This is a genomic window from Caulobacter sp. GW821-FHT12D05 (assembly GCF_058807295.1).
Window position 1 is genome coordinate 1,419,700 of the sequence record NZ_JBXAQO010000001.1, and the last position, 51,644, is coordinate 1,471,343.

The window sequence follows — 51,644 nt, forward strand, 5'->3', positions numbered from 1 at the left end:
GGCCATCGCCCGCCGCCTTGCCGGCGACCTCGACCGGACCAGCACTGAATGGGCCCGTAGCCGTCCAGTCCAGCTTGAAGTCCAGGCCCAGGGCCTTGGCGACCGTCATCTTGCCCGAGGACTTCAGGCTGGCGTTGGTCCCGTCCAGCTTGGCGTCCGAGATGCTCAGCACGCCGTCGTTCCAGGCGCCCTTGCCGGCCAGACGCGGCGTCGCGCCCAGCAGACGATCGATCTCGGCATAACCGGTGGCGAAGCCCGCCGCGCGGCTGTCGACGGTGAAGCTCCACGGACGGTTGGCGAAGCTGGACGCGGTCCACTTGGCCAGCAGCGAGCCTTTCGCGCCCTGCCGCACCGGACCCATGCTGGCCACGCGCATCTCGCCGTCGAACGACAGGCCGCCCAGCACACCGCGTTCGCCCTTGCCGGTGACGATCAGGTTCGGGGCGTCGATGCGGGCGGCCTTGATCAGGAAACGACCGCCCTTGACCCGCGCGCCCTCGAACGCAGCCTTGGGGCTGGAGCCCAGCAGAGCCAGCAGGCCCGTGCCGCCGCCGCCCGAGCTGGTCGCGGCGGCCTTGATCTCCAGCTCGCCCTTGGCCCAGCGGACCATGGCCGGCCCCTTGGCGCGCTTGAGGTGGTAGCCCAGCAGCTCCAGGTCGGCGACATCGACATCGCCCTCGACCGAGAAGCCGCCCTCCTCCAGCCGGAAGACGCCGTCGGCCAGGCCGCGGCCCATCTGCGGGATGGTGACGATGCGCTTCAGCGCGCCGACCTGGGCGGTGAAGGCGATGCCGTCCGGACCGGTGCGCTTTTTGGCCAGATCGGCCAGGCCATGGCCCTGCAACGACAGGTTCTGGGCGCGGATGTCCAGGTTCAGGTTCGACAGGCCGTCCTGGGTCGCCTTCTTGCCGTCGAGCGTGAAGTTGGCCTCGGGGCCGAACATCTTCTCCAGCCGCTGGGTCCAGCGCGAGGCGCCCAGGTCCAGCCGGCCGCGCGCCGAACCGCCCTGCTCGGTCCAGGCGCCGTCGGCCTGCAGCGGGATCGTGGCGCCCGAGCGGGCCAGCACGTTGAACGCCGCCCGGCTGAGCGTGCCGTCGGCCTTGGCCTTGAGGTCGAAGGTCCGGTCGGCGGCCAAGCCCAGGGCCCCGGCGATGGCGCCGCCATTGGCCTCGGTGGCGTCGGCCTTCAGGTGCAGGGTCTGGGTGCGCCCCAGGTCGAAGTCGAGGTTCAGGTGGTCGCCGACATGCAGGCGCGAGGCGACGGCCAGCTTGCCCTTGTGTCCGCCCTGCCGCGCCATCTCGTAGTCGCCGCCGACGTCGAAATCGCCCTCGCGGCCACTGAACGCGGACCGGGTGATCAGGCGGAACTTGAAGGCGTCCAGGTCGACCGAGACCGGCGCGGCGCCGGACTTGGGCCCCTTGGGCGTCATGGTCGGGCGGCGCAGGACGATGACGTCGCGGGCGTCGACCCGCTCGGCGTGGAAACGACGACCGAACAGCTCGGTCGGTCGCCAGGCGACGCGGATGTCGTGAGCCTCCAGCCAGACGCCCTTCTCGTCGGTGATGGTCAGACGGCGGACGCCGAAGTCCTTCCAGATGTCGCCCGACAGGCCCTCGATATGCAGTTTGCCGATCCGGCCCAGCTTCAGGCCCGAGGCGCGGGCCTCCAGGAACATGCGGCCTTGCGGCGTGATGGGGACAAAGCGCAGGCCGCCGGCCATGACGATCAGGATCGCCGCCAGGATCGCCGAGGCGATCAGCACCGCGCCGCCCCAGCCGATCTTCTTGGCGACCTTCACCGCGGCCTCGCCCGTCGCCTCGGCGGCGTGGGTGACGGCTTCCGTCAGGTCAGGCTTGTCCTGCTCCTGGCTCAAAAGCTTTGCCCGATGCTGAGATAGATCTGGAAGGCCGGGTCGCCCTTGCGGCGGCCCAGCGGGGCGGCGATGTCGGCGCGGATGGGGCCAAAGCCCAGGTCGTAGCGGATGCCAATGCCCGCGCCGGCCCGGAAATCCTCGCGTCGCGGGGTCTTGTCCGTGCCGATGGCGCCGGCGTCGATGAAGGCCACGCCGCTCCATTTCGAGGTGATCTTCTGGCGCAGCTCGAACGAGGTCTCGACCAGCGAGACGCCGCCCTGGGGCGTGTTGTCGGTCAGGCGCGGGCCGATGGCTTGGTAGGCGTAGCCGCGCACGGAACCGCCGCCGCCGGCATAGAAACGCCGCGAGGCCGGGACGTCGGGGATGCTGCCGCCCAGCATGGCGCCCAGCTTGACGCGGGTGGCCAGCACGGTGCTCGCCCCCTTGCCGACCGGCAGGTAGATCGAGCCCTGGGTGGTCAGCTTCAGATACGGCAGGGTCGTGTCGCCGACCACATAGGTCGGCTCGCCGCGAGCCTCCAGGCGCCAGCCGCGCTTGGGATCCAGGATGCTGTCGGAGAAGTCCCAGGCATAGGCGGCCAGGCCCGCGACGGTGACCAGGTTCAGCTTGCGACCCGCGACCGAGCCGTTGCGGCTGATCTGTTCCTTGGTCTGGGACAGGTCCATCGACACGCCGAAGGTGCGATAGGACGTGGTCTGCCGCCGCTTGGTCAGGTCGACCCCGACCGTGGCGCCGGTTTCGTTATAGGCGTCGGTGTCGTTGCGGAAGACCGAGCTGTTCAGCTTCAGGGTCTGCTGCGGCCGCTGCCAGTGCGGCAGCGAGATCTCGGCGCCCAGGCGCTGCTCCAGCTTGGCCAGGCGCAGGGCGTAGGTGGTGGTGTCGGCGCGTTTCAGTCGGTTGTAGCGGCTCCAGCGGATGTCGAAGCCCGAGCCTTCGCTGGTCGAATAGCCGGCGCTGGTTTCAATGGTGCGTGAGCGACGGTCGGCCAGGGTGACGACCACGGGGCGCAAACCGTCGGGCGTGGCCTTCTCAGGCCCGGCCAGCGAGACCGAGATCGAGTCATAGACGCTGGTGTCGCGCAGGCGGCGCTCCAGCTCGGCCACGTCTTCCGGATCGTAGACGTCGGCGGTTTTCCACGGCGCCAGGTGCGAGACCCAGGCCGGATTGGTCCGCCCCTTGGTCACCACCTCGACGCCGTCCATGTGGACCAGGGTGCCGGAAGCGATCTTGAAAGCCGGGCGCAGCGTGTGATCGGTGTGGTCGACAATGACCTCGCGCGGCTCGGCGGCGGCGTCGGCATAGCCCAGCTTGGCCACCTGGGCGACGATGCGGCCCTCGGCCCCGACGACATCGGCGGCGCGCCCAGGCTCGCCCTGGGTCAGGCGCATGGAGGCGGCGGCGCGCTGGCGGGTGCCCTCGTCGGGCGGCGCGCCGGACCAGTCGATGCGCGGATCGGCGATGACGAAGGCCGGACCCGGCGTGATCTTGACCACCGCGCGCGGCGGCTCGCCGTCCAGGACGTCGGGTTCGACGGTATAGGCGTAGTAGCCTTCGGCGCGCAGCACGGCGATGGCGTCTTCGCCGGCCTGGCGGGCGCGGCGGCGAGCTTCGGCGCGGCTTTGGGCGGGATGCTTGGATTCGGTCAGGGCGAGCCGGATGGCCTCACGCAGGGCCTTGTCGTCGACGCCTTGGATCTGGGCCATCGGCTCGTCGGCGCGGGCAGCCGAAGCCGCCAGCAAAGTCACCGCCGTCAAAGCCAGGGTAGTCCGCCCAAGCACCAAATCACATACCCCGCGCGAAGCGCCCCCGGCCCTGCTGTAGTCCGGGGTTCGCGCCATGTCACGACAGTAAATGCAACGACTTCGCCCTAGTAGCGCTTAGCAAAGCAGGCGATCGGCGCCCAAATGCTGAGCAGTCGTGCGCAATCACGCGGCGGAGGTCGAATCCGTCGCGCTCGCGCCGCGCAACGCTCTAGAGTCGGGGATGGCGCGGTCTCAACGGCCGCGCCCAAGGTTATGAGAAACGTGGACAAAAGCGTGGCGGCGAAGACCCAGACCCTCGACGACGCACCGACCCTGCCGATGACGGAGGCGGCGTACCTGCCGGGGGTCGCCTACGACGAGATGTTCACGCCCGACGGCGAGGTCCGGCCGCACTACGACCCGCTGCACGGGCGCATGTCGACCCTGGGCGCCGAGGAGCTGGCGGGCCGCCAGCGGACGCTCGAGCGCTCGTTCCTGCTGCAGGGCATCACCTTCACCGTTTACGGCGCGGACAACACCACCGAGCGGGTGATGCCGACCGACCTCTTCCCGCGGATCATCCCGGCGGACGAGTGGAAGCGGATCGAGCTGGGCCTGACCCAACGCCTGCATGCGCTGAACCTGTTCCTGGCCGACATCTATGGCGACCAGCAGATCCTGATGGACGGCGTGGTGCCGCGTGAGCTGGTCTTGGGCGCGCCGTCGTATCGCCGCGAGATGCAGCACGTCTACGTACCGCACAAGGCTTACGCCAACGTCTGCGGCAGCGACCTGATCCGCTGCCAGGACGGCCAGTTCGCGGTGCTGGAAGACAACCTGCGCGTCCCGTCCGGCGTCTCGTACATGCTGGCCAACCGCGACGCGGCCAAGCGCACCTTCCCCGGCACCTACCGCGCCGCCGGCGTGCGGCCGGTCGAGCGGTATCCCGACCTCCTGCTCTCCACGCTGAAGAGCATGGCCGCCGATTGGCGCAACGATCCGCAGGTCGTGGTGCTGACCCCCGGCGTCTACAACAGCGCCTATTACGAGCACGCGTACCTCGCCCGCCTGATGGGCGTGCCGCTGGTCGAGGGCCGCGACCTCGTGGTGCATGAGAACATGGTCTACATGCGGACCACGACCGGCCTGCGCCGGATCGACGTGATCTATCGCCGGGTCGACGACGACTTCATCGACCCCCTCACCTTCCGGCGCGACAGCTCGCTGGGCGCGGCGGGCCTGTTCAACGCCTATCGGGCCGGCAATGTGGTGATCTGCAACGCCCCCGGCACCGGCGTCGCCGACGACAAGGCCGTCTACGCCTATGTCCCCGACATCATCCGCTACTACCTGGGCGAGGACGCCATCCTGCCCAATATCGAGACCTTCCTGTGCCGCGAGAAGCGTCAGATGGGTCACGTGCTGGAGAACCTGGACAAGTACGTCGTCAAGGCGGTCGGGGCCTCGGGCGGTTACGGCATGCTGGTCGGCCCGCACGCCAGCCAGAAGGAACGCGACGACTTCGCCGAAGCGATCAAGGCCGATCCGGACAACTACATCGCCCAGCCGACCATCCAGCTGTCGACCGCCCCCTGCCTGGTCGACGGCCGCATCGAGCCGCGCCACGTCGACCTGCGCCCCTTCATCCTGTCGGGCGAGAAGACCATCGTCACGCCTGGCGCCCTGACCCGCGTGGCGCTGAAGCGCGGCTCGCTGGTCGTGAACTCCAGCCAGGGCGGCGGCTCCAAGGACACCTGGGTGCTGGCCGAGGAGAACGGCCACTCCAATGGCAATGGCAACGGGGGGCAACGTCCATGATGCTCGCTCGGGTCGCCGACAGCCTCTACTGGCTGGGCCGCTACATCGAACGGGCCGAGCACCTGTCTCGCCTGTCGTCGGTCATGCTCAACGCCACCCTGGACCAGACGGACTCCGGGACCCAGGCCGTCTGGATCGCCATGGCCGCCGTCGGCGACGCCAATGACGGCGAGAGCATCAACTCGTTCGAGGCCGCCCAGGCCCTGGTGCTGGACCGCTCGGACGCCAATTCGGTGGTCTCGTCCCTGGCCCGGGCTCGCGAGAATGCCCGCCAGGTGCGCGACCAGATCACCACCGAGACCTGGGAGCGGCTGAACCTGCTGTACCTGAAGGTCACCGACAAGGACGCCGGCAAGGCGTTCTCGGACGGCTCGGCCAACTTCCTGCACGACGTCATCGCCGACCTGCACCTGTTCAAGGGCGCGGCCGACACCACCATGAGCCATGGCGAAAGTTGGCGGTTCATGATGCTGGGCATCTATATGGAGCGCGCCCAGCTGGTGTCGCGCCTCTTGGAAGTCTGTTTCGCCGAGAGCCCCGCCCACGGCCAGGTCGACGACCATGTGGCCCTGGTCAGTGTGCTGCGTATGGCCTGCGCCCTGGAGCCCTATTTGCGGGTCTACACCGCCGAGATCGAGCCCCGGCACATCCTGGAGTTCCTGGTTTTCGACGAGGATTTCCCGCGCTCGATCCGCTTCGCCACCGCCCAGATCGAACAGCATCTCTCGGCCATGGCCCGGGCCGGTGGCGGCGAGCGCGCCACGCCCGAACGCCTGGCCGGCCGCTTGAAGGCCCGCCTGCAGTTCGCCGATGTCGACGAGCTGGAAGCCGTCGGCGCCGGCCCGCTGCTGACCACCGTCGTCAACGAGTGCGCCCGCATCCACGAAGCGATCTACGAGACCTTCGTGGCCTATCCGCTCGAAATGCGTCTCCCGGCTTAGGATCAAATCCAGTGCTTCTAGAGATCCGCCACGTCACCCAATACCACTACGAGCGCCCGGTCCGGGAAAGCCTGATGGAGCTGTGGATGCAGCCCCAGAAGACCGCCCGCCAGCGCCTGGTCAGCTTCGAGCTGGACCTGGAGCCGGCCGCCCAGGTGTTCTCGTACGCCGACAGCTTCGGCAACGCCGTCTACCACTTCGACGTGCCCCAGCCGCACGACAAGCTGACCATCATCGCCCGCTCGGCCGTCGAGACCGAGCCGACCGGCGAGCGTCCCGACCACCTGGACATGGGCGAATGGGACCGCCTGCGCAGCGAGTTCGTGCGCGGCGAGTGCTTCGACTTCCTGCGCCCGCACGGCTTCGTCGAGACGACCGAGGCGCTGCGGGGCTTCATCAAGTCGCACGACCTGGACGACCTCAAGCGCCGTGACCCGCTGACGGCGGTCCGCACCCTGTCGGAGACCATCTACAAGGCGTTCGACTACCAGCCGGGCGTCACCGACGCCGACAGCCCGATCGACCTGGCCCTGAAGGCCGGCAGCGGCGTCTGCCAGGACTTCGCCCACATCATGCTGGCGATCTGCCGCGAGTGGGGCATCCCGGCGCGCTACGTCTCGGGCTACCTGTTCACCGACCGCGACGCCGGCGACCGCTCGGACCCCGACGCCACCCACGCCTGGGTCGAGGTCTTCCTGCCCAGCCTGCGCTGGGTGGGCCTGGATCCGACCAACAACATGATGACCTGCGAGCGGCACGTGGCCGTGGCGGTCGGCCGCGACTATGCCGACGTCACCCCGTCACGCGGGGTCTACAAGGGCAATGCCGAGAGCCAGCTGGCGGTGGGCGTCACGGTGCGCCGGGCCCGCGCGGCCATAGCCGAGCCGGAGTTCCTGCGCATGGCCCGGCCCAGCTTCGCCGGCGGCCGTCGTCGTCCGGATTCGGCGCTGAAGCAGGAGCTGCACCAGCAGCAGCAGCAGCAGTGATCTACTGAAGAATTTCGGGGGTCAGGGTCGCGGCGAAGCGGCGGGCGATGTCCAGCGCCCCCGCGGCGCCGCCAGCCCGCGGGCCGATACGTTCGGTCTGCAGGAACTGCACGCCAGCTTCCGTGCCCGAGCGCCAGACGACATGGGCCAGGTGCACCCGGCGGCCGCCCGCATCGACGAAGATGAACTTGTCCGGCGGCGTGGCGATGCCGGCCGTCGACAGGCGCGCGCCCTTCTCGGCGACGTCCAGCAGCGAGCATTTCCACGATCGCGGATCATCCACGATGTAGATCTTGCGCGCCGCCGGCATCCGGGGGTGGACGCGACGTTCGGCGCCGGTGGGCTCGACCATGACCATGCGACCTTAGAACTCCCGCCGAGTCGTCGGAGACGATTTTAGCGCAACCGGACGCAACGCGCGCCTAGGTTGGCCCACGTTCGTCCGACGCCGGTATAACCGAGAGAAGCTTAGGCGGCGTAAACGTGCGCCTTGCGGGCCGCGATCTTCACCGTGCCCTGGAAACGGGCGGCTTCCGCGCGCGAGGCGCTGATCTCGATCGGGCGGCCGTCCAGCGCCGTGGCGTTGACCGTGGTCAGGGCGCCCTGCACGTGAGCGCGCTCGACCCGCACCTCGAAGCCGCTGTCATCCAGCACGAAGTCGTGCGGGCGGACATAGGCCGTGGCCGAGCCCTCGCGCACGCCGCCGGCCGGCAGGCGCAGCAGACCAGCGGTGAACTGGCCGCCGCCGACCTGGCCCTCGAAGCTGTTGGCCTCGCCCACGAAGCCGCAGACGAATGCGGTCTGCGGCGTGTCGTGCACCTGGTCGGGCGTGCCGATCTGCTCGATCTGGCCCTTGTTGAGGATGGCCACGCGGTCGGCCAGCTCCAGGGCTTCTTCCTGGTCGTGGGTCACGAAGATGGTGGTGACGCCGGTGGCGTCATGCACGCGCCGCAGCTCCTTGCGCAGCGACTTGCGCACCGTGGCGTCCAGGGCGCCGAAGGGCTCGTCCAGCAGCAGCACGCTGGGCTGCACCGCCAGGGCGCGCGACAGGGCCACGCGCTGGCGTTGGCCGCCCGACAGCTGCGAGGGGTAGCGCTTGCCCAGGCCATCCAGCTCGACCAGCTTCAAGAGGTCGTCGACCCGCTTGGTGATCTCGGCCTTGGACGGCTTGTCCTTGCCCTTCCGCACGTCCAGGCCGAACGCGATGTTCTTGGCCACGGTCATGTGCTTGAACAGCGCATATTGCTGGAACACGAAGCCCACGCGGCGGTCGGCGGCGGACGAGAAGGTCACGTCCTGGCCGTCGAACAGCACCTGGCCGGCGTCCGGGAATTCCAGGCCCGCGATCGTGCGCAGCAGCGTCGTCTTGCCCGAGCCCGACGGCCCCAGCAGGGCCAGCAGTTCGCCGTCCTTGATCTCGAGATCGACCTTGTTCAGCGCCGGATAGCGACCGAACTTCTTTTCGACGGAGCGGATGGAGATGGTCATGGGTCTTCAGTCCGTTCAGTGTCCGCCGCGGCCGCTGCGCACGCCGGGCTGGGCGGCTTCGACCGCCGTCTTCAGCACCAGGGTCACCACGGCCAGCAGGCAAAGCAAGGCCGCGACGGCGAAGGCGCCGACGAAGTCGTACTCGTTGTAGAGGATCTCGACATGCAGCGGCATGGTGTTGGTCAGGCCGCGGATGTGGCCGCTGACCACCGACACCGCGCCGAACTCGCCCATGGCGCGGGCGTTGCACAGCAGCACGCCGTACATCAGGCCCCAGCGCACGTTGGGGGCGGTCACCCGCCAGAAGGTGTAGAGCCCGCCCGCGCCCATCGACACGGCCGCCTCTTCCTCGCTGGTCCCCTGCTCCTGCATCAGCGGGATCAGCTCGCGGGCCACGAACGGGAAGGTCACGAAGACGGTCGCCAGCACGATGCCGGGCACGGCGAAGATGACCTTGATGTCGTTGTCGACCAGGTATTCGCCAAACCACCCCTGCAGGCCGAAGATCAGCACGTAGATCAGGCCGGCCACGACCGGCGACACCGAGAACGGCAGGTCGATCAGGGTGATCAGCAGCGGCTTGCCGGGGAACTCGTGCTTGGCGATGGCCCAGGCTGCGCACAGGCCGAAGGCGGCGTTGAACGGCACTGAGATCGCGGCGGTGATCAGGGTCAGCTTCACGGCCGCCAGGGCGTCGGTGTTGTTGATCGCCTCGATGGCCGCGCCGAAGCCCTTGCGCAGCGCCTCGGCGAAGACGGCGACCAGCGGCAGGATCAGGACCAGCGCCAGGAAGGCCATGACCGTGCCGATGACCAGGACCTTGGCCCACAGCGGATCGTCGGTGGCCTTACGATGGGACACGGTAGCCATCAGTCAAACCTCCGCGCCCAGGCCTGGATGGCGTTGATGACCAGCAGCATCGTGAACGAGACGGCCAGCATCACCACGGCGATCGTCGCGGCGCGGGCATATTCGAACTGCTCCAGCTGGATGATGATCAGCAGCGGCGCGATCTCGGACTTGTAGGGCATGTTGCCGGCGATGAAGATCACCGAGCCGTATTCGCCGACCCCACGGGCGAAAGCCATGGCGAAGCCGGTCAGCCAGGCGGGCGCCAGCGCGGGTAGAACGATCCGAAGGATCGTGTCGAGGCGATTGGCGCCCAGGCTGGCGGCGGCCTCCTCGACGTCCTCGGCGGCGTCACGCAGGACGGGCTCGATGGTGCGGACCACGAACGGCAGGCCGATGAAGATCAGGGCGATGGTCACGCCGACCGGATTGTAGGCGGCCTTGATGCCCAGCGGCGTCAGGAACTGCCCCACCCAGCCGTTGGGCGCATACAGCGTCGCCAGGGCGATGCCGGCCACGGCGGTCGGCAGGGCGAACGGCAGGTCGACCAGGGCGTTGATGATGGTCTTGCCGGGGAACTCGTAACGGACCAGGGCCCAGGCGGTCAGCACGCCGAAGATGCTGTTGATCACTGCCGCCACGAACGCCGCGCCGAAGCTTAGCCGATAGGCGGCCATCGAGCGCTGCGAGGTGGCCACGGCCCAGAACTCGGCCGGCGACTGGTTGGCGGCCTTCAGGACTACGGCGCTCAAGGGGATCAGGACGATCAGCGACAGCACCGTCAGCGTCACGCCCATCGTCAGGCCAAAGCCCGGAATGGCCGAACGCCTACGGAAAAACGGCCGCTTTCCGCTGGGGCCAGACGGCCGGCGCGAGGCGGTGTCGGCGGTCATCGTCTGATCGTCGTCCAGGGTCCGGGCTCGCCACATAGCTCAAGGCAAAGGTTGAACGCGCCGGATCCGATAAGGGTCCCGGCGGCGCTGCTGAAACTGAGCCGCTTAAATCTCTACCGCGCCTATGGGGCAAATGAGAAAACCCCGGTCGGGGCCGCAGAAAAACTGGCGAGACGCCTCAGGCCCAGCAATCGGCCAGCCAGTGGGTCGGCCCGGAGCCGAAAGCCTGGACCACATAGTCCCGAACCTTGCTCGGCGCATCGTCGAACGACCGGATCGCGTCGCCATCCAGGAAGCCGAGCAGCGACATCGACGTCCCTTCGTTGCGCAGGACAAAACGCGGACGTTCGGACCGATAGACATGCGCCGCCGAACGATCGGCCGCCAGCGCCTGCAGACTCGCCTTGTTGGCCGTCAGATAGGCGATGTCGAAGTCCCACCACGGCGCGCAGGTCTCGCGCGTCCGCAGCTTGCGGGCCGGAACCCCGGCATAGATGCCCAGCGGCTCGGCGTCCTTGGTGAGCACGCTGGAGGCCCCGATCACCGCGCCGTCGCCGATGCGTCGACCGCTCAGCACCTGAGCATTGGCCGAAACCACAACGCCGTTGCCGATGCTGAAGGGCTGCAAGGGCGCCAGGCCCTCGTCGTCGAAGCTGCCGTGTATGATCGGCAGACCGCTGAAGCAGATGTTCACCGGCCGGTCGTTGGCGTGCTCGCCCCGCACCAGAATGCGCGCCGATGGATGCATCTCGCAGAACCGGCCGATCTCGCCGATCTTGCCCGGCTCGCCCGCCGGCACCAGCATCAGGTTGGTGACACAGGGCAGCGAGCCCGCCCCGATATCCACATAGGCCCCGGGCGAGCAGTAGAAACGACTGTCGTAGTGGCCCAGGAACGTCAGGATCCTGTTCCAGGCGGTGGCGTCACCGGGCAGAGTGATGGAGACGGGAGCGGACCAGTTCATCTGCTTTGGCTAGCAGAACACAGGCCTCGCGCAAACGCGCCATGCGGCGCCGGATGCGCTCTGAAATCCCGCAAGATCAGAGGTTTGATTGGTAGGCCGGGTGGGGTGGCCACTCCTGAAGCGTATCAAGTGCTTGGTCCATCAAACCCCTCCGATCGCCCCCTAAAGAAATGGCGTAATATCCGTTGACGTACCCAGTTTACGCCTAAGGCGCCTTAGCCAGATTGTCGGCCAGTTTCTGGAGCCACGTCTTCGGGACGTCGAAATTCACAGGAATGGTGACCTGGCCTCCGTCTGACGGTCGCCCATCGACGAGCATGGGCGTCATGCGGAAGACCCGGGACATCGCCACGGAGGCTCCGCCGAAGCCATATGCAGCCGGTGTCTCGGAAACGACGCCACAGTCATAGACGGTTCCTTTAGCAGAGGCCCTGCAGTCTATGACTGCTTGTCCAGTGACGCGAGCCTTGGCTGCATCATGCGGGTAGTACCGCATAACGTCCTTGTCCGTTGGCTGCTTGAGCCAAGTCGGCTTCACGATCTCTTGGGCACACGCCGTCACGGCCCCAGCATAGCGGCCTGTCCGCTGCAGAACGGCCTGAAGCTCGGAGTGGGTCATGATCGCTGCTCCAGCGTCGGCGCATGACGCTGCATCCACAAATGCACCAGCATCGTCACGGACGAGATGGCGACCATGGTGACGACGGCGAGTTCACGCTGCGTCGCGCCGCCGTGCTGGCCGACCGCGATAGCCTCCGCCCCCATGGAGACCGACAGGAGCATGATGGTCAGAGAGGCGGTGCGGCTCGATGCCCAGCCCTTGCCTCGGGCTTGAGCATGTTGCCCCTCAGGGCCAACGCCAGGCCCGCCACAGCGGCGCTGACCATGGTGGCGATGTCGAACGGGGTCATCACTTGGCCTCCTCGCCGATCGTCTCGACCTGACGCTTGGCTCAGTTCGAGATGACCTTGAACAAGAGGGGGAGTAGCTCCCAGCCGAAAGCCCCGACGCCGAAGCCGAACGCCGAGGCGTCCCGTAGCGGGGCGAACGGGATCAGCGGCGCGGCGATCTTGACCAAAAAGGCCGCCAGGATCACGCCGGCAGGGTGGCGCAGGCGACGTTCAAGGCCAGGGCTTGTACTCCTCGCAGCCAACCGGGTGCCCACTCAGCGCCAGGGCGCCGAACCGGACCAGTCCATAGATGGACGCGCCGCCAAGCGCGCCAAGACCGCCCGCAGGCGATCAGGGTCGATGTCCATTCGGACCTCCTGGATGTTGGGGAAGCGTGACCAGCCGTATGCAGGCTTGGGAAATGGGGCATCAGTGTCGAGCGGTCGACATTACCCTTTTTGGGTGTGTTGGTTCACGGCGTCCACTTGCAGTGAAGTTGCTCAGCCGATAGCTTTATCGTTCGCGCTTAGCGAGTGCTCCGGGGGGAAGCATTGTTCCATTGGCTTCTAGACCTGCTACGGCCTTCCAAGGCGCCACTCTCGCCGGCCGCCGAAACCCTCCTACTGATGCTTGAGCATCTCGGCGGCGGGATCAGCGAGTTCGATCCACTCCACGACAAGCACCTAGATGAAATCCGTGAGCTGGAGCGTGCCGGCCTGGTCCTGCACGGAACTTGGAACGAGATGGACCTGCGCATGACCAGAGAGGGCGAGGCCGCTGCCGAGGCCATTCGTTCTCGTCCGGCCATTGCCTCGCCCTCCCAGGCTGCTTAGCGCCAAGTCGCTGAGGCGTCGCTATAGGTCAGGACACCAGCTTCGCTCGCCACCTCGTTGTTCGCGCTCTTCGCCATAGCCGTGTCGTCCAGCTCACACGCGCCGGCTGCACAATCCCGCAAATCGCCTTGATTACCGGCCATAGCCCGTTCTCAGCAGAGCAGATCCTGCCAAGTACATGCCGCGAGACAACGAGGTCGCCTGGGATGCGCAGGCAAAGCGAGGACTGATTCCCGCCGCAGACTGGAACATCGGTTGAACGGGGTCTGACGGGTGGGTCTGACGGGCAGTCTGACGGTCGTGGAATGTTCTCGCGAAGTCGCCCAAGAACCCGTTACGGTTCAATGGCTTGAATTGGTAGGCCGGGTGGGGCGACCAGTTTTTAACCTTGTCAGGTACTTAGGCCGTCAAACCCCTTAGATCGCCCCCTAAGGAAATCAACGGCTTATTTATCGACTGTCAAACCAAAAAGGTTGCCGGATTGCAGAGCGTGGCCAGCTTCGCCATTCTGCGAGACATGACGGATCAGACACCCCTCGCTCGACTTCAAGCGGTCGCCGCAAGTGCTGAAAAGACACTCAAGCCGTGGACATATTTGGGAGGCCTGCTCGTCGTCATCGCCACCGCCGTCGCACTTTGGCTGACCTACCTCACGCCGGCGCTCAGAATGTTCTCGCCCGCCAGCTACCTTTTGGTGGGACTGGCAGCACTGTTGTTGGCAGCTGCTGCGCTACGCGCGGTAGTGAGCTTGTCTCGCTACGTTTTCAATTGGCCGGCAGAAGCCGTGACGCCCTCTACCGACCGGGTAAACAACGAGATCCCGCTCCGCCCTCGCTCTTGGGAACGGAAGGCTCTCGATATTAAGACTTGGCGGCGAATAAATCCTATCACGCTTGCTCAGGCCGCTTACCTGTGGCTGGACCTTGAACCGCCATCCGGCCCCGCGCCTGCTATCCGGGCTGAGGTTGACGCGACATATCAGATGCTTCTGCGCGCAGTTCAAAACAGAGAGCTGATGGCCAGCTACGCGACGGCGCCGGGGGTTGCATCCACCGTCTTACACGCCGACCTAAAGCGCTACGCGGCCAAGCACGGCGACAAGCCAAAGTTTCTAGAGGATGCCGAGGGGGCTTGAGCTCCAAAAATTCCATAACCTCGGCATTCTCGCTCTGGTGCATTGACTGGCCCTCGCGAAAGAGGGAACAAAGCGAGAACGCCAATCAACCGCGGGCTCATGGACTATCGTCTCGTCGAGGTGCTGGAGTACGGCTGGGATCTGGCCGTGAAATGCGAGGCCTGCGGTCGGCCTGAGCGCTTCAGCAAGGCGCAGTTCGTCGGCCCGTGGCGCAAGTACCTGAACGCGCCGATCGGCGACCTGACGAAGCGGCTCAAGTGCCCGTGCGGTGAAAAAGCCTGCCGGTCTTACGTCATGGGCGGCGCTTACGCCCACTTCGGCATGGTCTCGGACTACTTCGAAGGCCGGGCACTGTGGATCAGGAATACGCTGACCGAGGCGGGCCTAGACCCTGCCGCGTACGGCTATCCACCGTTGGCCGAGGTCAGAAACGAAAAAGGCCCCGCCGGGTGATCGGCGGGGCCTTCTGGGTTCGAGATCTGATCGCGGCTTAGGTCTTGCCCCTGACGCCGGCACTGATGCCGATGCTCGCGCTGATGAACTCGCCTTCCGCGCGCCAACCGACCGAGCCGTTGACGGTCACGGCGACTTCTTCGTCTTCGGTCGGGTCCTTGAGCACGTCGACAAAGGCGCCAGCGGCGGCTTCAGCCGAAGCCCGGTCGGCCGCGTGAATCGGCTGGCTGGCGAGGATCTTGTCGAACTCGGCGGCGATCTTCTCTTTCGCCTCGGCCTTCGACGGGGCCGTCAAGTTGAACGAATAGCTCATGGGGTCTCCTGGGAATGGCCGGCGGTAGGCGGCCGGTGCGCCTCGGCGGTGCCGAACGGTTTGCGCCTGCGATCAGCTGGCCGGCAGGCGCGCGAGCAGATCAGCGACGGTGCGGTCGGTGCGCGCCCTGGCCAGCACCAGGGCCTCGGACGGCGGCGAAGGCGGCCCGACGAGGCTGAGCGATGACGCGAAGACCGAGACCGCCGTACGGCCGGCGCTGAGCGCCAGGCGCACCCTCAGGCTGGAGCCCGCCGGCACGGCTTCGTCGAGCAGATCGAACGCGGCGCTGGTCAGGGCGATCGGATCGCCCGCGCGGGCGTCGAACATGGCGCGTGCCTGGTCGAGATCCGCCGCCGCGTTGCGCAGCCGCTTGGCGAACTTCGCCCGATCGAGATCCGCCGAGGGATCGGCGACCAAGGGCGCGATCGAGCTGGTCATCACGTAGAGCGCCGTCTCGAACCGAACGGCGGCGGCGTCGACCGCCGGATCAGTCACGGCCTCGATGAGGTCGCCCTTGGACGGAAGGGCGGCGCAACCGCACACGACGGCGGCCAGGCTCGCGACGGCGAGCCCGATAAGCAGGGTCTTCATAGTGGATGGTCCTTGCGTGAGAGGAGATCCGCCGCGCCCTAGTGGCGCGCCGGCAGCAACCCGGCGCGCGTACCCAGCGCGTCGATCGTCAGCTTTTGACCCCGGCTGCGGGGGTCGAAGCTGATGTGGACCCACGTCCCATGCTCGTGGATAAGCTGGTCATAGGTCAGGCCCGACTTGGCCAGGCGCATGGCGACCTCGATCGGCGTGCCGAAGGTCGGGCACTGGAAATCGACCGCCCATCCCTCCATGTGCGCCGACGCCTTCGCGCCGCCGGCCGCACGGTTGACGGCCGGCGAGCGATAGCAGCTGGTCACGCGGATCGGCTTGCCGCCCAGCGCGGTCCTGACCAACTCCATGTGGGCCGCGACGATCTTCAGCCGCTCCAGGATCTCGGGCGGCGGGTCGTTCGACAGACCCAGGCGCGCGGCATTGGCGCTGACCGTCAGTTCGGGCAGCGAGAAGTGATCGCTCAACTGCATGAGCGCGTCTCCTAAATGTGGGGATAGAGGCGAACCGGGTTCGCCGAGGGCCGCCCTTAGGGCTTGGCTTCGGTGGCGACCGTCGTGTCGCCGTCAGGGGTCGTTACGGTCTGGTTCAGGCGGCCGGCGAGGCGTTGGCCACCAGCAACGGTGATCGCGCCCGAGATGGCGCCGGCGATGAAGGTCACCAACTGCTGGTTCTCGCGGGGCACGGCGTGGAAGACCAGGACGAAGGCCAGGCCGCCAAGGATGGTCAGAGCCATGACCGGCAGCAGCTTCTCGATGTGCAGATCAGCCATAGCCTTGCTCCACGGTCTTCAGCTCGCCGTCGCGGATCTCGAAGAAGGCGGGTTCGGGCGGCAGATCCATTCCGGCAGCCAGCATCATGCGGCGGTGCGCGGCGATCGACGCTTCCAGTTGGCGATTGCGCCCCTCTAGGAGGGCGATCTTCGCGTCTTTGTCGGCCAGCATCCTCATGTGCTCCCGCTGGAGGTCTCGCAGCTCGTCGCGGACCTCGTCGAGTTCGCCCGAGAGGCGCGAGACCTCCTCTCGCAGGGTGTTGATGACATCGGCCGCCGCCTGCTGCGCCAGCTTCGTGAGGTCCAGCCTGGCGACATGGCGGGCGGTTGCGGCAGCAATATCATCCGTTCGCCGCTTCTCTCGCGCCTCGCGCATCTTTTGCCAGGCCGCGAAAGCCCCAGCCGCGAGCGCGGCGGCATGCGACCAGTATTTCTCGATCGCCGTGGGGAAATCCACTGCATGCTCCTACCTCCGGCCGGGAGAGGCCTGGTCTGGGGTGATGGCTGCGAACCGGGTTCGCACGACACCCGCAACACAGCGAGGTCGTTACTTGGAGGCGTCGCCCCTGGCGGCGCGCGTAAGCTTTTCGTCGATCGCGTCGCGGATGAACTGGGCGCGTCGCTTCTTGCCGACCAGAGCGTCGATCTGATCGCGCTGCTCGTCTGACAGGCGCACTTGCGTCGCCTTCATGCCCATAGCGGGTCGGCCCATACGCGGCGCACTAAACGGTATCGTTATGTCTGTCAAAACAGCGCCCTATACACGATACCGTTTATGGTAGACGATACCGTTTACTGGTCAATTCTCAGGACGGGGCGCTAGTCATGATGTTCGGCGGTGAAGAGGACTTTGACGGACCACCGGACACGCCGGACACACCCATGGTGGCTTTCCTGGCCTGGCTCGTCCACGCCGCGCCCATCATCATCGGGGCCGTTCTTTTCTGGATCTACGCCTGAGCGACGAGATCAATACGGCTTGAAGACCCGCGAAGGCTGTGAAAGCTTCGCCGCTCATCTATGGGGCGGCGATGGTCGACTACAGCACATCCGGCCAGGCCAAACCTGACGCTAAGGAGCCGGAGCTTCCGGCCAATTACTACGCCCACAAGCGAACGACGCTGCTGGCCTCCGCCGCGCTGCTGGTGCTGTCCCTGACCACGACCAAAGCCGCCCCGACGCTCAGCTTCGAAGGGGTCAGCATACCGATCGGTGGCGACGTCACGCTGTTCATTCTGTTCGTTGGCGCGCTTTACTACTGCCTGTACTTCTGCGTGCTCTGGCGCACCGACACGGCCGCGTATCTTCGACAGAAAAGCGGCCGCCACCCGCAACTCGAGCAGGATCTGACGGTGGCCTTATCCGCCCTGCAACGGGCGGGGCACGAGATGGACCAAGCGGCCAAGACGCTTCGCTTGGCAAACGACACGCTGCTCGCCCAACAATTCGTCGAGCGGCTGGTGCAGGAACTCGGCCCGACCAGGACAGAAGAGATCCTTGCGCGTCCGGATTTGTGGGTAGGTCAGCCAAGGTTTGAACAGACGGCTTTTCTCCAGCCCCTCGAACCCTTCACCGACGAGCAAGAGCCTCTCCGCAAAGCGCTGATAGAAGCCGTCGAAGCTCACATGCGCGACGCCTGGCGCTACATCGCCCAACGGATAATTTCGAGGGGCAAGGTGCAGCAGGTGCCGGTCACGTCGCCCATCGAGCGGTATGTTCCGGAGTATGAGACTTCAGTGGCAAACCTGGACGCAAGATCTGGCGCCCTTGATGCCGCGTTCGCCGAGATCAAAAAAATACGAGGCTTGTTGCTTGGCGCGAAAAGAGAGGTTCAGTTTAGGCTGGCGGGTCTGGACCTAGCACCTTGCGTCGCGTTGACCGTGATCGCAGTTGCTCACTACCTAGGCCGATATTACCCGCTCATCCCGTTCACGGTCGCGGACATCCCTAGGCTCTTCGGTTTGGTGGGGACCGCATCATGACTGAGCAGCTACGACCTTTTGACGGGCCAGTTCTGCGCCTGGACCGGGCCAGCAAACACATTAGCGACCTGAAGGCGGCCGTCGCGGACTATCAGGCCGCCGCCGCGCCAAAATTCGCTAAAACCGACCGTGCTACAAACCCCTGGGAAATCCAGGTGACAGCGCAAGTTCCAGCTCTTCTGGCCCTTCTAATCGGCGACGCTGCGCACTCACTCAGAACAGCCCTCGACATCATGATGTGTGACATCGCCAGGGTCCGGGGTGTCGGGTTGAGCGACATGCTCTTTCCATTCGCGGAGAGTGGGGCTGCGCTGGATGAACGCCTGGAAAAGCACCCTGTGAGGAAGTTGGGCGCAGACATCGTCGCCATGGTTAAGGCAGCGAGGCCGTACCGAGGCGGCAATGTCAGGCTCCGTGCTCTTCACGATATCGACGTCCAGGACAAACATCGCATGGTGCTCCCTGTCGCGTCGTTCGTCAGCACGTCGGCAGACCTCGGCGCGATGATCGCCAAGGAAATGGGTCTCCCTCCGGGCTCTATCCTCTCCTTCGGCGGAATGCTGGTGGCGCTTACGGCCGGTGAGCCGCTGGACGACAGCACCTTCTTCGAACATCCATCCGAAACGTATGCAATCAACGATGGTCCGATGGTTTTGATTTTCCCCCCGGACTTCCCCGTTCAAGGAAACATAGTTTCAGTGCTCGAAGAGGCCGCTGATGCGACCGCGCAGCTCATCGAGCAGTTCCGAAGACGGGTCCTCGACTAGTCTTCGAAAGCCTGCGGAGATCTTGTACTGCTCGACCTCCCAGCGAGACACGATGTTGCCGCTGGGAAAGAGCAGCTCGTCGCTTGCGAGGAGGGTATCCTCGTGATCCAGGCCGTCTTCGCCAACAAGCCTTACCATCAGTGCACCGCGATCCCGCGCAGGGCCAAGCGGTCCTTCTCACGACCGTAGACCGCAGTCAGATCCGCCTGTGACAGCGGCCCGTTCCAATAGAGCGCGCTGGCGATCTCCACGGCCGCGAAATAGCTGCTGGTGTTGTAGTAACAGTTCCCCAGGCCGACCTTGCGCATGGGCGTCGCCAACAGCTTCGTCAGGGTTCCGGTCACAATCGTCGGCGCTGCCGGGTCGCCGATGAACAGGCGGCGCGTTCCGTCGGCTGCCTGCGACAGGGCGACGAACACATAGTCGCCTTCCGCCACCCCCGAAGGCAGCGCGATGTTCTGGCCGGCGTTCGAACGCGTCAGGGCGCGGAAGAAGTTGCCGCCGACGATATCGTTGAAGACTGAGTCACCGCCGGCCGGAGCGTTTTGGGTGATGCTGCCGAACAGGATCTGGTTGGAACCGCCGGTCTTCAGCACCTTCACGACCATCGCGATACAGTGACCGGCGGCATCATCGTAGGGCGTCACCAGCCCGTTCATGTTGCTGGCCGGCAGGGTCATGGACGCAGACCCGAACGTCGGCTGAGCCCGCAGCCCCACCGTGGCTGCAGCGCCAGTCCCATCGCCGCCCGAGAAGCTGAGCGTGGGCGCGACGGTGACCGCCGCCGGTGGCGGCGCGGCAAGATAGAGGCCGGTGACGGCGCCGCTGGCGACGACGGCGGTCCACGAGCTGCCGTCGCTCGCGGTGACCGTCGGGGCGCCGGTGTAGCCCGAACCTCCGCTGTTGACCGCAGCGTTCATGTTCCGGCGTAGCGGCGCTCCCGTCTTACGATCCAGCAGCGACGCCTCGCTATCGCCGAAGTACCAGTGCGCCGTCGCAGTCGCCTCGGTGGGGAACGGCACGGTCTTGGTGACGATCGGCGAGACGATCCCAACGCCTCCCGGCCCATACGGCGTCACGCGGAAATCATAGGCCTGGTCGATAATCAGGTCATCGTAGGCGTAGGTTGGCGACGTGCTTTCGAAGGTCGTGGTCGACCAGATGCCCGCAGGGGAGTCACGCTTCTCGACCAAGTAGCCGGCAGTGATGCCCGTGGCGCTAGGCGTCCAGGTCAGCGTCATGGTGCCGCCGCCCTCGTCGACATCGAAGCCCGACACCTGGCCCGGCGCGGTCGGCGACGCGGGATAGCTGTTGAACATCGACACGATCTTGGTCGGGTCCAGCGTCAGGGCCGAAGCGCCTGGCACGGCGAAGGGCAGACGGAAGAAGGGCGTCCCGCTCATGCGTAAGGATCCAGCTTGCTGATGTTGAGTTGGAAGTGCGGCGCCCAGTGGAACATCGGACGGCTGGTGAGAGCGCCGGACCCATCGTTGGGGCCGACGTTGCAGGTGTCAGGGGTACTGTCCCGCAGGTTACCGCTGGCCCCGCCGCCGATCGACAGACCCGAACCCAGGTAATCCAGGGCGTAGCGGATACGCGGGTTCGCCCCCAGAGGACGGTTCAGCGTCATCCGAACCTCAGACCCCGCCACGGTGATGGCCGAAAGGGTTAAGGCTCCCGTGTCGTCAACGACCTTGAAGCCGTAGTCGGTCGTAGCCCCCAGGTTCGTCGTGTCCAGCACCAGCGGGGCGACCGGCGGGGCCATGGTCAGGATCAAGGCCGTGCCGCGCGCGGTGGCCGACATAGGACGCAGATAGTCCGGTTCCCGGCCTTCGATCACCAGCTGGTAGTAGGCGCGGCCCTCATAACGCGCGAACCGCTGATAACTGGTACCGACCAGGTGCAGAGCATCGCCCGCATGAGAGAAGAAGTAGAGCGGGGTCACGAAGTGAACGCGCTCGTGCTCCTGCGCCAATTGAAGCTGGGCCAGGGCCACCGACCCGTCCGACGTCTGCGCCCGGGCGGCCGTCTGGTAGGTCAGCAAGTGCAGCTTCTGGGCTTGGCCGGTGGCCGCCCGAACGTCGGCGTCGGCGTCGTCCAGAAGCTGCTCCAGGGCGGCGCGGTAGGCGGACTGTGACAGGCCGTTGCCCGCGTCGGTCTCGCCCTGCACCCAGGCTATGGCGTGCAGCGCATAAGATTGACTGGCAGCGTCAGCCAGGGCCTTGGCCGCCGCAACGTGACCGATCAGGCGCGTGTAATAGGACGTCCCCTTGCTGAGCTCCGCGACCGTCTGACTGCCCTGACCGGGAGCTGACGAGAAGATGACGTGCCCCGCCGGATCGCGCCCGGCGCGGGCCAAAAGCTCGACGGCCCAGTTGGCCATGCCCGAGCAGATCGTTTCGCCGCGATTACCGCCGACGACGCCGCCTTCACTCAGATTGTCCTCTACAAGGGCCTTGGTCGCTGAGGTCCCGGCGCCCACGGCCGCCTTCGGGCCGCCCGTAAAGGTCAGGTTGCTATAGGGTTGCACGACCGACAGCGCCGGCGTGCCATTGGCGCCCACGGACAGCGACTGACCGTAGCTGATGAAGCCGTGCCAGGACACGTTGTCGAACAGGAAGCGCTTCGCCGTGCTGCTGTTCGCCGCGATGTAGTCCATCAGCAGGCCGACGGGCTTTTCCTCGGCGAGGTCCCAACCCAGCACCACGCCGCCATCTGCGTCGGCGATGATCGGCTGCACGGCCGCCTCAGGATCGACGTAGCTCATCATTTCCTCGCCGCCGATCAGGCGCGAGGCCAGGACCGAACGAGCGAGGATGTCGGAGATCATCGAGCCGGCGGCCCGGCCGGTCTCTTTCGAGAAGCCCAGCACCACGCCATCGTCACCATCGGCGATGATGGGCTGAAGATCCTCCGCCTCGTCATAGAGCTGCATGCCGACGCCGTTGGCGACAATCGTTTCCGTAATGGCACGGGCGGCGAAGGTCGCGGCGGCATCCTCCGCTACCTCGGTGCGCTTGCCATCGACATCGTCACGGAACCCAGCCGCCTCATCGCGAAATCCTTCGGCAGCATCCGCCGCAGCGTTGGACGCCTCCAACGCAGGCGTCAGAGCCGACCCGAGAACTGACGCCACATCCACAGCTGCCGCTGCGGTGTCGACGAGGCCGGCGGCGCCTAGGTACTTGTTGATCGCAGGCTTCGCCCCCTGGCCGCCGGTCCAGTCGGTGACCCTGAAGACCACGCGAGCGCCGGATGTCACCGCCGCAGTTACAGGCGACCAGCCTGAATTGCCCTTCGCGGTGCTATCGAGGATCTTCGCGACCGAAGGGAACAGAGACGTCACCCCGGCGGCGTTGGTCATAGGGTACAGGCCGTCGCCATTCGGCCCGCCATCGGCCGGTCCGGTCCACCAGTCGATACGCTCCATGACATCGGTGTTCCACGCGGCCGACGTGGTCGCCACCTTCGACGCCAACGAGACCGGAACAGCCTCCTCGCCGCCGACCCAGTCGACCAGATCCGGCGCGAAGTCAGCCGCGAAGGCCTCCACGTCGTCGATGGCGACGCCATGATCGACCAGCCGTTGCGCCAGGCGCAGCGCGACGGTTTCCGTCGTGATCGAGGCCATCAGCCCTCGCCTCCCTCGGTCTTGGCGAACCCGGTTCGTGCCGCCTCGTAGCCGCGCAACTCGGCATCGACCGAGCGCAGCTCCTCGGTCACGCCTTCGCGCGCGCGGCGGATAGCGTCCTCCTGCTCGCGGTACTGGTAGTAGGTGGCGAGCAGACGCAGTTTCGTCTTCGACAGCTCCACTTCGGGGCTGCCGGCGGTGGCAGGCTTGGACATGAGGGAAGACCGTCCCGTGCAGGGGTCAGAGATCCGCCATAGACGCGCGCGCCTATGCTGCAGGATCAGGGATAGGGCCTAGGCCGCGGAGTATGGCCTCCTCGACCTTCAGCATAGTCGTGGCCGTCTATGACGGCCGACATAGTCAGTCCTGACTATGGTCGCCGGCGTCCTCGGCCGGCGGGTACGCCGCGTCGAACTCGGCCAGGGTCGGAGCAAAGCGGGCTCGGGTGATCCGCGCCCAAGGCGTGCCGTTCATCAGCCGGTACGGCATGCCCTGGTCGTCCTTGTTCAGGTCGAACTGCTCCTCCCAGCCCTCGAACAACGAGAACGGGAGGCCGTCGCGGTAGAAGACGGCGGTGACGCGGGCCATGGTCAGCGCTCCGTGAGCTTGTCGTCGATATCAAGGATGTTGACGATCGCCGTGGCCGGCGACGACCCAGGCTCAAGCGTTCCCTGGAGCGCGAACGTGTGCGAGCCGTAGGTGGGCTGATAGCGAGAACGACGGCAGTTGCTGTCGATCGCGCCCGTCTCGACCCAGTTCGACCAGTCGTCAACCGGCGAGCCGTCTACCAGAACACGGAACGAGCAGTAGCTTGGCCCGCCGCTGCCCGCCTGGACGGACGGCTGCGACCACAGCACCAGTCGGGCGCCCGTGCAGAAGTAGCTCCCGCTTGCCAGCGTGGTCCACGCCCCAACCGACAGCGCCGCATAGCCGCCTTCGAACGACGTGCCGTCCGTGATCTCGTAGCTGGCGACGTGGCCGTTCAGAACGTTGCCGTTGCGGATGTGGTAATAGACGATCTCGTTGGCGACGATGCTGCCGGCCACGATGCTATTGGCCTTGACCCGATCAGCTTCGAAATTGGTCGCCCGCGTGATCCCGCCCACGACCGAGAACGGATAGAGCGTCGACCCCGCCGAGTTGGCGAACCCGACCTCATCAGCCACCACGACCCAGGACGACGTCAGGCCCGTGTTGATGTTGTACGTGCCCGAGATATGGCCGTTGATGTTGATGGTGTTGACGACCTTGCCGCCTAGGCCAGCGACGATCTCAGACGTCTCGGTGATCTGCCCGACGAAGTTGTTGCCGTAGTGCAGTTCTAGATTGTTGATCCAGAGCACCCCAGCGCTCGACGAGTTGACCCACGCCTTGATGTCCGTGGTCGCCGAGGCGATGTCCGTGCCGATCCGCGTCTCGACCGCGTTGACGTGCTGCGCCAGGCTCTGGGTCGGCGACCACATCAGCGTGTCGTTGCGCATGATCATCGACTCGCCGTCGTCCGACAGCAGGGCGATCAGGTTCATGCGCGACCAGAACGTCTTGTCGCCCTCCTCCCATTCCTGGTCGTCGTCGATCAGGATGCGCTTGACCCGAACCCCCTTGTGGAAGGTCTCGCTGATCAGTTGGGCGCGCTCGGCGATGGCGCCCATGGCCAGATCCAGGATCGCCTTGCTGGACGCCGCGCCGGCCGCCGAAGCGGCTTTCAGCTCGTCGACCAGTTCGGCCGGCGTCAGGCCGGCGATCTCCGAAACCCCGCCCGCCACGATGGCGATAGGCGCGATCATCTTGCCGGTGACGACAGCGCCTAGATCGAGGAACACCTCCTCGTTTTCCAGGCCGCGAATGGTGCGGTAGCGGACGCGAACCTGATAGGTCGCCTCGCTGACCAGGCCCTTGATCTCCAGCCGCTTGCGGGTGGCCGGAAACTCCTCGGGCGACCACTCGGCAACGCCCGCGAGCCGGTACTCGACGATGATGTTCGTCGCGTTCGGGTCGTCGCTTTGACCGGTCACGACGATCGCCGGGACCTGGGAGCCGTCCTCGCCGGCCAAGGCCGTCCCGACCGCGACCCAGCTGCCATTGGCCGGAGCCTGCGGCAGCGGGTCGACACCGGTCAGGCCAGGGATCGGCGGCGGGCTGGCGGTGCGGCCGAGGGCGAAGTCGTGCTTGCTGTCGGTCTCCGACTGCAAGGTCAGGGAGACGGCGCCCGTCATCGGGTCGATGATGCGCGCCAGGATCAGCGCCTTCTGGCCGTTCATGGCCAGATCCGGCACGGCGACGTTGATGCAGTCGCCGCGCTTGTAGCCCATCCAGGCCGGCTTGCACGGCACAGTGACCGGTCCGAACTCGCGGGCGTTCACCAGGTCATACGCGGCGAGCTGGGCGACCTGCTTGGCGTCCTGCACGAGCGGGTAATCCACCTCGCGCGAACGCAGACGGTTGCGGTCGGCCGCGACGTACGCGGCGACCTTCACCGGCCCGGCCGCGACCATCTCCCAGTTATGGGCCTCGCTGCGGTACTTCGGGATGATCTGGTTCGGTCGCCCACGCACCGACTGCGCCGCCTGGACGGAGTAGCCGCCAACGATGTCGTCAGACGTCAGGGTCGCCAGCGCCACGCGCGGCGTGTTGACCAGGAACGTGATCGACGCGCCCAACTGCACGGGTCGGCCGCCGCCGGCCTGACACATGGCCTTCAGCACGTCCCACTTGCTGTCGTTCGAATAGACGACGCCGCCGACTTTCCAGCCGTTGGCGTCAGCGACGTTCGCCCCCTCCACGGCAGCAGCGAAGTCGATCAGCGCCGGCCGCGCGCCGATGCCGAGCACGCGCACGCCGTTGGCGTAGCGTCCGAGGCTCCAGGCCAGGGCGTTCAGCCATGGGTTTTCCGAGAAAGGCCACGTCGCGGGATCGTCGATACGGCAAGGGCCGATACCGCCGGGATAGGTGCTGTCGAGACGCGGGTCGTAGACGCACGCGCCCTCGATGGTCCAGACAGCCTTGGGAACGCCGTTGGCATAAGTCTTCTGGTCGTAGCCGAGCACGTACCACGACGCCATGTAGCCCGAGAGCTTGTGCGCCGTGGTCCACTCACCCAGCACCGCCGGGTCCAGGGTGTTCGGCGGGCCAAAGGCGGGCGACGGCATCGCACCCACCTGGCGGTTCTGCCACATGCGGTTAGCGTACGAGCTGGTGATCGCCTGTTGCAGCGGCCCGAACTCGACGCCTTCGTCGTTGGCCTTGAAGCTGACCACGCCGTTCAGCGGCGCTCCGCCGCTCAGCACCGTGTTGTACAGAATGTTGCGGTTCTTGGCCTCGCCCGTGGTGGCGTAGATGATCCGGCCACCCGTGCCGGTTCGCCCGACCGCATAAGGGATCGGCGCGTTCGGGTCGGCCGCGAAGTCGACTTGCGTACCGGCTACGCCGCCGACCTTCAGCGGCTTTGCCGTCGCATCACCAAGGAAAGCGAGGCCGGTGCCGACCGCTGTGAGCGTCTGCAAAGAGACACCGGCAATGGCCCAAGCGCCGGCCTGAGCAGCAAGGGCCGAGGCGCTCGCGCCCAGGAGGCCGACGCCAGCCGCCGCACCCACGCCAGTAGCCACCAGGGCGACGCCAGCGATGACCATGCCGGCGGTCTTCAGGGCTTTGCTCATCGAGGATCGACCCTCCAGGCAATGGCGACCGCCAGGGTCGGGTGGATGAAGCAAGGCACGTCACTGTCGACGTGATAGCCCCACACCCGACCGTTGCCGGCGACGAGCTGGAGCGCGTGCAGATCGCCGTCACCCGGCAACGCCAGGATATCGGCGACCAGAGCGGCGGCAGGCGGGATGCGCGGAAAGCCCATGGCGTCCAGGGCGTCGGGCAAAGAGGCGAACCCGGTTCGCTTCAGGGCTCGGACCGCGCCGGCCAAGCTTGAATAGCTGCCAGCCTTGGCCAGCTTTGGGCTGTGTCCCATGTGGCGGACATGGCGAGCGATGATCCGCGCGCAGTCGGTCTTTCCCCAAATCAGCGGGCGGCTTTCGAAGTCGGCAATTGTCTTTGCCAGCGCCTGCTGGCGCGCTTGCAGGGTCACGATAAGACGTCCTTGACGGCCGCCGGCCGAGGCGCTTCAGCGCCCCACGGAAGCTGACGCTGGACCTCGGTGACGTATTCAAAGCCCAGCTCGCCGGGCCAAACCGACTGGTGGAAGGCGTTGTTGAGGTTCGCCCCCTCATCGACCTCGAACAGCAGCTCGAAAACCGACGTCACCGAGTACTGGAGCGCTCGCGAGGTCTCATCGCCGGTCAGTGTCGGAACATCGACCTCACCCGCGAAGACAACCAGCGGATCGGGGATGACCGAGCCCGTGATCAAATCTAGGACGCCGACCCAAATCGTCACCGCCGAGAACTGCGCTGTCGGGCTGGCCAGCAACGCCGCCGACGTCATGGTTGGCGGGAGGATGGTGATGGTGATCTCCGGGGCCTCGCCGTCCTCACTGTCGGAAATCTCTTCCACGCTCCCCAGCACGCCGTACGTCTCGTCCTTGCCGCGAAACGTGCGTCCATCGAACGTCACCTCGCCGGGGCCGTTCAGCAGGCGCAGAGTGTAGGTTGGCAACGCGATCTCGACCGCGCAGAACATCAGCACCGAGCGCGCGCCAAGCGCGTCGGCCATGGCCGGCGATAGCTGGGACATCAACGGTCCTCGGAGATCGTGAAGCTAACGCCGCTGTGCGCCAGCACCTCGGCGTCCCACGTGATCGAGCCCTCAAGAAAGCCCTCGACGACTGGTGCAGAGAAGTTCAGCGCCCCATTGAGCGCTGCCCGCAAGCGCGGGCCAACGCTGAGGTTGGACCCATTGATGCCCGTCACCTGGTGGAGGTAGGCATGACCGCCCGACTCGAAGCTGAAGAACATCCCGACCACCACGCCAGCTACGGCCGACGCCGCGACAATGGTCGAATTCACCGCGCCGATCCCCGTGACCCCAACAGGACTTTCGCCCTCGCGGGGAAAGACGCCGCGCAGCGTAGCGCCCTCTGTGGTGGCCTGGGTCTGCGCGGCTACGAACGCCAGCGCCTGCGCCTCTGACATCGACGGCAGCGTGTAGCGCAGAGCCCACCTGTCGCCGAGGCGCGCGACGCGCTGTTCTGGACCGCCAGTTGGCGGCGTCAGGCGTCCCGAAAAGTCTCGGTAGGACGGGCTAACACGGGTCTTACGCGGCAGCGCCGGCAAGGTCACGCTCATGGGATGATATTCCGACTTCTACGGGCCAAGTCGGATCGGGCCATGGTCCGAGCAGCCATCGTGGCCTGGACGCCACCCGTCATAACCAGACTGTTCACCTGGTCGAGTAGATCCTGCGTGACCACGGCCCCCGACAGATCCAGCCGGAACTGGTTGATGGTCGTGGCCGGCGCACGGGTTGGAACCCCGCCTTGGAGCGCCCGGAGGATATTGTTCGGCAGGATGGTCGAGGCCGCCCGGTCAACGCGGATTTCGGGGCCGTTTTCGCCGACGACATACGGCTCACCGACCGGCGGGTTGCCGCCGCCCGCGAAGCCGAACAGCTTGGCGATCTTGCCGCCCTTCTCGACCCAGGAGGAGCCGCCACCCTGCTTGGTCAAGAAGCCGGTGAACATGTCCGCCAGCGTGTCGAGGAGATGATTGCGAACGGCGTACTTCAGGTGGTCCGCGAAGCCGTCAGCTCCGTCGCGCGACGCCGCTTCAAGCGCACCGCGGACCCCGTCGTATGTGCGGTCGTAGAGGCGATCCTGATACTCCCGCAGCTCCTCCGCGCCAGGGATCACCGCGTCGTCGGCAGCGACAAAGCCAGACGGATCAGAGTTCACCGTGACCGGCTTCATCAGGATCTCAGCGAGGTCGATGATCGTCTTTTCATCGACGATGAGCAGCGAGCCCTCGTTGATCGGCGCGGCGCGACGCCCGCTAACGGCGGTCGCCTTCAGCTTCTTGCCGCCGCCCTTACCATTGCCTCCGGTCTTGTCGGTCGGCGCTAGAGTGAAACCGCCGACAACGCTTGTGTCGGGCGCCTCAGCCGTCTTCTTTCGCTGATTGGCGCGGTTCTCCGAGACGCGCTCCGCTCGGTCCTGGGCGCGTAGCGTCCTGACTTCTTCCTGGTTAGCGGCGAGCTGCTTCTGCCAGAACTGAAGCTTGCGCTCCGCTGCCGCCCCGGACTTTCCCTCATACTCCAAGATCCGCTTACGGATCAGCTCCTCATCCTTCAGCCGCGCGTTAAGGACGGTCTGACGCGAGATCCGGGCGGTGTCGCCCTTAAGCGAGAGAACGCTCGCGGCAGTGCCTGCCGTCAGCGCGGCCCCGCCCACCGTGGCAGCGACCGCGCCGCCCGCAGCGCCCGCCGCCCCTGCGGCAGCACTCGCACCGGGCACAGCAAGCAGCGCAAGCCTCGTCGCCTTTGCCAGCTCAATCACGCGGCCCAAGTTCGCGAGCAGCCCCGCGATCGGCCCGCTCGCTCCGATGAAGGCCAGCAGCGCAAGTCCCGCCAATTGCACGCCGCTAGGCATGTCGTTGAAGGCCTTCAGCGTGTCAGTCGCGGCCTCCGCCACCTGAATGAACGCCGGCAGCAATTGCGTACCGAGCGCAATGGCCGCGTCCTTCGCCTCCGACTGCGTCGCCTTCAACTTGTTGTTCGCACCATCTGACGTACGCGCCACATCGCCTTGCGCGAACGCGGTCTTGGCCAGGATCTGGTTCAACCGGGCGGTGGCCTTGGCGGCCTCTGACGCCTCGTCAACGTTGCCCTTGAAGCCCATCCGCAGCAGCTCGGCCTTGGTGGACGCGTCGGTGATCACCACGCCCAGACCCTTGAGGGCGTCAGTTTCGCCAGTCAGGCCCGATAGGATGGCTTGTGCCGCGCGGGCATCGGAAATGTTCTTGTTGCTGGCCAGATCGATCGTGCGGGCGGCCAGGGCCTGGGTGGCCTTGAACGCCTGCTCCGAGCTCAGGCCGAGCCCCTTCATCACCTGCTGAAGGGTGTTCATGTTGGATTTGACGTCGGTGACCGACCGCGAGAAGTCCTCCGCGATTTTAGCGGCCACGGCCTCGCCTTGCTTGGCCATGCTGCCGAACGTCTCGGTGAACGCCGAGTTGATGTCCTCGGCGTCAGCCGCCGACTTGATGGCGAAGGCGCTGATAGCCGCCACCGCGATCTGGGACGCGCGCGAGATGTCGCGCAGCCCGGTGCCGATGTCCGCGCCGAAGTCGTTCAGCTCCTGCGCCAGTTTCTTCGGCAGCTTGATATCGCCGAGCGACTTCTCGACCGCGCGCGCCGCGTTGAAAGCGCGCTTTTCCATCTTGTCGAACCCGGCATCGGAGACGCCGTTCATTTTGTCGATGGACTTCTGCAGGGTACGAATGTCGGCCGACATCGTCAGCAGAAGGGCTTCGCGGTCCTTGGACGACGCCATGATCTAACCCTCGTAGGTCTCTCGGATGGCCTTGCGCCCCTTGGCGGCGATCCGGCGCTTCATGCCCTTGCGGCGGGCGCGGTAGGTCGGGAAGAACGAGGGCTGCGCTGGGACGTGGGTGCCGTCGGGCGCTCGGTGCCCCTGCTCGATGTGCGCCGCGATCGGCTTCCCGTCTTCATCCTTGGCGTCCACGATGACGTGGTAGCTGAGCCCCTTCTTGGGGTTCGGATAGGCATGGATGCTGTCGCGGAATTCACCAGGGTTGTCGGACTTGTAGTCGACCGGGGCGGCCCGCTTGGCGGCATCGACAAAACCGTCGACCTCAACCGCCAGCTGGCTCGCGACCGCGTCTTTCACGGCCTTCGGGATCTTGGCCAGCCGGGCCTTATGCGCCCGGCGGCCCTGGATCTTAGCATAGGCCATCGCCCCGCCCTCCTACGCGTACTTGGCCATCAGCGCGTCATGCTCGGCCGGGGTCGGGAACGGCGGCGGCTCCTCGACGCCGTTAGCGGCCTTCCAGCCATCGACAGCGGCGATGAATTCCCACGGGGTCAGAAGGTCGACCTCACGGGGCGTTAGGCCGATGGCGAGGCCGGTCCCGTAGATCTGGGCGAAGTCGAGCGGGCCTTGCTCTTCGCCGTCCTCGGCTTCGCCTTGCGCTCCCCCGGCAGCTTCGGGGCCTCCGACGTCGCGACGAGGACCATGAGCGCCACGCCGACATTGTCGGTGATGCCCCGGAGCCCCCGATCGTCGATCTCGGAGCGAACTAGGTTCGTCGCGTCGGGCGAGGTCATGCCGCCGCCCAGCAGGCCCTGATAGAGCGTCTCGCGAACGTCTTCCGCGCCAACCTCGATACCGGTTGCCAGAGCGCCGACGTAGTTGCCGCCGGCCGAGCTGATGGCCTGAACGGCCCTGGCCAGGCGCTGGGCGACGAGGCCAATGCGCGCACCGCACTTGGCCTCGATGCGGCGGATCTCGCCGAGGCGGATGCGAAATGTCCGCTCCTCCCCGGCGAAATCTTCGCGGGTTTCCCCCGTGCCGCTCATCAGGTGTTGGCCTCGCAGGTGACTTCGCCGTCCGAGGCCAGCGAGCACGTGAACTGCTGCTTGTCGCCCGGCTCGCCGTTCAGGGCGAACTCCGGCAGCTTGTAAGCGCCCTCGAACACGACGCCGCCGGCCGACGACGGGACGTCCACGATCACCTGGAGGTTCTTGGACTCGCCCGACTTCCACCATTCGAACGTGGATTGGACGTCCGACGTGTTCAGCAGCCCCGCCCCGGTGACGTTGACCGACAGCGAGGACACCTCCCGCGCCAGCCACGCAATCTTGTCGAGATCCGTGCAGTCCGGAATGGCGATCTCGTTCATGGCGCCGGTGAACGAGATGCCGCGCGCGGCATTGATCGAGCACAGCGGCGTGAAGACCTCGGGGTCAGCGCCGTCGCCGATCTTGACCACCAGGGCAACGCCCTTGGCGTGTTTGACAGCCGCCATCGGCTGGCTCCTTCAACTTGAGAACGGAAAGCCCTTCCCGGGCCGGGATGCGAGGCGAGGCCTCGAATGGATGTGCCAGCCTCAGGCCAGCGCGGTCGTTTCGTACCGGAAGGCCACCAAGCCTCGGCTCGACTGATCGGGGTCGGTGGCGTAGCGTTCAGGATCTTCCATCTCGACCAACACCGTGTCGTGGCCGGCGATGACCAGCTCGACAAAGAGCGCCGCGATGATCGCCGCGCCCTGCTCGCGAACGGCGTCCGAGCCCTTCGTCGGCCCGACGTCCTTAGTCCACCATTGGACCGTGGAAATAATCGAGTGCGCCTCGCCACAGCCCGACGACAGGTCGTCGATTTCGTGTTGCCCGATCACCGCGTACGGCAACGGCGCGTTCTTCGGCACTTCGGTATACAGACGAACCGGGTTCGCCCCGGTGATGCCCATCGCGGTCTTCAGGGCGGCCGAGGCGCGAAGCGCGGCCTCTTCTGCGGCCTTGAACGGCAGAGCAGGACTAGGCATCGACCGGCCCCTTGTTCATCGCCCTGTTCGGCGGCTTGATCTCGACGCCGACGCCAGCAGCGACCGCCGCGTCAGCGCACTCGCGCTTGACGGTGTAGGCGCGCCCGGCGCGGTATTTGATGCAGATCTGGCGGAGGGCTGAGGGGCGATAGCGGTAGTCGTCGGAGAACTGGACACGGGCCATCGTCAGCCCTCCAGCTCGGCGAGGTCTCCCACCTTGGCCCCGCCAAGGACCTCGACCCACATCCGGTCTTCAGTCAGGGTCGCGCCGGAAAATTCGTAGACCTGACGGTCGCGCACATCCACGCCGCGCCACGCGTTATCCACCGCCCGCGAGGTGGTGCAGGCGCGCAGGACTATGACGACCGGCTGCACGCCCTGAAGGCGTTGCGCCATGACGGTTTCGCCGCCCTTCAGCCACACGACTTGCGCGGCCCAAGCCGAGTCATCAGCTTCACTCGGCACAGCCCCCCAAGGCCCCAACGGATCGCCGTTGTCGTCCAGCGTCCGGCGCTGGAGCAGGATGCGGTTCAGCAGTTTGCGCGCGCCGCGACGGGCCATATCGAACGTCCAAATGAGAGGCAGGCGAACCCGGTTCGCGGGCGCTAGACGCGCGGCAGACGGTAATTTCCGTCCACGAGCACCTTGGCGGGACCTGGGAAGCCGGCCCCCTCGTCGCCCGCGTCGAACATGGCCATGACATGCATCAGCGCTGCCGTGACGATCGCCTTGGGAACGGCGGCGTAGCCGGCAGTGAACTTGATCGTGATCGGATCGTCCGCACTACGACGCGGCGCCCAGGACTGTCCGTGCGCCAATTGCAGCCGACCATCGGCGGTCAATTCGTAGGCGTCAGGATCTACCTCGACGACCTCACCGTCAGCGCCGATGTAGTCGATGTCGTTGATCGCGGTGACTGGCGGACACGGCAGCAGCAGCCCGCAGCCAGGTCGCCGGTTCACCGGGAGGCTGTAGACCGTAGCTGCAAGAACCTGGAGACCGACAGGACGGCGCAGGTAGCGGTCAGGCCCGTCTAGGTGCTCCATCGCCGCCGCCATGTAGGTCTCAATCACAGAGTCCTGCTCGCTGTGATCCACGCCCAGTTGGGTCTTTACCAAGGCGAGCGTCAACCAAGGCGCAGGCGGCGTGACGACGGCGATGTGCATGCTCACTCCTTGGCGATCGGGGCCGCAGGGCGGACATCAGCGACACCAATGACAGAAGCCGGAAGTTGCCGCCCAGCCGGCGCGGTCGTCTTCTTGGCCTGGCCCTTGGCCTTCACCTTCGGCTTGGCCGTCACCGCCTTGCCGGCCGGCTTTTTGACCGGCTTGGGACCGGTCACCGTGTCAGCCACCGGCAAGCCGTCGAAGTCAGTGAGGGCGCCATCAGCCGCCATATAAGCGGCGACCTTGCGGCGCACGAAGTGGGCCTCGCTGGCGTGGTCGCGGTTTTTGAGGACTTGCCCCGCCTGGAAGTGTTCGGGGGGCGTGCCGACGGAATAGTCGGCCAGAAACTTGATTGTCATGCCTGGCGCTCCTGCGGCTTGAGGCAGTCAAACGGGTCGCGCGAAGCCTGTCCGCGCGACCCGAGGGGTTAGCCCGCGACCTCGTCGACGGTGGCGGCGTCGCTGTCGGTGGGCTCGCCGTAGCGCGGACTCATCCCCAGCACGACCGCCCCGAAGTCGGCGCCGGCGGTGCTCAGGGTCGAGGACAGCCGCACGAACCGGAAGCCGCCGTTGTAGTCCAGGTCGGACGAGTGCAGGTTGATGAGCGCCTGCTTGTTGTCGTCGGTCCCAGCCTGGGTCAGGGCGGTGATCGCCGAGCCCGCCACGTCCTTCGCGCCCGCGCCACCACTGTCGGTGGCCTGCTGAAACTTGGCGTTCAGCACGCCGGTCGCGACGAAGTCGCCAACCGACAGCACGGCCAGAAGGCTGTACCAGTCCTGCATGTCGATCCAGGCCGTGGTGTAGGTGCCGGCCGCATAAGCGTCCGGGTCGATAACGCCGACGACGGAGGCGCGCGCCGACGGATTGAGATTGCTTTGCATCTCAAGGCTCCAATTTTTGACGATGACGTGAGGGGCCGCCGGCTATGCGCGGCCCGTTTCAGCAGCCGAGCGCGCTTAGGCTCGGGCAGCCAGGGCGACGAAGTGCGACTTGGTGCTGTTGCCGCGCGCCGGTTCGCGCGGCTTGGACAGCATGGGCTGACCGCCGACGCGGAAGATCCAGCGGAACGCCCGGATGTTGTAGTCGAAGTAGAGGTGGATGCTGTCGGCGAAGGTAACGCCGTTCTGCTTGCGGAAGGCTTCGTAGCCCTTCGGATTGACGAACTGGATATCGCCCAGGTCGCCGACCGTCGCGGCGTGTTCGGTGAAGTACACCGGCCGGCCCAGCAGCGTGCCGCCGGGCGACTCCGCATAGTTCGGGAACCACACCGGCTGCCCCAGATCCGACTTCATGTCCATGATGGTCGGCATGATGTCCGAGTTGGCCAGCCACACGGCCTGGCCGGGATTGATCATGCGCGAGTACATCTTGCCGACGTTCTGGCGCACGATCGTGTCGGCCGCTTGCGCGTTCTCCTTGGCCACGGTGACCAGGGCGTCCGAGGCCATCCAGCCGAGCGGCTTTTCGACCCCATCGCCCCAGACGTAGCTGTCGCTCGCTTTCCAGCGGATCGCGGCGGCCGACTCGGTCGTCAGCAGGTGTTGGAGACGCGGCGCGTCTTCCAGCACCTCTTCAGTGGCCAGGACGAAGGCGTACAGCTCGTTGAGCTTGACCTCGCGCGGCTTCAGGCCGGGCTTGCTGGGGGTCATCTGCTCGCCTTCGGTGCGCCAGCGGGCCTGCACGCCACCAGTGCCCCACGGGGTCACTTCGGAACCCAGGCCGCCCACCCGGTTGGAGGCGGTCGGCAGCGGCGAGATCAGGTTCAGTACCGGATCGTCGGCTTCCGTGTCATAGGCCAGGTTCACGATCTCGTCGCGAAGGTCCGCCGGCACGAGATAGGAGCCAGCGGCGTCGCCGGTTTCGGTGACGACGTTGGTGGGGGCCGCGAGACGCTCGTCAACACGGTAGGCGGCGCCAGCGCCAGGACTGGCCAGACGGACCGCCTGACCGAACTCGGCCATGTTGCGGAAGCCCGAACCCGGAGTGCGCGCCTGAGGCTCGACGCGGCTGCGAGCCGGGGCCAGATCAGGGCCGGCCGACAAGGCGATGGTCGACGCCGTGGAGAGGCGGCTTTGCAGGCTGGTGGCGCGCTGGATCTGCGTCTGAAGCTCGGTAAGCCGGGCGGTGTCAGCCGCGTCAGCAGTTTCCTCCTCGGCCGTCAGGTCGCGGTTGCCGTCGATGGCCGCTTGCAGGCGAGTGGCTTGGCGCTGGGCGATTTCCCGCGCTTCGGCCTGGAGAATGGCCAGGTTCATAGAACCTCCTATTGAGTTGGCCGTGAGAAGGCGCGCGCCCGCGAGGGGTCGCGTCGCCCATGGGGGATCGCCCGCCAAAGGCGGTTCGACCGTCTCGCGCGGGGTGCGCTGAGATTTCAGATAGAGTGGAGAACTCGGTGAGCTTCAGCGCGGCGACGCATCAGCGCCAGACGATTGCGGCTGGAACCGTACTTGGCGACAACGTCGCGCAAGCTCATGACACCGTCAGTGATGCCGGCAGCCGCCGCCCTCGCGGCCGAGAACGTGCGGCCCTCGCCGTGAATGCCCGCGACCTCGCCAACAGCGATCCCACGCCCCCGCGCGATGGCCGCCTGGAAGGCGAGATTAGCCTCGTCAATCTCGACCTGCATTTCAGCGCGGTCCTCTTCGGACAGCGGGGCATAGGGGTGGCCGGCGATCTTCTCGGGCGACGACGCAATCAGCGTCGTTTTCATGCCGATCTTGTCCTCGAACCCCGACATATCGACGTGCCCACCACGAACGCCAACCGAGCCGACCTCGCCGCTCGTGCTCGCGTAGAAAGCCGAGGCCTGGGTCCCGATCCAGTGGGCCGCCGAGAACGCGTAAGGCGTTGCCACCGCGATGATCGGCTTGGATTGGCGGTGCTCGAACACCGCGTCACCAGCCTCGGCATTACCCCAGACCAGGCCGCCCGGACTGGAGATCGCGATGACCGTTACGCCCACCTTGTCGTCCGCCGCCGCCGCGCGGACCTGGTCGGCGAAGCGTTCGGTCGACGTTCCGCCGTAGCTGCCCTTCGGCGACAGGGGGCCGCTGAGAGGAATGGTGAGCGTGCCGCCATCACGGATCGGGTCGGGCGCCGCTCGGGCCTGGACTGGAGACGTGAGAGCAGCAAGGCCCCGCAGGGCCTCAGGCAGTAGAGCCTGCATCGACGCGCTGGCCAGCAGAGAAGCCAGAGCGTCAGGGTGCATAGCCCAAAGGGCGCGCGGCCCAGCCATCTCGATCATGCGTCGCTCCGATCCTGAGGCGCGGTCATGCCGCCATCGGCCGTGTCAGCGGCCCGGTTGCTGTTGAGAGGCGTGCGCGCGTCCATCGACCATGGCGCGCCAATGGCCGGCAGATCGAACCAGTCGACGCGCAGTTCATCGGCCGACATGACCGAGGCGGTACGGGCCAGGACCGCGTTACGCCACCGCGTTGCGCTATCGGCACGTAGCAGATCGTCCATCCTGAACCGGGGACGCCATAGGCGGCGCTGCGCGGGGGTCATCAGGTCGCGGGCAATGGCCCGCTCCATGCGGTTGGTCCAAGGGTTGATCGTGTATTTCTCGAACCGCGCCGCCTGCTGCTCCTCGCTCTTGGCGTCTTCACCCTCGTTGAGCAGGAACATGGGGAACCGCCAGTTGGCGGCGATCTGGCGCTGCGCCTTCTGGTGCAGCTCGACGTACTGGCTGTCGCTGTTGTTGTCGTTGATCGGCAGATACTTCAGATCCGCCTCAAGGATCGGAACCTTGCCGGCGTTCAAGACCCCGGCGAAGTTGCCGTTGAACTGCGCTTTCAAGCGGTCCAGCGCATCCTGGCTGAGAGACTGATTGGTCGAGAGCACACCCGAGGGCCGCGCACCATTGAGGAAGAAGTTCCGCCCGAACGCCTCAAGGGTGTTGTCCATGTCGATCGCGGCGCGAGCAGTCTTCCACGGTGCTACGGCGAAGATGCCATCCGCCGAGATCCCCGATCCGCACAGCAGCTCGCCCTGCCGGAAGTGGCGGCTACGACCATCCTCGTAGAAGTAGTCGACACCGAAGCGGCGCTCCTCGTGCAGTTCGACCAGGCGACCCGGCGACAGCGGCCAGACCTCCAGATCGAGAGGCGAATGCCACACGGGCTCAGCGTAGGCGCGACCGCGAAGAATGGCGCTGAAGGCGAACGTCCCCCAAAAGTCAGGCGACGTCATCAAGGGGTTGGGGGTTTCCGCCAAGGTTTCGGCGAGTTGGAAATCACCGACCGATTGGTCGACGCCCTTTCGGCGCGGGAAGTCCAACGGGAGGCTGCCGATGATCTCGGCCATAGTCGCCACGATCGGAAACACCGACGACGCCATCATCGCCGTCTCAGCCGATCGGGGCCCGCCCACGGCGGCGGAACCGCCGAAACTGCGGTCGTCGGCGACGTCTCGCGCCGGCAGCGTCAGGGCCGACGCCATGCGATGAACGAGACCAGCCATCAGGACTTGGCCCGTGCGTTCAGGAACGCGCCAATGATCAGCAATCCGCCCATGACGATGAAACCGGCGGGGCGGTAGATCTCACCTGCGCCGTACGACAACAGGCCAGCGCCCGAAAGGGCCGCCACGTCGTTGACGTCGATCCGGACGGCCTTGGCGAAAGTGACGAACCCGGTTCGCCATGTGGCGACGGCCAGGGTGGCGCGGCGATGGGTCATACGAACACCATTCCTCTCTTTTCGTAGACCGAGCCGCCGCTAGCGACGGGGTTGCGGCTCATCAGATCGAAGGCGTTGAAGGCCGAGCACAGCGGGTCGATCTTGTCCTTGCCGGCCGCCTGCTTGGTTACGAGAACGGCGTTGCCGCGCTGCTCCACCTTCGCGTTGCCGACGCACCAGGCCATCATGGCTTGAGCCGCATGCCATAGGCGCTTGGCCTTCAGCATCCGCTCCATGCCCCAGATCGCGGCGGCCAGCTTGTAGCCCTGCGATACCGCGACCACCTGGCCGTCGTCGAAGCCCGCTTCGCTCAGCGCGTCCACCAGGTCGGCGGCCTGAGCCGAGTCGAGACCGATACCGGCCTTTTCGGGCAGAAGGCCTGCGTCGCGTAGGCGTTTGCAGATCTCAACGAACTCGGCCACATCGTCGCCCGGCAGCTCGCACCGGACGAGATCGCCATCGGCGACAAAGTCGTCCATGCGCGAGTTGATGTCCTTGCGGCGCTCCCAGGCGTCAGACTGCGCCCAAGCGCGGCTCCACATCAGATAGTGGCGGGTCTCGCGACAACGGCCGATCACCGTCATGCCGTTCCAGTCGTCCAGGCCGCCGCCGTCGCCGCCGACCGTGCAGACTTCCGAGCGCTCGATGAGCTCGTCGAGCGTCAGGGTCTCCAGGGCCGCCTGGGGCCAGTAGTCAGCGCCCCGCCACCGGTCGTGCGACAGGCGCAGGCCAATCTCGACGTTCAGGTGCTTCGAGAGAAACACCTGAAGCTCACCGCCTGTGGCGTTCTCGACCTTGCGATGCTCATCAATCAGCCATTGGAGATCGACCGACCGGTTGAGGTTCGGATTGGTGATGTAGAAGTTTTCCGGCAGCAGGTACGCGCCGGATTTGATCATCGCCTCGGGGAATTCGTAGAGGACGCCGAGGCTACGCGGATCGACGATCTTGCCGTCGCGGACGTCGCGGAAGTACTGCAGTTTGGTCTTGAAGACCCCCGCCGGCTGCTCATCAGACTGGGTGGATGCCCAGATGACGAAGCCCTCGGGCCGGGAGATCAGACCACCGGTCGCCTCGCGCAGCATCGCGTCAGACTTTGGCCGTTTCCCGAAAAGCCACACCTCATCGACGAAGACAAAGCCGGCCTTGATGCCGCCGGCCGTGTCGGAGTCGGCCGCGATGACCCGGAGTTTCGCGCGCGTCGTCGCGTGGGTGATCGTGCGGGTATGCTCCTGGATCTGGAGCAGCAGCGCCAGTTCGTCATCCGCCTTGATCATGTCCCTGGCCGGGTCCCAGGCGTTGTTCGCGATCTCCAGGGTTGGGGCCAGAAGCACCAGAAGGTTCGAGTGACGCCAGTTGCGGATCAGGGCCGTGACCATGATCCCGGCGGCGATTGTCGACTTGCCGTTCTTCTTGCTGATCAGCAGGAAGAAATCGCGGATCAGTCGCCGGCCCGCCTTCTCGTCGTAGGCCCCGAAGATCGCCTCGACGAAGTCGAACACCCACTGGTCGCAGGCCTGTCCGAAAGTCGGGTAGCCATCAACGTCAGGCAGGATGACGTCGACCATCTTCAGCGACTTGAAGACCGCCAACGCCTCGGCCCCTTCGTCCGCGAACAGCGGCGACGGAACCAGAGAACGGCGAGTGACGATCCGCTCGCGCCAGTCGATGCAGGCGGTCGAGTAGTCCATCACCGGTTACTGACGATGAGCTTCGGAGCGGCAGGCGTGGCGTAACGCCCGCCCGTCTCGACCACGCGCTCGGCGGCAGCTTGGCGCTCGGCCTTCTTGCCAAGCCGAGGCTCAGCGGTCACGGGCGGTGTGCTGCCGCCGCCACCGTTGCCGCCTCGGGCACGGACCCGGCCATCAGCGCGAACGGCGTCGCCCTTGTCGAACTGGGCGAGCATGGCTTTCATCGCGGAGACGTTCCCGCCGTCGACAGCCTTGCTCCACAGCGCCTGCACCAGAACCGCCTTGGCGAGCGCAGGCCCCTCCTCCAGCTCTCGCAAATAATACTTGGTCAGGGTGGGCACAGAGTGGCCGACCGCATCCGCGATCTCCTCTTGCGTCGCGCCCTGCGCCCGAAGAACTGCAATCTTTTCAGCAAGTTGCGAGCTGCGCTTGTGGCGTTTGCGGCCCCGCGGATCTTTCGGGGGCGTCCAGGGATCGCCAAACAGGTCGACGCCGGCTGTCGGAGGGGAGGATTTCTCAGCCATCGGAAAATAAAATCTCCGAATGAGGGAGGACCCGGTCTTTGACGATCGGGCTGGGGCGGCTTTAGACCCCCCCCTCCCCGGCTCGTCAGCCGCCGAAGCGGTCGCGGTGCTCCTGGGCCTGCTTGACCTTGTCGTGGCAGGGGGACTTGCGGAGGGTCTGGATGTTGCGCTCGTCCCAGAACAGGGCCGGGTCACCACGATGCGGTTTGATGTGGTCCGCCACGAGCTGGGCGGTGTCGTGCTCGATGTGGTCGCACCCGCATCGACAGGTGAACAGGTCGCGCTTGAAGACCCGAGCCCGAAGCTTCTTCCACCGAGCGAGATTGTACCAACCTCGCCAATGCTCAACCGCGCGGCTGTGGCCGTGAGCGTCACGCGGAGCGAAGCCGATCCTTGGCGCAGGCGCGGACAACCGCGATGGCGATGTGGAGAGCCTACCCATGCGAACAAGGGATCGGAGACACAGACTGCACGCGCGCCTCCGATCCAGTTCACATCAGGGGGACAAATCACGGACGCCGGCTCAGAAGCGCCCGTACCCTTTTGACGCAGAACGCCCGCCACGGCGGGCAGCCGGGCGGGCGTCGAGACGAACCGGGTTCGCCTAGATCGGAGGATGATGAAGGGAGGTCTTGGACGGCTACCGCACTCCGGGTCAGGAGACCGAGAGTGCGCTGATAGAGACGTCGGTGGGCACGAGCCCGTTGAAGATCGATAGGAAAACCGTCGCGCGATTCTTGTCAAGGTACTCCTCAAAGATCGCATCCAGGTCCTGACCGTTCCGGCGCACCTTCACGGTGTCGCCCTGCTTGTGGCCACGTGGAAGCGACGCAGGGTCGACCATGCGAATGAGGCCGTTCTCCTCCCGCTCGCGAATGATCTGGAGCTTGGCGTCAGGGAACAGCGCCGGATAGTCGCCCACCATGAGAACTTTCTTGATCCCGCGTGTGCTGATCAGACAGCGCCACGCCTGGACGGTCGGGTCCAGGGCGACGAACACATACGGCGCCAGGAATGGCTTCGTCACCTGACCACGAGGGTTGGCCGGGGTCGGCGTCACCGCCCGAACCATCATGGGGTGGTAGTACTCGAAGTGCTGTTTCCGGAGGTTCTCCAGCGCGAGACCCCAGGCGTTGGGCTTCCACTCGCACACCGCCCAGCGCTTGGGGTTCCCCTGCCCGGTCTTAGCCGCAACCGCTTCCTGCATCCGCATATCGCCCTCCATCATCCGACCTTTCCGGCGGCGGTCTGCCGCTCAACTCGATATCCGTGCCGCCGCAGCCAAGCCTCAGCGGTGCTGTTCTTTGCCAACAGCGTCCGGTCGGAGGCCCGCCAGCCACAGGGCCGCAGGTAGCTCTCGGTCTGCGCCTCGCCGTGTCGGCCAAAGAACTCGACCCTGACGTCGTCAGGCACGGCGAACCCGGTTCGCGCCCCCGCCGAGCCCTGAGGCGCGTCAGCCTTCACGAAGGTTTCCCAGCGACCCGAGGCGATCAGCTTGTGCGGGGCCATCGGCTCACCAGAGACGCCCCAGGCTTTGCGGTCGGCGGCATAGGCCAGCACGCCGGCCTCGATCGGGTCGAGATCCGAACCGGCCTTCACCTCTCGCCGCAGCGCCGACGCGATCTCCCGGATACTCGACCGACGACGCCACGCCTCGGGGTATGCAGCGAGGATCGTTCTCGCCCTCGCCTCAGGCGACCGCGCGCTCTGGGTGAGCGTTAGCGAACCCTTAGACTCGTCTGTCTCTCTCTTGGGGGTGCAAACAGTTGCACCCATAGGGGTGCAAACCGCTTCGCTATGGGTGCAAGCTGCTGCACCCATAGATCCGGCCTCATGGGTGCAAACTGCTGCACCCATAGACCGCTCAGCTCGTCGCTCACCCTGACGTCGTTTCCGCTCTTTCTGGATCTCGGCAACGGCGTCGTAATCGACCTGAAGCTCGTAGTACGGAACGTCACGCGACCCCATCCGATAGTTGTCGCCCGTCTTGCGGATGAACACCGGACCGTCGCCAGCGCCCTCCAACTTGCGAAGCCGCGACTGCACGGTTCGCTCACTGACGCCGTTCAATTGCACCAGCTTCGCCACCGTCATCCAGGCGCGGTCGTCGTCATCAGCCTTGCGCGCAAGATCCTTCAGCATCGAGCGGCTGAGGGGATCTAGCCCCGTTACGACCTCGTCGGCCCAAATGCAGCACTCTTCCTTGCTCATGCGGCCACCGGAGCGAGGCGCTGTCGCCGCGAGCCTCGCAGGCCGCCCAGGAACGCGGCGTCAGAGGGCCTGATCAGGCGATCACGTGTACCGGGCTCGATCGGGCGCATAACCCCGTGGCCGGGGAAGTCTCGGGCCAACTCTGGGTCGACGATCCAAATCACGACCATGTACGCCGCCGCCGTGCCGCCGCTGACGGTGCAGTCGCCTAGCACGATGCCGACGCGTTCTGAGAACGGACAGACGAAGGCCGCCGCGTCAGGGCCGTGGAATAGGCCGTAGCGCCCCACGGTCTCCTGGAAGCCCAGGCGCACGAACATGGCCACCCCGCGTCGCGCACGCTGGCGGGCGAGCTGCACGAAGCGCTCGGCCTTGCCGTCCGCGAAGGGCGGGTTGCTGACGATCCAGTCGACCGGTCCGCCGGGGGCCTCGGCGTCGTCCTGTAGGAAGTCGAGCACCTGGCCGCCGACGCCGTAGTCGTGGACGTCGCTCATGGCCAGGCGGTCGAAGTAGTCGGCCAGGCCGTGGGACATGATCCCCTCGCCGCAGGCCGGCTCCCAAGCCGACCGGGCGCGCGGATCTATCCGCATGATCAGCTCGCCGATCGCGCGGGACGCCCATAGCTGGGTGGGGAAGTAGTCGAGGGACCGGCAAAGTGCTGCGACAGGATCGTCGTCCTGAATGCCGCGCGCACGGTGAGCCAGGGTCGCGGAGACGCCCGCCTTGACTAGGCCGGATTGAGAGCGCCGCGTCATGCCGCGCGCCCTCGCGCCTTACCCCTGACCTTGCGCTCAATACGGCCCGTGAGCGGCCCTGAAGCCCAAAGATAGCGCTCCAGGCCCGTCAGGCCGCAAGCATGCCCTGATGGGATGTGCTGAACCTTCCCTGCCGCGATGGCCGCCGTGATCAGCTCGGCGTCGGTCTTGGGCTCGGGCGTGGCGCGGCTTGCAGCCTCTCGCGCAGCGGCTCTGACCTCGGCAGATTTCGTTACGGCCAGATGCTGGGCGCGCATACGATCGCGGTGACGCACGCTGGCGTCCCGCAAACGGGTCAGACCCGTGTTGAAGGCCTTTCGCGAAACGTCGCGAGGCTTGCAACCGATCTCTTCGGCGATCTCAGCCGCCGACAGCAAATCGACGACGTACAGCCGGCGCAGACGGTCGATCTGGTCAGGCGTCCAGACGTACTCACCCGCCACGGCACGCTTTGCCATTCCAGCGGCGTGCATCTGCCGGGCGGTCGCCAACTTGCGGGCGGCACGATCTTCCGGCGCCAGTTTTCGCGCTAGGTCCAATCGGTCGATCTTGCGCCCGACGACACGCGCGTCGGTGCCCAAGACGTCGGCGATGGCCATGCGCGCCTGGCCAGAGGCGTAGAGACGGGTCAGGGTCTGGACCGCGTCGGCGGTCCATTTGAAAGCAGGCTTGCCCCCCATGGTGCGGCTATGCCTCCCCGGTCATGTTGCGCCACACGAGGGCTTCGGTTTCCTGGGTGTCGACGATCAGCTCGCCGATCGCCCTGGCCTCGGCCTTGAGCGCCCCGGCGACGATCACGCGGCGGCGCGGCATGGCCGAGACGAGCGCGGCGCGGAGGGTCTCGACGAAGGCGGCGCCCATCTTCAGGGCGCTGCCTTCCTTGGACGGAAAGCCCTCGTCGGCCAGCACCTTCAATCGCGCGGTCAGGTGCAGCGTCTCGACGGTTTCGGCCCCGTCGCTCTCGATCATGCGGTCGGCCATCTGGCCGGCCTCGGTCGCCAGTTGCGCCCAGGCGCGACGGCGGGCGGCCTGTCGTGCGGCGGAGTCATGCGGCTGAAGGCTCATCGCAGCGGCTCCCCGCTCTCGATGATCTTCAGCATCATCGCTTCCACGGTCGCATAGGCGCGCTGCACGTCCTTGATCCGCGCCAGCGAGGCCTTGGCGTCCTCGATATCGATCTCGCCATCGGCGGCCCGGCCGATGATCTCGGTCGTGGCCTCGGCCCCCTCCTGGACCGTCGCGGCCAGGGCGGCGTGGATGGCCTTAGGCGTGTCGCCCGAGATCGGCGGCAGCATCCGCCCGCCGCAAAGCTCGACGAGGTACTCGGCCAGGGCGGTCGCCCCGGCGCGGCTCATGGCGGCGGCCTCGGCCAGACTGACGTGACCGCGCTTCCCCTCCTCGCGGTTGGGATTGGTGGCGTCATCGAGCCAACCGCGCGTACGGTTGATCACGTCGGCCGCGCGCTTCGCGCCGCCCAGCTGGTCGATGCCGCGCTCAAGCGCCTCGAAGATCGTACCCGGCTCGCGCGGGGCGTAGGGCTTGTAGGCGGCCATCAGCGCACCGCCTTCCCGGAAACCGGTGCGACATCCGGGGTGCGGTCTGCGACAGCTTGCCGCAGGGTCGCGGACTCAACAGCGGGGACGTTCGCGACATGACCACGAGTGAAGAATTCGGCCAGGACTTCGGCTTGCTTAGCCACGCTGACCGGGCGGACATTGCCCATGACGATCCTCGAATGATTAGCGACCTGACTGGATCTCACCGACCCGGCGCGACTGAGGGCGCGGATGACGGACATCAGGCGGTGATCCGCTCGCGGCCACTGAGCTGCTCAATTCCAAGCAGGTCAGCGATCGTGACGTCGGTGTACGCGGTCAAAACCTCTGGCCACGCCGATCGGGGGATCTTGTTCCTGTGACGCCACAGGTTGACCGCGCCGACGTTGTAGCCCGTGGCGACCGCAACCGCCGTGGGGCCACCACGATCGTCGATAAAGCTGATTGGCGTTTGCGAGAGGGGGGTGACCATCCCGAAAACTTACGCGCGGTAAGTTTTTCTGGCAAGCCGGAACTTACACACTGCAAGCTTACCGTTTGTAAGATCGGGGGTATGGACGATCAGGAATGGCTTTACCTTGAGGAGCCCTGGCAGCGGCTGCGCTGGGCGCGCATGCATTGGCAGCGCTCAATCGGCTCGTCGACCACAGGGAAGGCAGCCGCCGAGGCCTTAGGCTTCAGCACGCCCGAGGGTTACACGGCATACGAACGCGAGCCCGGTGCTTCGCGGCATACGCCCCTGTCCGCTCAAAGGGCCATCCAGTTTGGCCGCAAGTTTAAGATCAACTGGGTTTGGATACTCGAAGGCAAGGGGACGCCATTCGATGTTCCTACATCAGGGCTGAGCCCGGCTCAGTCGAAGATGGTCGCCATGCTCGCGGATCTTCCCGAAGAGGAGCAAGAGCGCGTGGTTCAGATGGTCGAATTGGCGCGAGGCCTTAAGGCTAGCTAGCTGACATCTTGATTGGTGGGGAAATGCGGCTCTTAATCTCTTTGGCACTGGCCGCAGCCTGTCTTTCAGGCTGCGCACCGCCACCGACGACAGTTGACTCGATGGGGGAGGAAGATGCGATCCGCTCGGCCGCCCGCGCCGCTCTAGCGCTCGGAAAAGCTGGCGACATTGCAGCGAAGAGATTGACCGTGAAGGTCACTACAGTCGATCGCCTCGGCAACGAAGCTAGCGAAGACGCCCTCGCCTTCACTTGGGCCGCCGATGATGTCCAAGGCGCAAACTGGAAGGGCATGTCGGGTTACATGACCCTCGACCTTTCCCACCCGGTTATCGTCTCTAGGGAGGGCCTGCGCTCTCTGGGCTCCTGGTGCAGCGACGATGATGGTCGGCTGCTGACACCCCGCCTTTGCGGGGAGCCCTATGAGAGCGCTGCCAGCCGGTTCGCCGCCAGGCTTACGCGCTAGCGCCTAGATCTGGTACGGCGGCAACCTGCCGTACCGCTCCAGAAACTTGATCCGCCCCACTTGGCGAACCGCCGGGTCCAGCTCGACGGCGTAAACAGCCATGCCCGCCACGCTGCTCCGGACGATGTCGCCGCGACGCTCAGCGTCCGGTCGCGCGCCATAGCTCCACAGCCGGTCCCGCTCGACGCCGCTGCCCTGCTTCCTAAAGGTCTGAACACAGTAGATCGTCGCGTAGGCCACTCAACACTCCCCAACTGACGACTCCGACTCATACGGTGATTGCGTCAGAAACGGTCGTTTCGAAAACTTACCGTTCGTAAGTTTTTGCTTGCGTCGTGACTTACCGTCTGTAAGTTTCAGCCCGTCACCACGACGGAGCTGGCGATGCCCTTCGCATCCACCCCCCAGGCGAACCCGGTTCGCCTCCGCCACCTAGAACCGGGCTCGGGCGCATCGCCGCGTACCGGCTCCGTTGTGGTGACTCCCACCCTCTCTGAACCCGAGCGCGCCGATTGGCGGCTTGCCGCCGTCGCCTTCGCGCTGGCGCTCCTCGCAATCGTGGCGGTGTCGCTGTGATCGGCGAGCGCATGTGCGCAGCGGCGCTCGCGGTCGGCCTGCTCGCCCTTGGCTGCCTGGCGCTGTTCATCGCCATCGACGCCCGCGACGAAGGCCGCCCGGCGGATGCCTGCATTCTGGCGCTCGCCGGCTGCGCGCTGTTGGTACTTGGCGGCCTGTTCTGGCGGGCCGTTTGATGAGCGCGATCTGGCCCATGGACTGGCCCGAGCCGACGCCGGCCGATGGCGATGTCGCCATGCGGGTTTGGCAGCGCCGGCAACAGCGACGGGAGGAGGCCCGCTTAACCGCCCTTGGGGAGCAGCCGGGCGCGCAGGCCCTCGGCATGTCGGCCGAGGGCGTCGGCGGTCCTGAGGCCACCGTCAGTGCCGACCCGGCGCACGTAGTCGCTGAGGGCGTCAGCTTCAGCTCTGGCGACGCGCGCCTCCCACAGCAGGATTTCGTCGGAGGCGGGCTCGTCGCCGGCCGCTACCTCTCGCGCGAGACGCGCACGAACGCCGATCACTTCAAGCGCCAGCCCGAGAAGGAAGTCGATCGTCTCAACCTTCTCGTCCAAGCCATCGACGGATCTACGCAGGTCTCTGACGGCTTCAAGGGCGGCTTCATCGGTCATGCGCACGGCGCTCCGGTGGGCGGATGTTCGTCCGCGACTTCACCGCGTCGGTCGGCCGATTGCAACAAGCGTAGGCGGGCAGCCCAATGAGCGCCCACGCCCTTGAATTCGACGACCACGGCGAACAGCCGCGGCGTGCCGTCAGGGCCGTCGCGACAGCTCCCCGGCCCCCTGCGCCGCCCGAGCCGCCGCCGTCGACCATAGATGCCCCCGACTATCCTGCAGGCGGCTTCGCGGACGCCGAGGACATGAAGCGCCCCCGTTTCGTCGGCGCGATCTTCACGTGCCTGTCGCTGCGCCGGCAGCCCCTGTTGATTGGCCCCACCCGGCCGCAAGCGGCCCTGGCGCGCGTGCTCGACGAGATCGACCGCCACCCCCGCAAGGTCTCGGTCTTCTGCAACCCGGCCACGCCCGAGGACATCGAGATCCGCGACGAAACCAGCCGCGAAGCCCCTCGCCTGCTGCTCGCCATCATCCACACCGGCCTGAGCCTCGAAGAGGCGAACACGGCCTTGGTCGCCCTCCAGTCCAGCCCCAGCCCGAAAGGCAACAAATGAGCGCCCAGAAGCGGCGGGAGCCGCACGACAACATCCCGGCCAAGGTGGCCATGATCCGCGTCGGTAGCGCCGGGATCGAGCTGGCTGAAGCGATCACGATGTCGGCCGGCGACTTCTACGACGGTCCGCGCTGCGTCTACCTGGATAGCGCACGCCAGCACCTCGGCGAGATCCGCGAGAGCCTCGCCATCGTCGACGCTTACGTCGCCGCCGCTCAGGCCGAAGCTGATCGCATCGCATCGGCCCGTGCCGCCCGCCTTACCCCCTCCGCCAGCAAGCGAAAGGCCGCCCGATGAGCGTCGCCCCCGTCTTCGTGCTGACCTCCCCGTCCCTGACGGACATGTCGGACGCCATCAACCTCGCCGAGGCTCGCGCCCGCTTCTATGCCGCCGAGCTGCAAGGCGACATCGCCCTCGCCGATTGGGCGCGCGCATACGCCCTCTCCTTGCTGGACTTCGGGGCCGAAGGCCCGGAGGAGCACAAGGCCGAGATTAAGGAACTCCTGGAAGAGACCGAGGAGGCGTTCGACAGCCTGAGCGATCTGCGCAAGCGCCTCGGCGAGATCTCGGGCAAGCCCGTCGCCGCGCCAGCCGAGAAGGCCGCCTGATGCGCCTTCTCATCGAACGTGACGAGGCGCTCAAGGTCCTGTCGAAGGTCATGGGCGTGGTGAAGGGCAAGCCCGACACCCCCAACGGCGGCCACGTGCTGCTGAACGCCATGGCGACCACGCTGTCGGTGACCACCACCAACGGCGACCAGCAGGCCGTGGACTGCGCCGCCGCCAAGGTCGAGCAGCCTGGCCGCGCCAGTGTCGATGCCCGCCGCCTGCACGACGTGTTCCGCAACCTGCCGGAAGGCGGCGAGGTCCTGCTCGCGCTGGCCGAGGACGGCACGCGCCTGACCGTCAAATGCGGGAAGGTGAACGTCAAGCTGGGCGCGCTGTCGGCCGACGACTTCCCCGAGATCCCCTCCCTGGACGGCGCGGCCGGCGGCGCCCTGCCCCGCGACGAACTGCGTCGCCTATTCGCGCGAACCCGGTTCGCCTGCTCCCACGAGGATACCAAGCCCCACATCACCGGCACGTACTTGCACGTGCGCGAGCACAAGGGCGTGCTGTGGCTTACCGCTGTCGGCCTTGACCTGAAGATCCTGGCCATGGCCGACATGCAAGCCCCGGCGCATTTCGAGGGCTTCCCCGAGACCATCCTCGCCGCCCCGTTCGTTGACGAGGTCTCGCGCCTTCTGGGCGAGAGCCCCGAGGTCGTGGAGCTGTACGCCAGCCCGACGCTGTCGGAGTTCCGCTCCGGGTCCACCGAGATCACGTCCAAGGTCATCGAGCCGCCGTACGTGAACTACACCATGGCCATCCAGCGGGCCGGCGGCGATCTGGTCGTCAACATCGACGCCGGCGCACTGGTTACAAGCATCAACCGGGCGCTGCTGATCGCCGTCGATGACGCCAAGTACAAGACCGTCCGTCTCGGGCTGTCGGCGGATCTGCTGACGATCTCGGCCCGCTCACCGCAGGCCGGCGATGAGATGCGCGATGAGATCGCGATCGACTACGCCGGCCCCGCCGCCGACCTGTCGTTCAACGCCAGCCGGGTCAAGTCGCTGTTCGGCGTCATCCGGGGCGAGACCGCGATCTGCGCCTTCGACGCCGTCGACCCCAAGGCCAAGGGTATCCTGATCACCGACAGCGCAGACCCGTTCTGCCGCTACGTCCTCACCCAGAACGCGGGTTGAGCTGATGGCCCGCCGTCACCGCACCCGTGGCCAACTGCTGGCGATCTCCGTCCTGGAGATCCTCGGCGCGATCCTTGGCCTGACCATCGTCGGCGTCCTCGCCGCCCTCCCCGCCCTCTTCTGACCCGGAGCGCTCGACCATGAACGCCCTCATCCCGATCGCCGTGACTGGCGCCCCCCTGCTCCGCGCCATCCAGGGCGGCGGATGGGCCGGCCTTAGCGAGCTGGCCATCGTTGCCGAGCGCAAGACGAACAACATTGTGCGGGACCTGTCGCGCCTGGAGGAGGCCGGGCTTGTCTCGCTGGAGGTCAAGACCCGGCCCGTGCTGACGGCGGTCGCCGTCGAGCAGCTCGCCGCCCTCGACCGCGCCAGCACGCCCGACGTCCTGCACGGCCAGATCGAACGTGACCCGCTCAACCCGCGCCGCGTCTTCCACGAGGAGCCGCTTCAAGCCCTGGCGGAAAGCATCTGGGACGACGGCAAGCTCACGGTCCTTCAGCCGCTCGTTATCCGCCCCCGCGACGGCGCGGCGATCCCGTACCGCCTGGTCGCGGGCGAGCGCCGGCATCGCGCGATCGAGATCCTGATCAATGATGGGCGCTGGCCGGCTGGCAAGCCGGTTCCGGTCTCGATCCGCATCCTGTCCGACGAGGAGGCCGCCGTTCTGGCCCTGGTCGAGAACATGCAGCGCGAAGACCTGTCGGCCGTGGATGAGGCCCTGACTTTCGAGCACCTGCGGACATCGCTGGAGTGGTCGAACGCCGACATCGCCAAGCACATCAAACGCACGCCCGAGTACGTGCAGCAGCGCCTACGCGTGCTGAAGCTGGACGCCGACATCCAGGCCCGTATGCGCCTGCCGAAGACCGACGAGAACCGCATCGGGTTCAAGGAGGCCCGCAAGCTGTTCACGGTCTCCAAGGAGCCGACGCGGCCGAAGGCCCCGGAGCTGTCGCCCAAGCTCGCCCTGGCGCTGCTGGAGCTGGCGCACAAGGTCGAGAGCGCCCCGATGACGGTCAACGCCGAGCCCGGCTTCACCATCCTGACGCAGCGGCCCACGGGCGGCGCCCTGGCGACGCTGAACGAGCGCAAAATCGTCGTGCTCCGCGAATGGGGCGGCCAAGTCTTCGCGAAGATCCAGCTCTACACGAGCGGCGCTGTCACCTACCTGGAAGACAGCGGGTTCTACGGCCCTAAGCGCGACGAGGTGATCTGGGCGGCGCGCACGGCGATCATGGCGCCCCAACGGGCTTCAGAGGCCACGCGCGGCGGGAAGTACATCACGCCCGAGCTGAATACGGAGTTGGCGGCCGGAGAGGCCGAGGCGGAAGGCCCGCCTGCCGATACCGCAGAACAGGTAGCCGCCGAGAAGCCCGCGAGTGCCGCGCCGCGCCGAGATCGCCCCACGGCAGAGGCCCGCGCCTCGGCCTCCATACAAGCCGACAGAACCGCCCGTGAAATCAGGCTGACGGAACTTGGCGCAAACCTTCCCAATACCCTTGAGGCAATGGCGCCGCGTGCCCGACAGGCAATGGAGGATTACGACCGCGCCCAAATCGCAGGCGACGAAATCGCCGCCAAGGCAGCGCGTGAATGGTTCGACGCCTGCGCCTACAAGCTAAACGGCAGCAAGCTTCTTGGCGCAGCAACGCCTGGGGACCAGCTTCGCCAAACCTTTGCCGCCGCCCCTGGCGAGGTGCCGAAGTGGGGACAGCCGGGCCGCTTCCTTCTCAACATCGACGGCATGACCGCTGCGGTCGAGATCAAGGATAACTTCGGGTGGT

At 66.4% G+C, this 51,644-nt stretch carries 66 protein-coding genes (2 of these 66 only partly in view); 16 read left to right on the forward strand and 50 right to left on the reverse strand.

What is annotated here, in order from left to right; genetic code table 11:
- Window positions 1-1,798: the 5' end (the start) of a translocation/assembly module TamB domain-containing protein gene (locus AC1RRR_RS06115; protein ID WP_492811780.1), read on the reverse strand. The gene continues 2,333 nt to the left of window position 1, outside the view; 1,798 of the gene's 4,131 nt are visible here — the first part of the coding sequence; its start codon is at window positions 1,796-1,798; the stop codon falls past the left edge of the window.
- 71 nt (window positions 1,799-1,869) lie between these two features.
- Window positions 1,870-3,654, reverse strand: coding sequence for an autotransporter assembly complex protein TamA (locus tag AC1RRR_RS06120; RefSeq protein WP_492811372.1), 1,785 nt, complete (start codon window positions 3,652-3,654; stop codon window positions 1,870-1,872).
- Window positions 3,655-3,909: 255 nt separating this feature from the next.
- Here AC1RRR_RS06120 and AC1RRR_RS06125 point away from each other — a divergent pair, with 255 nt between their 5' ends.
- The 3 genes from AC1RRR_RS06125 to AC1RRR_RS06135 are packed head-to-tail and all read left to right on the forward strand — an operon-like array spanning window position 3,910 to window position 7,360.
- A complete protein-coding gene (locus AC1RRR_RS06125) occupies window positions 3,910-5,433 on the forward strand; it encodes a circularly permuted type 2 ATP-grasp protein (RefSeq protein ID WP_492811374.1) in 1,524 nt (507 codons plus the stop codon).
- Window positions 5,430-6,374, forward strand: a complete 945-nt coding sequence (locus AC1RRR_RS06130) for an alpha-E domain-containing protein (protein ID WP_492811375.1) — start codon at window positions 5,430-5,432, stop codon at window positions 6,372-6,374. Before AC1RRR_RS06125 ends, AC1RRR_RS06130 begins: the two co-directional genes overlap by 4 nt.
- Window positions 6,375-6,385: 11 nt before the next feature.
- A complete protein-coding gene (locus AC1RRR_RS06135) occupies window positions 6,386-7,360 on the forward strand; it encodes a transglutaminase family protein (RefSeq protein ID WP_492811376.1) in 975 nt (324 codons plus the stop codon).
- Window position 7,361: 1 nt separating this feature from the next.
- On the opposite strand, the gene AC1RRR_RS06140 is transcribed toward AC1RRR_RS06135, so the two are convergent.
- From AC1RRR_RS06140 to AC1RRR_RS06175, 8 genes are all read right to left on the reverse strand, one after another.
- Complete coding sequence (locus AC1RRR_RS06140) at window positions 7,362-7,718, reverse strand: PilZ domain-containing protein (RefSeq protein ID WP_454716727.1); 357 nt, start codon at window positions 7,716-7,718, stop codon at window positions 7,362-7,364.
- Between the two features lie 110 nt (window positions 7,719-7,828).
- Entirely contained in the window at window positions 7,829-8,848 is a 1,020-nt protein-coding gene (locus tag AC1RRR_RS06145) for a sulfate/molybdate ABC transporter ATP-binding protein (protein ID WP_492811377.1), read from the reverse strand.
- A gap of 15 nt (window positions 8,849-8,863) precedes the next feature.
- On the reverse strand, window positions 8,864-9,718 hold the full coding sequence (gene cysW / locus AC1RRR_RS06150; RefSeq protein WP_492811378.1) for a sulfate ABC transporter permease subunit CysW: 855 nt from the start codon (window positions 9,716-9,718) through the stop codon (window positions 8,864-8,866).
- On the reverse strand, window positions 9,718-10,590 hold the full coding sequence (gene cysT, locus AC1RRR_RS06155; RefSeq protein ID WP_492811380.1) for a sulfate ABC transporter permease subunit CysT: 873 nt from the start codon (window positions 10,588-10,590) through the stop codon (window positions 9,718-9,720). The genes cysW and cysT overlap by 1 nt, the downstream gene beginning before the upstream one ends.
- Window positions 10,591-10,768: 178 nt before the next feature.
- Window positions 10,769-11,554, reverse strand: a complete 786-nt coding sequence (locus AC1RRR_RS06160; protein ID WP_492811382.1) for an LbetaH domain-containing protein — start codon at window positions 11,552-11,554, stop codon at window positions 10,769-10,771.
- A gap of 205 nt (window positions 11,555-11,759) precedes the next feature.
- Window positions 11,760-12,173 (reverse strand): TonB family protein, encoded by a 414-nt coding sequence (locus AC1RRR_RS06165; protein ID WP_492811384.1) that lies wholly within the window; start codon window positions 12,171-12,173, stop codon window positions 11,760-11,762.
- Entirely contained in the window at window positions 12,170-12,337 is a 168-nt protein-coding gene (locus AC1RRR_RS06170) for a hypothetical protein (protein ID WP_492811386.1), read from the reverse strand. The genes AC1RRR_RS06165 and AC1RRR_RS06170 overlap by 4 nt, the downstream gene beginning before the upstream one ends.
- A 169-nt stretch (window positions 12,338-12,506) precedes the next feature.
- Window positions 12,507-12,632, reverse strand: coding sequence for a hypothetical protein (locus tag AC1RRR_RS06175; protein WP_492811388.1), 126 nt, complete (start codon window positions 12,630-12,632; stop codon window positions 12,507-12,509).
- Window positions 12,633-13,070: 438 nt separating this feature from the next.
- Between AC1RRR_RS06175 and AC1RRR_RS06180 the strand changes: the two genes are divergently transcribed.
- The 3 genes from AC1RRR_RS06180 to AC1RRR_RS06190 all read left to right on the forward strand — a co-directional run bounded on the left by AC1RRR_RS06180 (window position 13,071) and on the right by AC1RRR_RS06190 (window position 14,865).
- Window positions 13,071-13,277, forward strand: a complete 207-nt coding sequence (locus AC1RRR_RS06180) for a hypothetical protein (protein ID WP_492811390.1) — start codon at window positions 13,071-13,073, stop codon at window positions 13,275-13,277.
- 490 nt (window positions 13,278-13,767) lie between these two features.
- Window positions 13,768-14,412 (forward strand): hypothetical protein, encoded by a 645-nt coding sequence (locus AC1RRR_RS06185; RefSeq protein ID WP_492811392.1) that lies wholly within the window; start codon window positions 13,768-13,770, stop codon window positions 14,410-14,412.
- A 99-nt stretch (window positions 14,413-14,511) separates the two neighbouring features.
- Window positions 14,512-14,865, forward strand: a complete 354-nt coding sequence (locus AC1RRR_RS06190; RefSeq protein ID WP_492811394.1) for a hypothetical protein — start codon at window positions 14,512-14,514, stop codon at window positions 14,863-14,865.
- Window positions 14,866-14,902: 37 nt separating this feature from the next.
- Here the strand turns inward: AC1RRR_RS06190 and AC1RRR_RS06195 are convergent, their stop codons facing one another.
- The 6 genes from AC1RRR_RS06195 to AC1RRR_RS06220 form a co-directional block, all read right to left on the reverse strand.
- Window positions 14,903-15,178: a hypothetical protein gene (locus AC1RRR_RS06195; protein ID WP_492811396.1), complete on the reverse strand. Its 276-nt coding sequence runs from the start codon at window positions 15,176-15,178 to the stop codon at window positions 14,903-14,905.
- Between the two features lie 72 nt (window positions 15,179-15,250).
- Window positions 15,251-15,769, reverse strand: a complete 519-nt coding sequence (locus tag AC1RRR_RS06200) for a hypothetical protein (RefSeq protein ID WP_492811398.1) — start codon at window positions 15,767-15,769, stop codon at window positions 15,251-15,253.
- A 38-nt stretch (window positions 15,770-15,807) separates the two neighbouring features.
- Window positions 15,808-16,251, reverse strand: a complete 444-nt coding sequence (locus AC1RRR_RS06205) for a D-Ala-D-Ala carboxypeptidase family metallohydrolase (protein WP_492811399.1) — start codon at window positions 16,249-16,251, stop codon at window positions 15,808-15,810.
- Window positions 16,252-16,307: 56 nt separating this feature from the next.
- Window positions 16,308-16,550, reverse strand: coding sequence for a hypothetical protein (locus AC1RRR_RS06210; RefSeq protein ID WP_492811401.1), 243 nt, complete (start codon window positions 16,548-16,550; stop codon window positions 16,308-16,310).
- Complete coding sequence (locus AC1RRR_RS06215) at window positions 16,543-17,007, reverse strand: hypothetical protein (protein WP_492811403.1); 465 nt, start codon at window positions 17,005-17,007, stop codon at window positions 16,543-16,545. Before AC1RRR_RS06215 ends, AC1RRR_RS06210 begins: the two co-directional genes overlap by 8 nt.
- 90 nt (window positions 17,008-17,097) lie before the next feature.
- A complete protein-coding gene (locus AC1RRR_RS06220; protein ID WP_492811405.1) occupies window positions 17,098-17,262 on the reverse strand; it encodes a ribbon-helix-helix domain-containing protein in 165 nt (54 codons plus the stop codon).
- 113 nt (window positions 17,263-17,375) lie between these two features.
- Between AC1RRR_RS06220 and AC1RRR_RS06225 the strand changes: the two genes are divergently transcribed.
- The 3 genes from AC1RRR_RS06225 to AC1RRR_RS06235 all read left to right on the forward strand — a co-directional run bounded on the left by AC1RRR_RS06225 (window position 17,376) and on the right by AC1RRR_RS06235 (window position 19,299).
- Window positions 17,376-17,510, forward strand: a complete 135-nt coding sequence (locus tag AC1RRR_RS06225) for a hypothetical protein (RefSeq protein ID WP_492811407.1) — start codon at window positions 17,376-17,378, stop codon at window positions 17,508-17,510.
- A gap of 71 nt (window positions 17,511-17,581) precedes the next feature.
- Window positions 17,582-18,532: a hypothetical protein gene (locus tag AC1RRR_RS06230; protein WP_492811408.1), complete on the forward strand. Its 951-nt coding sequence runs from the start codon at window positions 17,582-17,584 to the stop codon at window positions 18,530-18,532.
- On the forward strand, window positions 18,529-19,299 hold the full coding sequence (locus tag AC1RRR_RS06235) for a hypothetical protein (protein WP_492811409.1): 771 nt from the start codon (window positions 18,529-18,531) through the stop codon (window positions 19,297-19,299). Before AC1RRR_RS06230 ends, AC1RRR_RS06235 begins: the two co-directional genes overlap by 4 nt.
- A gap of 137 nt (window positions 19,300-19,436) precedes the next feature.
- On the opposite strand, the gene AC1RRR_RS06240 is transcribed toward AC1RRR_RS06235, so the two are convergent.
- The 32 genes from AC1RRR_RS06240 to AC1RRR_RS06395 form a co-directional block, all read right to left on the reverse strand.
- Window positions 19,437-20,702, reverse strand: a complete 1,266-nt coding sequence (locus AC1RRR_RS06240) for a fibronectin type III domain-containing protein (protein ID WP_492811410.1) — start codon at window positions 20,700-20,702, stop codon at window positions 19,437-19,439.
- Window positions 20,699-22,930, reverse strand: coding sequence for a sialate O-acetylesterase (locus AC1RRR_RS06245; protein WP_492811411.1), 2,232 nt, complete (start codon window positions 22,928-22,930; stop codon window positions 20,699-20,701). Before AC1RRR_RS06245 ends, AC1RRR_RS06240 begins: the two co-directional genes overlap by 4 nt.
- Window positions 22,930-23,145, reverse strand: coding sequence for a hypothetical protein (locus AC1RRR_RS06250; protein WP_492811412.1), 216 nt, complete (start codon window positions 23,143-23,145; stop codon window positions 22,930-22,932). The genes AC1RRR_RS06245 and AC1RRR_RS06250 overlap by 1 nt, the downstream gene beginning before the upstream one ends.
- Window positions 23,146-23,290: 145 nt before the next feature.
- Window positions 23,291-23,518, reverse strand: a complete 228-nt coding sequence (locus tag AC1RRR_RS06255) for a hypothetical protein (protein ID WP_492811413.1) — start codon at window positions 23,516-23,518, stop codon at window positions 23,291-23,293.
- A gap of 2 nt (window positions 23,519-23,520) precedes the next feature.
- Window positions 23,521-26,586 (reverse strand): hypothetical protein, encoded by a 3,066-nt coding sequence (locus AC1RRR_RS06260; protein ID WP_492811414.1) that lies wholly within the window; start codon window positions 26,584-26,586, stop codon window positions 23,521-23,523.
- Window positions 26,583-27,008 (reverse strand): DUF6950 family protein, encoded by a 426-nt coding sequence (locus tag AC1RRR_RS06265; RefSeq protein WP_492811415.1) that lies wholly within the window; start codon window positions 27,006-27,008, stop codon window positions 26,583-26,585. The genes AC1RRR_RS06260 and AC1RRR_RS06265 overlap by 4 nt, the downstream gene beginning before the upstream one ends.
- Window positions 27,005-27,613 carry a hypothetical protein gene (locus AC1RRR_RS06270; protein WP_492811416.1) on the reverse strand — a complete coding sequence of 203 codons (609 nt, stop codon included), beginning with the start codon at window positions 27,611-27,613 and terminating at the stop codon, window positions 27,005-27,007. The genes AC1RRR_RS06265 and AC1RRR_RS06270 overlap by 4 nt, the downstream gene beginning before the upstream one ends.
- Entirely contained in the window at window positions 27,613-28,164 is a 552-nt protein-coding gene (locus AC1RRR_RS06275; protein ID WP_492811417.1) for a hypothetical protein, read from the reverse strand. The genes AC1RRR_RS06270 and AC1RRR_RS06275 overlap by 1 nt, the downstream gene beginning before the upstream one ends.
- Entirely contained in the window at window positions 28,161-30,365 is a 2,205-nt protein-coding gene (locus AC1RRR_RS06280) for a hypothetical protein (RefSeq protein WP_492811418.1), read from the reverse strand. The genes AC1RRR_RS06275 and AC1RRR_RS06280 overlap by 4 nt, the downstream gene beginning before the upstream one ends.
- Before the next feature lie 3 nt (window positions 30,366-30,368).
- Window positions 30,369-30,788 (reverse strand): HK97 gp10 family phage protein, encoded by a 420-nt coding sequence (locus tag AC1RRR_RS06285; RefSeq protein WP_492811419.1) that lies wholly within the window; start codon window positions 30,786-30,788, stop codon window positions 30,369-30,371.
- Window positions 30,789-30,940: 152 nt separating this feature from the next.
- Window positions 30,941-31,411 (reverse strand): GTA-gp10 family protein, encoded by a 471-nt coding sequence (locus AC1RRR_RS06290; protein WP_492811420.1) that lies wholly within the window; start codon window positions 31,409-31,411, stop codon window positions 30,941-30,943.
- A complete protein-coding gene (locus AC1RRR_RS06295) occupies window positions 31,411-31,860 on the reverse strand; it encodes a phage tail tube protein (protein WP_492811421.1) in 450 nt (149 codons plus the stop codon). The genes AC1RRR_RS06290 and AC1RRR_RS06295 overlap by 1 nt, the downstream gene beginning before the upstream one ends.
- Before the next feature lie 81 nt (window positions 31,861-31,941).
- Window positions 31,942-32,376 carry a DUF3168 domain-containing protein gene (locus tag AC1RRR_RS06300; RefSeq protein ID WP_492811423.1) on the reverse strand — a complete coding sequence of 145 codons (435 nt, stop codon included), beginning with the start codon at window positions 32,374-32,376 and terminating at the stop codon, window positions 31,942-31,944.
- Window positions 32,369-32,560 carry a hypothetical protein gene (locus AC1RRR_RS06305; RefSeq protein WP_492811424.1) on the reverse strand — a complete coding sequence of 64 codons (192 nt, stop codon included), beginning with the start codon at window positions 32,558-32,560 and terminating at the stop codon, window positions 32,369-32,371. Before AC1RRR_RS06305 ends, AC1RRR_RS06300 begins: the two co-directional genes overlap by 8 nt.
- Before the next feature lie 2 nt (window positions 32,561-32,562).
- A complete protein-coding gene (locus AC1RRR_RS06310) occupies window positions 32,563-32,937 on the reverse strand; it encodes a head-tail adaptor protein (RefSeq protein ID WP_492811426.1) in 375 nt (124 codons plus the stop codon).
- A 44-nt stretch (window positions 32,938-32,981) separates the two neighbouring features.
- Window positions 32,982-33,542 carry a head-tail connector protein gene (locus tag AC1RRR_RS06315; RefSeq protein WP_492811427.1) on the reverse strand — a complete coding sequence of 187 codons (561 nt, stop codon included), beginning with the start codon at window positions 33,540-33,542 and terminating at the stop codon, window positions 32,982-32,984.
- 2 nt (window positions 33,543-33,544) lie between these two features.
- Window positions 33,545-33,901, reverse strand: coding sequence for a hypothetical protein (locus tag AC1RRR_RS06320; protein ID WP_492811428.1), 357 nt, complete (start codon window positions 33,899-33,901; stop codon window positions 33,545-33,547).
- Window positions 33,902-33,969: 68 nt separating this feature from the next.
- Window positions 33,970-34,422 (reverse strand): hypothetical protein, encoded by a 453-nt coding sequence (locus AC1RRR_RS06325; RefSeq protein WP_492811430.1) that lies wholly within the window; start codon window positions 34,420-34,422, stop codon window positions 33,970-33,972.
- A 75-nt stretch (window positions 34,423-34,497) separates the two neighbouring features.
- Window positions 34,498-35,793, reverse strand: a complete 1,296-nt coding sequence (locus AC1RRR_RS06330; RefSeq protein WP_492811431.1) for a phage major capsid protein — start codon at window positions 35,791-35,793, stop codon at window positions 34,498-34,500.
- A 116-nt stretch (window positions 35,794-35,909) separates the two neighbouring features.
- Window positions 35,910-36,782 (reverse strand): S49 family peptidase, encoded by an 873-nt coding sequence (locus AC1RRR_RS06335; RefSeq protein ID WP_492811432.1) that lies wholly within the window; start codon window positions 36,780-36,782, stop codon window positions 35,910-35,912.
- Window positions 36,779-37,999: a phage portal protein gene (locus AC1RRR_RS06340; RefSeq protein WP_492811434.1), complete on the reverse strand. Its 1,221-nt coding sequence runs from the start codon at window positions 37,997-37,999 to the stop codon at window positions 36,779-36,781. Before AC1RRR_RS06340 ends, AC1RRR_RS06335 begins: the two co-directional genes overlap by 4 nt.
- Complete coding sequence (locus AC1RRR_RS06345) at window positions 37,999-38,217, reverse strand: hypothetical protein (protein WP_492811436.1); 219 nt, start codon at window positions 38,215-38,217, stop codon at window positions 37,999-38,001. Before AC1RRR_RS06345 ends, AC1RRR_RS06340 begins: the two co-directional genes overlap by 1 nt.
- On the reverse strand, window positions 38,214-39,785 hold the full coding sequence (locus AC1RRR_RS06350) for a terminase large subunit (protein WP_492811438.1): 1,572 nt from the start codon (window positions 39,783-39,785) through the stop codon (window positions 38,214-38,216). The genes AC1RRR_RS06345 and AC1RRR_RS06350 overlap by 4 nt, the downstream gene beginning before the upstream one ends.
- A 122-nt stretch (window positions 39,786-39,907) precedes the next feature.
- Window positions 39,908-40,432 carry a winged helix-turn-helix domain-containing protein gene (locus AC1RRR_RS06355; protein ID WP_492811440.1) on the reverse strand — a complete coding sequence of 175 codons (525 nt, stop codon included), beginning with the start codon at window positions 40,430-40,432 and terminating at the stop codon, window positions 39,908-39,910.
- 85 nt (window positions 40,433-40,517) lie between these two features.
- Entirely contained in the window at window positions 40,518-40,655 is a 138-nt protein-coding gene (locus AC1RRR_RS06360) for a hypothetical protein (RefSeq protein ID WP_492811442.1), read from the reverse strand.
- 432 nt (window positions 40,656-41,087) lie between these two features.
- On the reverse strand, window positions 41,088-41,660 hold the full coding sequence (nusG, locus tag AC1RRR_RS06365) for a transcription termination/antitermination protein NusG (RefSeq protein ID WP_492811444.1): 573 nt from the start codon (window positions 41,658-41,660) through the stop codon (window positions 41,088-41,090).
- Window positions 41,657-42,643: a hypothetical protein gene (locus AC1RRR_RS06370; protein ID WP_492811445.1), complete on the reverse strand. Its 987-nt coding sequence runs from the start codon at window positions 42,641-42,643 to the stop codon at window positions 41,657-41,659. Before AC1RRR_RS06370 ends, nusG begins: the two co-directional genes overlap by 4 nt.
- Window positions 42,640-43,398 carry a class I SAM-dependent methyltransferase gene (locus AC1RRR_RS06375; RefSeq protein WP_492811446.1) on the reverse strand — a complete coding sequence of 253 codons (759 nt, stop codon included), beginning with the start codon at window positions 43,396-43,398 and terminating at the stop codon, window positions 42,640-42,642. Before AC1RRR_RS06375 ends, AC1RRR_RS06370 begins: the two co-directional genes overlap by 4 nt.
- Complete coding sequence (locus AC1RRR_RS06380; RefSeq protein WP_492811448.1) at window positions 43,395-44,078, reverse strand: hypothetical protein; 684 nt, start codon at window positions 44,076-44,078, stop codon at window positions 43,395-43,397. Before AC1RRR_RS06380 ends, AC1RRR_RS06375 begins: the two co-directional genes overlap by 4 nt.
- A 7-nt stretch (window positions 44,079-44,085) precedes the next feature.
- The gene (locus AC1RRR_RS06385; protein ID WP_492811449.1) at window positions 44,086-44,463 is read right to left on the reverse strand and encodes a hypothetical protein; all 378 of its coding nucleotides are present in this window, start codon (window positions 44,461-44,463) and stop codon (window positions 44,086-44,088) included.
- On the reverse strand, window positions 44,460-44,951 hold the full coding sequence (locus AC1RRR_RS06390; RefSeq protein WP_492811451.1) for a hypothetical protein: 492 nt from the start codon (window positions 44,949-44,951) through the stop codon (window positions 44,460-44,462). The genes AC1RRR_RS06385 and AC1RRR_RS06390 overlap by 4 nt, the downstream gene beginning before the upstream one ends.
- Window positions 44,952-45,195: 244 nt before the next feature.
- On the reverse strand, window positions 45,196-45,426 hold the full coding sequence (locus tag AC1RRR_RS06395) for a hypothetical protein (protein ID WP_492811452.1): 231 nt from the start codon (window positions 45,424-45,426) through the stop codon (window positions 45,196-45,198).
- Between the two features lie 81 nt (window positions 45,427-45,507).
- Here AC1RRR_RS06395 and AC1RRR_RS06400 point away from each other — a divergent pair, with 81 nt between their 5' ends.
- Entirely contained in the window at window positions 45,508-45,906 is a 399-nt protein-coding gene (locus tag AC1RRR_RS06400) for a hypothetical protein (RefSeq protein ID WP_492811453.1), read from the forward strand.
- Window positions 45,907-46,373: 467 nt separating this feature from the next.
- Here the strand turns inward: AC1RRR_RS06400 and AC1RRR_RS06405 are convergent, their stop codons facing one another.
- Window positions 46,374-46,610, reverse strand: a complete 237-nt coding sequence (locus AC1RRR_RS06405; RefSeq protein ID WP_492811455.1) for a hypothetical protein — start codon at window positions 46,608-46,610, stop codon at window positions 46,374-46,376.
- Window positions 46,611-46,942: 332 nt separating this feature from the next.
- Between AC1RRR_RS06405 and AC1RRR_RS06410 the strand changes: the two genes are divergently transcribed.
- The gene (locus AC1RRR_RS06410; RefSeq protein ID WP_492811457.1) at window positions 46,943-47,122 is read left to right on the forward strand and encodes a hypothetical protein; all 180 of its coding nucleotides are present in this window, start codon (window positions 46,943-46,945) and stop codon (window positions 47,120-47,122) included.
- A gap of 104 nt (window positions 47,123-47,226) precedes the next feature.
- Here AC1RRR_RS06410 and AC1RRR_RS06415 read toward each other — a convergent pair whose 3' ends face one another.
- Entirely contained in the window at window positions 47,227-47,556 is a 330-nt protein-coding gene (locus tag AC1RRR_RS06415) for a hypothetical protein (protein ID WP_492811459.1), read from the reverse strand.
- A gap of 86 nt (window positions 47,557-47,642) precedes the next feature.
- Here AC1RRR_RS06415 and AC1RRR_RS06420 point away from each other — a divergent pair, with 86 nt between their 5' ends.
- The 5 genes from AC1RRR_RS06420 to AC1RRR_RS06440 form a co-directional block, all read left to right on the forward strand.
- A complete protein-coding gene (locus tag AC1RRR_RS06420; protein ID WP_492811460.1) occupies window positions 47,643-48,113 on the forward strand; it encodes a hypothetical protein in 471 nt (156 codons plus the stop codon).
- Window positions 48,110-48,409, forward strand: coding sequence for a hypothetical protein (locus AC1RRR_RS06425; RefSeq protein ID WP_492811462.1), 300 nt, complete (start codon window positions 48,110-48,112; stop codon window positions 48,407-48,409). Before AC1RRR_RS06420 ends, AC1RRR_RS06425 begins: the two co-directional genes overlap by 4 nt.
- Complete coding sequence (locus AC1RRR_RS06430) at window positions 48,406-48,720, forward strand: hypothetical protein (protein WP_492811464.1); 315 nt, start codon at window positions 48,406-48,408, stop codon at window positions 48,718-48,720. The genes AC1RRR_RS06425 and AC1RRR_RS06430 overlap by 4 nt, the downstream gene beginning before the upstream one ends.
- Window positions 48,720-49,859, forward strand: coding sequence for a DNA polymerase III subunit beta (locus tag AC1RRR_RS06435; RefSeq protein WP_492811465.1), 1,140 nt, complete (start codon window positions 48,720-48,722; stop codon window positions 49,857-49,859). Before AC1RRR_RS06430 ends, AC1RRR_RS06435 begins: the two co-directional genes overlap by 1 nt.
- Before the next feature lie 140 nt (window positions 49,860-49,999).
- On the forward strand, window positions 50,000-51,644 hold the 5' portion of the coding sequence (locus AC1RRR_RS06440; RefSeq protein WP_492811467.1) for a ParB/RepB/Spo0J family partition protein. 776 nt of this gene lie beyond the right edge of the window; 1,645 of the gene's 2,421 nt are visible here — the first part of the coding sequence; the start codon lies at window positions 50,000-50,002; its stop codon lies beyond the right edge, outside the window.

Excerpts from the sequence above, each read along its gene's own strand:
- AC1RRR_RS06275 (WP_492811417.1), bottom strand. The coding sequence starts at position 28,164 with ATGAGCGTGACCTTGCCGGCGCTGCCGCGTAAGACCCGTGTTAGCCCG.
- AC1RRR_RS06290 (WP_492811420.1), bottom strand. The coding sequence starts at position 31,411 with ATGAGCGGCACGGGGGAAACCCGCGAAGATTTCGCCGGGGAGGAGCGG.
- AC1RRR_RS06200 (WP_492811398.1), bottom strand. The coding sequence starts at position 15,769 with ATGAAGACCCTGCTTATCGGGCTCGCCGTCGCGAGCCTGGCCGCCGTC.
- AC1RRR_RS06350 (WP_492811438.1), bottom strand. The coding sequence starts at position 39,785 with ATGGTCGACGTCATCCTGCCTGACGTTGATGGCTACCCGACTTTCGGA.
- AC1RRR_RS06335 (WP_492811432.1), bottom strand. The coding sequence starts at position 36,782 with ATGATCGAGATGGCTGGGCCGCGCGCCCTTTGGGCTATGCACCCTGAC.
- AC1RRR_RS06285 (WP_492811419.1), bottom strand. The coding sequence starts at position 30,788 with ATGGCCTATGCTAAGATCCAGGGCCGCCGGGCGCATAAGGCCCGGCTG.
- AC1RRR_RS06205 (WP_492811399.1), bottom strand. The coding sequence starts at position 16,251 with ATGCAGTTGAGCGATCACTTCTCGCTGCCCGAACTGACGGTCAGCGCC.
- AC1RRR_RS06145 (WP_492811377.1), bottom strand. The coding sequence starts at position 8,848 with ATGACCATCTCCATCCGCTCCGTCGAAAAGAAGTTCGGTCGCTATCCG.
- AC1RRR_RS06300 (WP_492811423.1), bottom strand. The coding sequence starts at position 32,376 with ATGCCTAGTCCTGCTCTGCCGTTCAAGGCCGCAGAAGAGGCCGCGCTT.
- AC1RRR_RS06425 (WP_492811462.1), top strand. The coding sequence starts at position 48,110 with ATGAGCGCCCAGAAGCGGCGGGAGCCGCACGACAACATCCCGGCCAAG.
- AC1RRR_RS06260 (WP_492811414.1), bottom strand. The coding sequence starts at position 26,586 with ATGAGCAAAGCCCTGAAGACCGCCGGCATGGTCATCGCTGGCGTCGCC.
- cysT (WP_492811380.1), bottom strand. The coding sequence starts at position 10,590 with ATGACCGCCGACACCGCCTCGCGCCGGCCGTCTGGCCCCAGCGGAAAG.
- AC1RRR_RS06385 (WP_492811449.1), bottom strand. The coding sequence starts at position 44,463 with ATGAGCCTTCAGCCGCATGACTCCGCCGCACGACAGGCCGCCCGCCGT.
- AC1RRR_RS06295 (WP_492811421.1), bottom strand. The coding sequence starts at position 31,860 with ATGGCGGCTGTCAAACACGCCAAGGGCGTTGCCCTGGTGGTCAAGATC.
- cysW (WP_492811378.1), bottom strand. The coding sequence starts at position 9,718 with ATGGCTACCGTGTCCCATCGTAAGGCCACCGACGATCCGCTGTGGGCC.
- AC1RRR_RS06435 (WP_492811465.1), top strand. The coding sequence starts at position 48,720 with ATGCGCCTTCTCATCGAACGTGACGAGGCGCTCAAGGTCCTGTCGAAG.
- AC1RRR_RS06165 (WP_492811384.1), bottom strand. The coding sequence starts at position 12,173 with ATGACCCACTCCGAGCTTCAGGCCGTTCTGCAGCGGACAGGCCGCTAT.
- AC1RRR_RS06390 (WP_492811451.1), bottom strand. The coding sequence starts at position 44,951 with ATGGCCGCCTACAAGCCCTACGCCCCGCGCGAGCCGGGTACGATCTTC.
- AC1RRR_RS06315 (WP_492811427.1), bottom strand. The coding sequence starts at position 33,542 with ATGCACATCGCCGTCGTCACGCCGCCTGCGCCTTGGTTGACGCTCGCC.
- AC1RRR_RS06220 (WP_492811405.1), bottom strand. The coding sequence starts at position 17,262 with ATGGGCCGACCCGCTATGGGCATGAAGGCGACGCAAGTGCGCCTGTCA.
- AC1RRR_RS06375 (WP_492811446.1), bottom strand. The coding sequence starts at position 43,398 with ATGACGCGGCGCTCTCAATCCGGCCTAGTCAAGGCGGGCGTCTCCGCG.
- AC1RRR_RS06355 (WP_492811440.1), bottom strand. The coding sequence starts at position 40,432 with ATGGCTGAGAAATCCTCCCCTCCGACAGCCGGCGTCGACCTGTTTGGC.
- AC1RRR_RS06270 (WP_492811416.1), bottom strand. The coding sequence starts at position 27,613 with ATGTCCCAGCTATCGCCGGCCATGGCCGACGCGCTTGGCGCGCGCTCG.
- AC1RRR_RS06195 (WP_492811396.1), bottom strand. The coding sequence starts at position 15,178 with ATGAGCTATTCGTTCAACTTGACGGCCCCGTCGAAGGCCGAGGCGAAA.
- AC1RRR_RS06140 (WP_454716727.1), bottom strand. The coding sequence starts at position 7,718 with ATGGTCATGGTCGAGCCCACCGGCGCCGAACGTCGCGTCCACCCCCGG.
- AC1RRR_RS06190 (WP_492811394.1), top strand. The coding sequence starts at position 14,512 with ATGGACTATCGTCTCGTCGAGGTGCTGGAGTACGGCTGGGATCTGGCC.
- AC1RRR_RS06245 (WP_492811411.1), bottom strand. The coding sequence starts at position 22,930 with ATGGCCTCGATCACGACGGAAACCGTCGCGCTGCGCCTGGCGCAACGG.
- AC1RRR_RS06280 (WP_492811418.1), bottom strand. The coding sequence starts at position 30,365 with ATGGCGTCGTCCAAGGACCGCGAAGCCCTTCTGCTGACGATGTCGGCC.
- AC1RRR_RS06130 (WP_492811375.1), top strand. The coding sequence starts at position 5,430 with ATGATGCTCGCTCGGGTCGCCGACAGCCTCTACTGGCTGGGCCGCTAC.
- AC1RRR_RS06415 (WP_492811459.1), bottom strand. The coding sequence starts at position 47,556 with ATGACCGATGAAGCCGCCCTTGAAGCCGTCAGAGACCTGCGTAGATCC.
- AC1RRR_RS06325 (WP_492811430.1), bottom strand. The coding sequence starts at position 34,422 with ATGCAAAGCAATCTCAATCCGTCGGCGCGCGCCTCCGTCGTCGGCGTT.
- AC1RRR_RS06250 (WP_492811412.1), bottom strand. The coding sequence starts at position 23,145 with ATGTCCAAGCCTGCCACCGCCGGCAGCCCCGAAGTGGAGCTGTCGAAG.
- AC1RRR_RS06180 (WP_492811390.1), top strand. The coding sequence starts at position 13,071 with ATGCTTGAGCATCTCGGCGGCGGGATCAGCGAGTTCGATCCACTCCAC.
- AC1RRR_RS06230 (WP_492811408.1), top strand. The coding sequence starts at position 17,582 with ATGGTCGACTACAGCACATCCGGCCAGGCCAAACCTGACGCTAAGGAG.
- AC1RRR_RS06400 (WP_492811453.1), top strand. The coding sequence starts at position 45,508 with ATGGACGATCAGGAATGGCTTTACCTTGAGGAGCCCTGGCAGCGGCTG.
- AC1RRR_RS06305 (WP_492811424.1), bottom strand. The coding sequence starts at position 32,560 with ATGGCCCGTGTCCAGTTCTCCGACGACTACCGCTATCGCCCCTCAGCC.
- AC1RRR_RS06170 (WP_492811386.1), bottom strand. The coding sequence starts at position 12,337 with ATGCTCCTGTCGGTCTCCATGGGGGCGGAGGCTATCGCGGTCGGCCAG.
- AC1RRR_RS06340 (WP_492811434.1), bottom strand. The coding sequence starts at position 37,999 with ATGGCTGGTCTCGTTCATCGCATGGCGTCGGCCCTGACGCTGCCGGCG.
- AC1RRR_RS06420 (WP_492811460.1), top strand. The coding sequence starts at position 47,643 with ATGAGCGCCCACGCCCTTGAATTCGACGACCACGGCGAACAGCCGCGG.
- AC1RRR_RS06395 (WP_492811452.1), bottom strand. The coding sequence starts at position 45,426 with ATGGTCACCCCCCTCTCGCAAACGCCAATCAGCTTTATCGACGATCGT.
- AC1RRR_RS06240 (WP_492811410.1), bottom strand. The coding sequence starts at position 20,702 with ATGAGCGGGACGCCCTTCTTCCGTCTGCCCTTCGCCGTGCCAGGCGCT.
- AC1RRR_RS06380 (WP_492811448.1), bottom strand. The coding sequence starts at position 44,078 with ATGGGGGGCAAGCCTGCTTTCAAATGGACCGCCGACGCGGTCCAGACC.
- AC1RRR_RS06345 (WP_492811436.1), bottom strand. The coding sequence starts at position 38,217 with ATGACCCATCGCCGCGCCACCCTGGCCGTCGCCACATGGCGAACCGGG.
- AC1RRR_RS06370 (WP_492811445.1), bottom strand. The coding sequence starts at position 42,643 with ATGAGCAAGGAAGAGTGCTGCATTTGGGCCGACGAGGTCGTAACGGGG.
- AC1RRR_RS06430 (WP_492811464.1), top strand. The coding sequence starts at position 48,406 with ATGAGCGTCGCCCCCGTCTTCGTGCTGACCTCCCCGTCCCTGACGGAC.
- AC1RRR_RS06255 (WP_492811413.1), bottom strand. The coding sequence starts at position 23,518 with ATGGCCCGCGTCACCGCCGTCTTCTACCGCGACGGCCTCCCGTTCTCG.
- AC1RRR_RS06320 (WP_492811428.1), bottom strand. The coding sequence starts at position 33,901 with ATGACAATCAAGTTTCTGGCCGACTATTCCGTCGGCACGCCCCCCGAA.
- AC1RRR_RS06310 (WP_492811426.1), bottom strand. The coding sequence starts at position 32,937 with ATGGCCCGTCGCGGCGCGCGCAAACTGCTGAACCGCATCCTGCTCCAG.
- AC1RRR_RS06160 (WP_492811382.1), bottom strand. The coding sequence starts at position 11,554 with ATGAACTGGTCCGCTCCCGTCTCCATCACTCTGCCCGGTGACGCCACC.
- AC1RRR_RS06235 (WP_492811409.1), top strand. The coding sequence starts at position 18,529 with ATGACTGAGCAGCTACGACCTTTTGACGGGCCAGTTCTGCGCCTGGAC.
- AC1RRR_RS06225 (WP_492811407.1), top strand. The coding sequence starts at position 17,376 with ATGATGTTCGGCGGTGAAGAGGACTTTGACGGACCACCGGACACGCCG.
- AC1RRR_RS06330 (WP_492811431.1), bottom strand. The coding sequence starts at position 35,793 with ATGAACCTGGCCATTCTCCAGGCCGAAGCGCGGGAAATCGCCCAGCGC.
- nusG (WP_492811444.1), bottom strand. The coding sequence starts at position 41,660 with ATGATGGAGGGCGATATGCGGATGCAGGAAGCGGTTGCGGCTAAGACC.
- AC1RRR_RS06210 (WP_492811401.1), bottom strand. The coding sequence starts at position 16,550 with ATGGCTGATCTGCACATCGAGAAGCTGCTGCCGGTCATGGCTCTGACC.